The sequence below is a fragment of the Nocardia sp. NPDC003726 genome (genome assembly GCF_053586955.1).
The window spans coordinates 1-56,672 of sequence record NZ_JBSFNF010000006.1 but is presented as its reverse complement, the minus strand read 5'-3'; the positions used below and the strand labels follow the sequence as shown (position 1 = coordinate 56,672).

The 56,672-nt window shown below is 68.8% G+C and carries 56 protein-coding genes and 1 pseudogene (1 of these 57 running past the window's edge); 33 read left to right on the top strand and 24 right to left on the bottom strand.

The features are described 5' to 3' along the window. From ACWDMM_RS10285 to ACWDMM_RS10275, 3 genes are all read left to right on the top strand, one after another. On the top strand, positions 1-968 hold the 3' portion of the coding sequence (locus tag ACWDMM_RS10285; RefSeq protein WP_357207103.1) for an ABC transporter family substrate-binding protein. Its footprint begins 703 nt before the window's first position; the window shows 968 of its 1,671 coding nt (coding positions 704-1,671); its start codon lies off the left edge, out of view; its stop codon occupies positions 966-968. Beyond that, on the top strand, positions 965-1,627 hold the full coding sequence (locus ACWDMM_RS10280; protein ID WP_449937000.1) for a hypothetical protein: 663 nt from the start codon (positions 965-967) through the stop codon (positions 1,625-1,627). The genes ACWDMM_RS10285 and ACWDMM_RS10280 overlap by 4 nt, the downstream gene beginning before the upstream one ends. 136 nt (positions 1,628-1,763) lie before the next feature. Next, positions 1,764-2,804, top strand: coding sequence for a phosphotransferase (locus ACWDMM_RS10275; protein ID WP_195079675.1), 1,041 nt, complete (start codon positions 1,764-1,766; stop codon positions 2,802-2,804). Positions 2,805-2,954: 150 nt separating this feature from the next. On the opposite strand, the gene ACWDMM_RS10270 is transcribed toward ACWDMM_RS10275, so the two are convergent. Beyond that, a complete protein-coding gene (locus ACWDMM_RS10270; protein WP_323124360.1) occupies positions 2,955-3,470 on the bottom strand; it encodes a GNAT family N-acetyltransferase in 516 nt (171 codons plus the stop codon). Between the two features lie 401 nt (positions 3,471-3,871). On the opposite strand from ACWDMM_RS10270, the gene ACWDMM_RS10265 reads away from it, so the two are divergent. Together ACWDMM_RS10265 and ACWDMM_RS10260 are read left to right on the top strand one after the other, a co-directional pair. Further along, positions 3,872-4,609, top strand: a complete 738-nt coding sequence (locus ACWDMM_RS10265) for a FadR/GntR family transcriptional regulator (protein WP_357107057.1) — start codon at positions 3,872-3,874, stop codon at positions 4,607-4,609. 8 nt (positions 4,610-4,617) lie between these two features. Then, entirely contained in the window at positions 4,618-5,334 is a 717-nt protein-coding gene (locus tag ACWDMM_RS10260; protein ID WP_449936995.1) for a sterol desaturase family protein, read from the top strand. Between the two features lie 168 nt (positions 5,335-5,502). Here ACWDMM_RS10260 and ACWDMM_RS10255 read toward each other — a convergent pair whose 3' ends face one another. After that, the gene (locus ACWDMM_RS10255) at positions 5,503-6,057 is read right to left on the bottom strand and encodes a TetR/AcrR family transcriptional regulator (RefSeq protein ID WP_195079671.1); all 555 of its coding nucleotides are present in this window, start codon (positions 6,055-6,057) and stop codon (positions 5,503-5,505) included. 119 nt (positions 6,058-6,176) lie between these two features. Here ACWDMM_RS10255 and ACWDMM_RS10250 point away from each other — a divergent pair, with 119 nt between their 5' ends. From ACWDMM_RS10250 to ACWDMM_RS10225, 6 genes are all read left to right on the top strand, one after another. Then, positions 6,177-6,923: a carboxymuconolactone decarboxylase family protein gene (locus ACWDMM_RS10250; RefSeq protein WP_449936993.1), complete on the top strand. Its 747-nt coding sequence runs from the start codon at positions 6,177-6,179 to the stop codon at positions 6,921-6,923. Between the two features lie 131 nt (positions 6,924-7,054). Next, complete coding sequence (locus ACWDMM_RS10245) at positions 7,055-7,261, top strand: heavy-metal-associated domain-containing protein (protein ID WP_195079669.1); 207 nt, start codon at positions 7,055-7,057, stop codon at positions 7,259-7,261. Positions 7,262-7,277: 16 nt separating this feature from the next. Further along, positions 7,278-8,213, top strand: a complete 936-nt coding sequence (locus ACWDMM_RS10240) for a hypothetical protein (RefSeq protein WP_449936991.1) — start codon at positions 7,278-7,280, stop codon at positions 8,211-8,213. 37 nt (positions 8,214-8,250) lie between these two features. Next, on the top strand, positions 8,251-10,497 hold the full coding sequence (locus ACWDMM_RS10235) for a heavy metal translocating P-type ATPase (RefSeq protein WP_357207114.1): 2,247 nt from the start codon (positions 8,251-8,253) through the stop codon (positions 10,495-10,497). 217 nt (positions 10,498-10,714) lie between these two features. Beyond that, positions 10,715-11,110, top strand: coding sequence for an ectoine synthase (locus tag ACWDMM_RS10230; RefSeq protein WP_357107037.1), 396 nt, complete (start codon positions 10,715-10,717; stop codon positions 11,108-11,110). Positions 11,111-11,341: 231 nt separating this feature from the next. Next, positions 11,342-11,932: a threonine aldolase family protein gene (locus ACWDMM_RS10225; RefSeq protein WP_449936987.1), complete on the top strand. Its 591-nt coding sequence runs from the start codon at positions 11,342-11,344 to the stop codon at positions 11,930-11,932. A gap of 213 nt (positions 11,933-12,145) precedes the next feature. On the opposite strand, the gene ACWDMM_RS10220 is transcribed toward ACWDMM_RS10225, so the two are convergent. Together ACWDMM_RS10220 and ACWDMM_RS10215 are read right to left on the bottom strand one after the other, a co-directional pair. Then, positions 12,146-12,490: a hypothetical protein gene (locus tag ACWDMM_RS10220; protein ID WP_195079666.1), complete on the bottom strand. Its 345-nt coding sequence runs from the start codon at positions 12,488-12,490 to the stop codon at positions 12,146-12,148. 105 nt (positions 12,491-12,595) lie between these two features. Continuing rightward, positions 12,596-13,459: an NAD(P)H-binding protein gene (locus tag ACWDMM_RS10215; RefSeq protein ID WP_449936985.1), complete on the bottom strand. Its 864-nt coding sequence runs from the start codon at positions 13,457-13,459 to the stop codon at positions 12,596-12,598. 85 nt (positions 13,460-13,544) lie between these two features. On the opposite strand from ACWDMM_RS10215, the gene ACWDMM_RS10210 reads away from it, so the two are divergent. Continuing rightward, positions 13,545-14,372 (top strand): AraC family transcriptional regulator, encoded by an 828-nt coding sequence (locus tag ACWDMM_RS10210; protein WP_357107029.1) that lies wholly within the window; start codon positions 13,545-13,547, stop codon positions 14,370-14,372. 217 nt (positions 14,373-14,589) lie between these two features. Here ACWDMM_RS10210 and ACWDMM_RS10205 read toward each other — a convergent pair whose 3' ends face one another. Continuing rightward, complete coding sequence (locus tag ACWDMM_RS10205; protein WP_357107026.1) at positions 14,590-15,063, bottom strand: hypothetical protein; 474 nt, start codon at positions 15,061-15,063, stop codon at positions 14,590-14,592. 284 nt (positions 15,064-15,347) lie between these two features. Here ACWDMM_RS10205 and ACWDMM_RS10200 point away from each other — a divergent pair, with 284 nt between their 5' ends. The 3 genes from ACWDMM_RS10200 (at position 15,348) to ACWDMM_RS10190 (ending at position 18,061) form a co-directional block, all read left to right on the top strand. Beyond that, entirely contained in the window at positions 15,348-16,460 is a 1,113-nt protein-coding gene (locus ACWDMM_RS10200) for a helix-turn-helix domain-containing protein (protein WP_195079884.1), read from the top strand. 262 nt (positions 16,461-16,722) lie between these two features. Further along, on the top strand, positions 16,723-17,550 hold the full coding sequence (locus ACWDMM_RS10195; RefSeq protein ID WP_195079662.1) for an alpha/beta fold hydrolase: 828 nt from the start codon (positions 16,723-16,725) through the stop codon (positions 17,548-17,550). A 103-nt stretch (positions 17,551-17,653) separates the two neighbouring features. After that, the gene (locus tag ACWDMM_RS10190) at positions 17,654-18,061 is read left to right on the top strand and encodes a hypothetical protein (protein WP_195079914.1); all 408 of its coding nucleotides are present in this window, start codon (positions 17,654-17,656) and stop codon (positions 18,059-18,061) included. Positions 18,062-18,141: 80 nt separating this feature from the next. On the opposite strand, the gene ACWDMM_RS10185 is transcribed toward ACWDMM_RS10190, so the two are convergent. Both ACWDMM_RS10185 and ACWDMM_RS10180 read right to left on the bottom strand, forming a co-directional pair. Continuing rightward, on the bottom strand, positions 18,142-18,885 hold the full coding sequence (locus ACWDMM_RS10185) for a lysophospholipid acyltransferase family protein (RefSeq protein ID WP_357107016.1): 744 nt from the start codon (positions 18,883-18,885) through the stop codon (positions 18,142-18,144). An 11-nt stretch (positions 18,886-18,896) separates the two neighbouring features. Further along, positions 18,897-19,643 (bottom strand): lysophospholipid acyltransferase family protein, encoded by a 747-nt coding sequence (locus ACWDMM_RS10180; protein ID WP_067800463.1) that lies wholly within the window; start codon positions 19,641-19,643, stop codon positions 18,897-18,899. A 120-nt stretch (positions 19,644-19,763) separates the two neighbouring features. Between ACWDMM_RS10180 and ACWDMM_RS10175 the strand changes: the two genes are divergently transcribed. After that, positions 19,764-20,681, top strand: coding sequence for a hypothetical protein (locus ACWDMM_RS10175; RefSeq protein ID WP_195079660.1), 918 nt, complete (start codon positions 19,764-19,766; stop codon positions 20,679-20,681). Positions 20,682-20,723: 42 nt separating this feature from the next. Further along, positions 20,724-22,262, top strand: a complete 1,539-nt coding sequence (locus ACWDMM_RS10170) for a Rieske 2Fe-2S domain-containing protein (RefSeq protein WP_449936979.1) — start codon at positions 20,724-20,726, stop codon at positions 22,260-22,262. A 54-nt stretch (positions 22,263-22,316) separates the two neighbouring features. Here the strand turns inward: ACWDMM_RS10170 and ACWDMM_RS10165 are convergent, their stop codons facing one another. The 6 genes from ACWDMM_RS10165 to serS all read right to left on the bottom strand — a co-directional run bounded on the left by ACWDMM_RS10165 (position 22,317) and on the right by serS (position 29,720). Continuing rightward, positions 22,317-22,658 carry a BP74-related protein gene (locus tag ACWDMM_RS10165; protein ID WP_039794242.1) on the bottom strand — a complete coding sequence of 114 codons (342 nt, stop codon included), beginning with the start codon at positions 22,656-22,658 and terminating at the stop codon, positions 22,317-22,319. 164 nt (positions 22,659-22,822) lie between these two features. Beyond that, positions 22,823-23,848, bottom strand: coding sequence for a peroxiredoxin family protein (locus ACWDMM_RS10160; protein WP_357107004.1), 1,026 nt, complete (start codon positions 23,846-23,848; stop codon positions 22,823-22,825). A 54-nt stretch (positions 23,849-23,902) separates the two neighbouring features. After that, complete coding sequence (locus ACWDMM_RS10155) at positions 23,903-24,844, bottom strand: DMT family transporter (protein ID WP_357107001.1); 942 nt, start codon at positions 24,842-24,844, stop codon at positions 23,903-23,905. 83 nt (positions 24,845-24,927) lie between these two features. Next, entirely contained in the window at positions 24,928-26,325 is a 1,398-nt protein-coding gene (locus ACWDMM_RS10150; RefSeq protein ID WP_357106998.1) for an MFS transporter, read from the bottom strand. A gap of 169 nt (positions 26,326-26,494) precedes the next feature. After that, positions 26,495-28,282: a putative bifunctional diguanylate cyclase/phosphodiesterase gene (locus ACWDMM_RS10145; RefSeq protein ID WP_323124356.1), complete on the bottom strand. Its 1,788-nt coding sequence runs from the start codon at positions 28,280-28,282 to the stop codon at positions 26,495-26,497. A gap of 175 nt (positions 28,283-28,457) precedes the next feature. Next, complete coding sequence (gene serS, locus ACWDMM_RS10140) at positions 28,458-29,720, bottom strand: serine--tRNA ligase (protein WP_195079655.1); 1,263 nt, start codon at positions 29,718-29,720, stop codon at positions 28,458-28,460. A gap of 93 nt (positions 29,721-29,813) precedes the next feature. Here serS and ACWDMM_RS10135 point away from each other — a divergent pair, with 93 nt between their 5' ends. From ACWDMM_RS10135 to ACWDMM_RS10110, 6 genes are all read left to right on the top strand, one after another. Then, on the top strand, positions 29,814-31,514 hold the full coding sequence (locus ACWDMM_RS10135; RefSeq protein WP_357106995.1) for an aldehyde dehydrogenase family protein: 1,701 nt from the start codon (positions 29,814-29,816) through the stop codon (positions 31,512-31,514). A gap of 177 nt (positions 31,515-31,691) precedes the next feature. Next, the gene (locus tag ACWDMM_RS10130) at positions 31,692-32,729 is read left to right on the top strand and encodes a septum formation family protein (protein ID WP_397069722.1); all 1,038 of its coding nucleotides are present in this window, start codon (positions 31,692-31,694) and stop codon (positions 32,727-32,729) included. 10 nt (positions 32,730-32,739) lie between these two features. Next, entirely contained in the window at positions 32,740-33,090 is a 351-nt protein-coding gene (locus tag ACWDMM_RS10125) for a metallopeptidase family protein (protein ID WP_357106989.1), read from the top strand. Between the two features lie 164 nt (positions 33,091-33,254). Beyond that, positions 33,255-33,566, top strand: coding sequence for a PE domain-containing protein (locus ACWDMM_RS10120; RefSeq protein ID WP_067800238.1), 312 nt, complete (start codon positions 33,255-33,257; stop codon positions 33,564-33,566). A 49-nt stretch (positions 33,567-33,615) separates the two neighbouring features. Further along, on the top strand, positions 33,616-34,788 hold the full coding sequence (locus ACWDMM_RS10115; RefSeq protein ID WP_195079651.1) for a PPE domain-containing protein: 1,173 nt from the start codon (positions 33,616-33,618) through the stop codon (positions 34,786-34,788). Next, the gene (locus ACWDMM_RS10110) at positions 34,785-35,612 is read left to right on the top strand and encodes an ESX secretion-associated protein EspG (RefSeq protein ID WP_195079650.1); all 828 of its coding nucleotides are present in this window, start codon (positions 34,785-34,787) and stop codon (positions 35,610-35,612) included. The genes ACWDMM_RS10115 and ACWDMM_RS10110 overlap by 4 nt, the downstream gene beginning before the upstream one ends. A 14-nt stretch (positions 35,613-35,626) precedes the next feature. On the opposite strand, the gene ACWDMM_RS10105 is transcribed toward ACWDMM_RS10110, so the two are convergent. The 3 genes from ACWDMM_RS10105 to ACWDMM_RS10095 all read right to left on the bottom strand — a co-directional run bounded on the left by ACWDMM_RS10105 (position 35,627) and on the right by ACWDMM_RS10095 (position 37,715). Then, positions 35,627-36,295 carry a histidine phosphatase family protein gene (locus tag ACWDMM_RS10105; RefSeq protein ID WP_067800246.1) on the bottom strand — a complete coding sequence of 223 codons (669 nt, stop codon included), beginning with the start codon at positions 36,293-36,295 and terminating at the stop codon, positions 35,627-35,629. Next, on the bottom strand, positions 36,292-37,206 hold the full coding sequence (pheA, locus tag ACWDMM_RS10100) for a prephenate dehydratase (protein ID WP_195079649.1): 915 nt from the start codon (positions 37,204-37,206) through the stop codon (positions 36,292-36,294). Before pheA ends, ACWDMM_RS10105 begins: the two co-directional genes overlap by 4 nt. A 95-nt stretch (positions 37,207-37,301) precedes the next feature. After that, complete coding sequence (locus ACWDMM_RS10095; RefSeq protein WP_195079648.1) at positions 37,302-37,715, bottom strand: hypothetical protein; 414 nt, start codon at positions 37,713-37,715, stop codon at positions 37,302-37,304. A 148-nt stretch (positions 37,716-37,863) separates the two neighbouring features. Here ACWDMM_RS10095 and ACWDMM_RS10090 point away from each other — a divergent pair, with 148 nt between their 5' ends. From ACWDMM_RS10090 to ACWDMM_RS10070, 5 genes are all read left to right on the top strand, one after another. Continuing rightward, on the top strand, positions 37,864-38,631 hold the full coding sequence (locus ACWDMM_RS10090) for a DUF2470 domain-containing protein (protein ID WP_449936969.1): 768 nt from the start codon (positions 37,864-37,866) through the stop codon (positions 38,629-38,631). A gap of 113 nt (positions 38,632-38,744) precedes the next feature. After that, positions 38,745-39,539 carry a CPBP family intramembrane glutamic endopeptidase gene (locus ACWDMM_RS10085; RefSeq protein ID WP_357106982.1) on the top strand — a complete coding sequence of 265 codons (795 nt, stop codon included), beginning with the start codon at positions 38,745-38,747 and terminating at the stop codon, positions 39,537-39,539. Between the two features lie 127 nt (positions 39,540-39,666). Continuing rightward, positions 39,667-41,028: an LCP family protein gene (locus ACWDMM_RS10080; RefSeq protein WP_449936965.1), complete on the top strand. Its 1,362-nt coding sequence runs from the start codon at positions 39,667-39,669 to the stop codon at positions 41,026-41,028. A 10-nt stretch (positions 41,029-41,038) separates the two neighbouring features. Further along, positions 41,039-41,590: a ferritin gene (locus ACWDMM_RS10075; RefSeq protein WP_195079644.1), complete on the top strand. Its 552-nt coding sequence runs from the start codon at positions 41,039-41,041 to the stop codon at positions 41,588-41,590. 71 nt (positions 41,591-41,661) lie between these two features. Continuing rightward, positions 41,662-42,210: a ferritin gene (locus ACWDMM_RS10070; RefSeq protein ID WP_043717673.1), complete on the top strand. Its 549-nt coding sequence runs from the start codon at positions 41,662-41,664 to the stop codon at positions 42,208-42,210. 208 nt (positions 42,211-42,418) lie between these two features. Here ACWDMM_RS10070 and ACWDMM_RS10065 read toward each other — a convergent pair whose 3' ends face one another. The 4 genes from ACWDMM_RS10065 to ACWDMM_RS10050 all read right to left on the bottom strand — a co-directional run bounded on the left by ACWDMM_RS10065 (position 42,419) and on the right by ACWDMM_RS10050 (position 45,960). Beyond that, a complete protein-coding gene (locus ACWDMM_RS10065) occupies positions 42,419-43,339 on the bottom strand; it encodes a DUF5926 family protein (protein ID WP_195079643.1) in 921 nt (306 codons plus the stop codon). Between the two features lie 430 nt (positions 43,340-43,769). After that, on the bottom strand, positions 43,770-44,537 hold the full coding sequence (locus tag ACWDMM_RS10060; protein ID WP_067800268.1) for a glycerophosphodiester phosphodiesterase: 768 nt from the start codon (positions 44,535-44,537) through the stop codon (positions 43,770-43,772). Next, positions 44,534-45,568, bottom strand: a complete 1,035-nt coding sequence (locus ACWDMM_RS10055; RefSeq protein ID WP_449936960.1) for a DUF4328 domain-containing protein — start codon at positions 45,566-45,568, stop codon at positions 44,534-44,536. The genes ACWDMM_RS10060 and ACWDMM_RS10055 overlap by 4 nt, the downstream gene beginning before the upstream one ends. Positions 45,569-45,588: 20 nt before the next feature. Continuing rightward, a complete protein-coding gene (locus ACWDMM_RS10050; protein ID WP_195079642.1) occupies positions 45,589-45,960 on the bottom strand; it encodes a rhodanese-like domain-containing protein in 372 nt (123 codons plus the stop codon). 517 nt (positions 45,961-46,477) lie between these two features. Between ACWDMM_RS10050 and ACWDMM_RS10045 the strand changes: the two genes are divergently transcribed. From ACWDMM_RS10045 to ACWDMM_RS10030, 4 genes are all read left to right on the top strand, one after another. Beyond that, positions 46,478-47,089: a hypothetical protein gene (locus ACWDMM_RS10045; RefSeq protein WP_357209319.1), complete on the top strand. Its 612-nt coding sequence runs from the start codon at positions 46,478-46,480 to the stop codon at positions 47,087-47,089. A 658-nt stretch (positions 47,090-47,747) separates the two neighbouring features. Further along, positions 47,748-48,371, top strand: a complete 624-nt coding sequence (locus tag ACWDMM_RS10040) for a superoxide dismutase (RefSeq protein WP_039794275.1) — start codon at positions 47,748-47,750, stop codon at positions 48,369-48,371. Between the two features lie 306 nt (positions 48,372-48,677). Continuing rightward, positions 48,678-49,205, top strand: coding sequence for a peptidase (locus ACWDMM_RS10035; RefSeq protein WP_195079640.1), 528 nt, complete (start codon positions 48,678-48,680; stop codon positions 49,203-49,205). A 295-nt stretch (positions 49,206-49,500) separates the two neighbouring features. Then, on the top strand, positions 49,501-50,277 hold the full coding sequence (locus ACWDMM_RS10030) for a TMEM165/GDT1 family protein (protein WP_449936955.1): 777 nt from the start codon (positions 49,501-49,503) through the stop codon (positions 50,275-50,277). A gap of 322 nt (positions 50,278-50,599) precedes the next feature. On the opposite strand, the pseudogene ACWDMM_RS10025 reads toward ACWDMM_RS10030, so the two are convergent. After that, a pseudogene (locus tag ACWDMM_RS10025) lies at positions 50,600-50,815 on the bottom strand (TetR/AcrR family transcriptional regulator); the annotation flags it as partial. Between the two features lie 186 nt (positions 50,816-51,001). On the opposite strand from ACWDMM_RS10025, the gene ACWDMM_RS10020 reads away from it, so the two are divergent. Further along, positions 51,002-51,769, top strand: coding sequence for an SDR family NAD(P)-dependent oxidoreductase (locus ACWDMM_RS10020; RefSeq protein ID WP_195079639.1), 768 nt, complete (start codon positions 51,002-51,004; stop codon positions 51,767-51,769). 58 nt (positions 51,770-51,827) lie between these two features. Here the strand turns inward: ACWDMM_RS10020 and ACWDMM_RS10015 are convergent, their stop codons facing one another. The 3 genes from ACWDMM_RS10015 to ACWDMM_RS10005 all read right to left on the bottom strand — a co-directional run bounded on the left by ACWDMM_RS10015 (position 51,828) and on the right by ACWDMM_RS10005 (position 56,472). Further along, positions 51,828-52,646, bottom strand: a complete 819-nt coding sequence (locus tag ACWDMM_RS10015) for a class I SAM-dependent methyltransferase (RefSeq protein WP_195079638.1) — start codon at positions 52,644-52,646, stop codon at positions 51,828-51,830. A 176-nt stretch (positions 52,647-52,822) separates the two neighbouring features. Beyond that, positions 52,823-54,781 (bottom strand): molecular chaperone HtpG, encoded by a 1,959-nt coding sequence (gene htpG / locus ACWDMM_RS10010; protein ID WP_195079637.1) that lies wholly within the window; start codon positions 54,779-54,781, stop codon positions 52,823-52,825. Between the two features lie 26 nt (positions 54,782-54,807). After that, positions 54,808-56,472: a TM0106 family RecB-like putative nuclease gene (locus tag ACWDMM_RS10005; protein WP_449937165.1), complete on the bottom strand. Its 1,665-nt coding sequence runs from the start codon at positions 56,470-56,472 to the stop codon at positions 54,808-54,810. Positions 56,473-56,672 lie beyond the last annotated feature (200 nt).

Genomic DNA, 56,672 nt, shown 5'->3' with positions numbered 1-56,672 from the left:
TCGTGCTTGGGCGCAATCCCCGGTGGTGGGGCGATACGCCAAAGCTGGATTCGATCACCTTCAGCGTGCTGGACCACTCGGCCTGGCTGCCCGCGATCCAGAACAACGAACTCGACATCGCCTACATGTCCGGCATCGAGAACGTCAGCGCGGCGCGCAATGCCGCGAACGTGGTCATCCGGCGCACGCCGGAAGCGACCTGGTCGCACATCACCTTCAACGGCGCCCCCGGTTCCCTGCTCGCCGATCCGCAGCTGCGAATCGCCATCTCCAAGGCGATCGACCGGCAGGGCGTGGTCACCGCCTCGCAGCACGGCGTCGTCGACGATCCCAAGCCACTGAACAATCACGTCTTCGTGGCGGGGCAGAAGGGCTACCAGGACAACGCGGCCCCCATCGCCTACGACCCGGACGAGGCGGCCCGGATGCTGGACGCGCTCGGCTGGAAGCTCAACGGCGACGTCCGCGAGAAGGACGGCCGCAAGCTCGAACTCCGAGACGTGATGTACCAGCAGGATCAGTGGGTGCAGACCGCGCAGATCGTGCAGCAGAATCTCGCGCGGATCGGGGTGAAGCTGATCATCCAGACGGTGCCGGGCACCGGCCTGTTCACCAACGTCATCGACCCCGGCAATTTCGACCTGGCCCAGTTCAGCTGGGGCGGCAGCGTTCTGCCGCTGAGCGGGTTGCGGCAGATCTACTACTACGATCCGAGCAACTGGCAGAGCAACAAGGCACGCATCGGCACTCCGGAACTCAACGCGCTGATCGACCAGACGCTCGCCGAACTGGATCCGGAGAAGGCCATTCAGCTGGCCAACCAATGCGATCGGATGATCTTCGAAGAGGGCTACTCCATCCCGCTGAACCAGGCGGCGGGCACCTATGCCGCCCGGACCGACCTGGCGAACTACGGCGCGTTCGGCCTCGCTTCGCGGGACTACACCAAGGTGGGTTTCCTGAAGTGAGTTCCGGATCGGGCCACCCGCTGGCCTATCCGATCACGGTGACGTTCGGCGCCCTCGCGGTCTGTGCCGCCTGGGCGCCGTTCGGCACTCTGGATCAGGTGGCGGCGATCGCGGCCGTCGCGCTCGCCGTGTGCGGGTACACCGGATACCGGCTCGCCGTCGCCTTCGGGATGCTCCGGTTCCATCGTCCTGGCGCTGCGCGGACCGTACGGGTCACCCGTGTCCGCCAACACCATCGCCTGGTCGGCCGGTCGTGGTTGCAAGTCGGTGGCACGGGCCGGCCGCGGTGGCTTCCGGTGTACTTCGACCCGGCGCTGGTCACCCTCACCGAAAGCGAAGCGGAACTCACCGACCGCGCGATGCACGTCGCGGGACGACGCCTCTACCCGTCCGGCCGCATGCGCGACGTCGAACCGCCCGGCCGTCTCGTCGACAACCCGAGCCGCCCCGACCCCGACGCTTCCGCCCACATCGCGCAGGCCACTCGCCTGCGCCGCCGCCTCCTGCTCGACGCCCAATCCACCGTCGCCGCCCCCATCGCCGCTCTCCTGTGGGTCTACCTCGACGGCGGCGGCTTCCCCGTCTTCCTGGCCGCCACCACCATCGCCGCCGCGTGCGCGATCTGGCTCTCCGCCGTGCAGGGCTCCGACCCGAGTTGAGACCACGGGGTGGGACACCCATGAAGCCTCCCTCGCGCAGGTCGAACGTTTGACAGCGGCGACTCGGCGCGTGCAGCCTGAGACCGGAAGTGGCCTCATCCCGTCTCTTGTCTCCCACTCGACCCCAGGAGATCACTTGACCGGCGAAGTCGCACATATCCCCGCCGTCATGGACCCCCGCGGACTCGAGTCGACACTGCGCGCCACGCACCGCTTGTCCTCCACAGAACATGTCGATGACGTGGCGGTCCACCGACTCGCGCAGTCCGGCCTGGTGGGCGAAGTGCTACGCCTATCGATCCGTTACGACCGGCCCAGCGGCTCCGGCCCCGAATCGCTCATCTTCAAGGAAGCGTCGGACCGGTTCACCGAAAGCCGTCACCTGGCCGAAGTCGAACTCGGCTTCTACCGGTATCACGAGGCGCATCCCACGCCGATCGATGTCCCCGCGGTACTGGCCCAGGGGCCGGCTCCTGCTCCGTGGCTACTCATGGAAGACCTGGGCGACGACGGCTTCGTCCGGCAGATCGACGGGTGCCCGCCCGATCTGGCCTTCCGCGCGATAACCGCGCTCGCGACCATGCACGCGTGGGGCTGGAATCGCGCCCTGCCCGCGGATTGGGACTGGCTGCTGCCGCCCGCGAACTCACCAGTCGGTGCGATCTGCCGACGCCGGCTGCGCGGCTACGGCGGCGACTGGCCGACGGCGCTCGGGCCGTTGCCTGCTCTCGTCATCGATGGATTCGAAGATGTGGCCGCCATGCTCGCGCCACCACAACGCACGATCGCGCACGGCGATTTCCACAGCCAGAATATTCACTTCGGGCCGCATCGCTGCAGGTTCATCGATTTCCAATTCTTGCAGCACGCGTCGGGGATGCTGGACGTGGCCCGATTCCTCGCCACCAGTTTGACCACCGAAATCCGCCGTGCGATCGAGGGCGATCTGCTCCGCGCCTACCACGACCGTCTCGCAGAACTCGGCGCGGCACGGGAAGACACCGAGCAGTGGACCACCGAATTGCGGGCCGGGCTGCTGTGGAACTTCTGCACACCGCTCACTCTGCGCGTCATAGGACTGGAGCAGAGTCGAGGAAGCTGGCCCGCTCGACTGCCCATCTTGGAACGTTGCGCGGCGGCCGCCGACGACTGGGCTGCCCTGGATCTGCTCCGCTGACCCGGTGAAACTACCGTGCTGCGCTGCAACGGTATTCACACCACGGCGGTCGATCCGCCATGAGCCATTCCCGGCGCGATGCTGGTGCCGGTACGCACCGGTGCCCGACGGCGGGGCAAGCTCGAGCCACCCCACCGTCGGTACTGCTCGCTAGTCGATGCCGAATGGCGCGGCGTAGCGGACCGTGCCACCCGGTAGCGGGTGGGCTGGGTCGAGTGTCAACGCCATCAACGCCTCATCCGGCACGTCGATGCTCAGGCCGATGCCGTGCTCGGAAGCCCGGCCGAAGCCGAAGCGCGGGTAGTACGTCGGATGACCGAGCACGATGACGAAACGCTCGCCCATCCGCGCCGCGGCCGCCAAGCCGGCCCGGATCGCGGCGGAACCCGCGCCCGTCTTCTGGTACTCGGGCAGCACCGCGCACGGGCCGAGACACAATGCCGGCGTGGTGTCGACGTGGCAGCGAGTCAGCAGCGCGAAGCCGACCGGCGTGTCGTCCGGCAGCGTGCTGACGATCGACAGGCCATCGATCCATGCGGGGTCGTCGCGCAACGCGTCGACCAGTTCGGCCTCCTCGGCACGCTCGAAGGCCGCGACGTTGATCGCGTGGATCGCGGCGATATCGGCATCGGTTTCGGCGCGCACACGCCAATTGGTGGAACTCAACTCGGATTCTCCGTGTTCTCGATGGTCGGGCCCGGTCGCGGACACAGCACCACCGTCACGGGAGCCCATGGGCTCGGCACGAACGCCGGACGGAAGGGATCAGACCGGTACCCGAGACGATTGGACGGTCCGGATGTCGTGCGTGACGGTGGTTTTCGGCGCGGTCATCCCGCTCCACCTCCTCGGTATGGGTCTCCACCTCGAATACGAACGAGCGATGCTAACCCGCCCGGCGGCAGGTGACTACCGAATTACCCGAGCGCCCTGGGGTCCCGGCCGGGATCAGCTCGACTCGGGCACAGGAACGAACCAGCGACCGGTCAATGAGCGCCAATGGGTTACAGCACGGCAAATTGGTCTGACCACTTGACCTCCTGACCAAATCGGCGCACAGTGGACGCATGGCGTTGCAACCTGTGGTCAAGCGATCGGTGTCGGCGGACGTGTTCGAGCAGATCGCCGCGGACGTGCTCAGCGGCGAGCTGGCGCCAGGGGCGACCTTGCCCAGTGAGCGGCAGTTGGCGGAGGCGCTCGGGGTGTCCCGGCCCGCGGTACGGGAGGCCTTGCAGCGGCTGGCCGCCGCGGGGCTGGTGTCGGTGCGCCAAGGCGATGCGACGACTGTGCTGGACTATCGGCGCGGGGCGGGGCTCGAGGTCCTGCCCAGGCTATTGGTGCAGGCCGGAGAACTGGACCCCGCCGTAGCGCGCAGCATCCTCGAGGCCCGCCTGCACAACGGGCCCAAAGTGGCGGAGCTGGCCGCGCGGCGGGTAGGCGCGATCGGCGCGGCCGAGGTCCGCCCGCTGCTGGAGTCCTCCCTCGACGCGCTGGCCGCCGAGCAGGACCCGATCGCGCAGCAGCGGCATGCGATGGAGTTCTGGGATCACGTCGTGGACGCGGCCGACTCGATCGTGTTCCGGCTGATGTTCAACATGTTGCGCGCCGCCTATGAACCGGCGCTCGCGGCGCTGGCCCCGATCATGTCCGCCGAGGTGGGCAACATCGAGGCATACCGCGAACTGGCCGCCGCCATCGCCGCGGGCCGGCCACAGAAGGCCGCCACCACCGCTCGGGCGCTGCTCGAGCCGGCGACCACCGCCCTGATCGAGGTCCTCGGCGGACCGCCGGTCACGCACAGCTAGGAACGATCATGACGAAACCCGAAGCCTCCGAAAACGCTTCGATCGACGCGAACGCTCGGGAGCGGGTGCGCAGGGACGAGCGGACGCTGCGGCGCGGACTCACCCTGGGCCGGGCATTCGAAGAATTCGTCCGGCACCCCTCGCCGTGGATGATCGGCGCCACGCTGGCGGGCGCGCTGATCGCCCGTGTGGTCGTCGGCGACTGGCAACTCACCGACCTGCTGGTCCCCGCCGTGATGCTGGCGGTGTTCCCGGTCTTCGAGTGGATCGTGCACGTCACCGTGCTGCATTGGCGGCCACGGCGGCTCGGCCCGATCGCGCTCGACAGCGAACTCGCCCGCAAGCACCGCGAGCACCACGTCGATCCGCGGGACATCCCGCTGATCTTCATCCCGGCGAAGACACTCGCGGTGCTGGTGGTGGTGCTGATCGCGCTGGCGCTGTTCGCCTTCCCCCGCCTCGGCCTCGGCCTGACCTTCCTGATCGCCATCACCCTGCTCGGCCTCGGCTACGAGTGGACGCACTACCTGATCCACACCGACTACAAGCCGAAAGGCTCGCTCTACCGGGCGATTTGGCGCAACCACCGCCATCATCACTACAAGAACGAGCACTACTGGTTCACGGTCACCAGTTCCGGCACCGCCGACCGTCTCTTCGGCACCTACCCCGACCCGGCCACGACCGAGACCTCACCCACCGCCCGCAACCTGCATTCGGCCTGATCCGAGCAGGCGCCGCCCCGCGAGGTCAGCGGGGCGGCACCGGTGCGCGTATCCCCTCCGCACCGCCCTACCGGGTGATTCCGATCGCTCCGCCCAAGGCTGTCCCCCGACGACTCCACCAGGCGGTCAACGCGGCCAAAGCTCGGAGTCGGCATGCCACGCCGGCTCTCACCCCGCCGCGAGCAGGCGCTCCGCGATGGCCCTGGCACGAGACGCCGCGTCCGGAGTCCCCTCACGGACGGCGGTGACGATCGCCCCGTCCACCAGCAGCGCGAGTTCGGCGGCCAACTCGCCCGCGTCGGATCGCCCCGCCTCGGTGAGCAATTCGTTCAGGTAGTCGATCACGCGGCGCTTGTGCCGATCGGCGACCTGATGGGCGGCGCTCTCGCGATCGGCCACCTCGACCATGGTGTTGATGAACGCGCAGCCGCGAAAATCCTTGCGCGCGAACCGCCGTGCCAGCGCGTCGAAGACCGCGAGCGGACGCGCGGCCGGGTCGCCGGTCTGCTCGACCGATTCGCGCAGCCAGTCCAGCCACCGGTGGTCTCGATCCTCCAGCACCGCCACGACGAGGTCGTCCTTGCTCGCGAAGTGGCGATAGAAGGAAGCCCGACCCACGCCGGACTCTTGCAGCAGGCGATCGAGACCGACGGCGCGAATCCCCTCGGCGTAGAACAACTCTTCCGCCGTGGTGAGCAAGCGCTGCTTGGCCTGGGTTGGCATGCCGCCACGGTAGCAGAACGGAACCGGTCAGTACCATCCAGCTTGACCAAGACGGAACCGATCAGTACCGTCTTGATTCGGAACCGATCGGTACCATCTTGTTCGAGCTGGAGGCTTCGATGTCCCGCCTGCCCCTTGTGTCCACCGACTCCGCCGACGCCGAGCAGTCCGACCTGCTCGCCGAGGTACAGCGCCAGCTGGGCCGGGTCCCGAATCTCTACGCAGCCATGGCGAACAGCCCCGCCACCTTGCGCGGATACCTGAGCCTGCGCGACGCGCTGACCAAGGGAAAGCTCTCGGCCCGGGCGCGCGAGCAACTCGCCTTGCTGGTCGCCAGCGAGAACGGCTGCGACTACTGCACCGCCGCGCACACCATGCGCGCCGACCGGATGGGCTTCAGCGAACAGGCGATCGCCGACACCCGCGCGGCACGCGCCGACGATCCGCACGCCGACGCGATCCTGCGCGTCGCCCGTGACGTGCTCCACTCCCGCGGCCGGATCGACGACGCCGCGCTCGCCTCGGCGCGCGCCAGGGACGTCAGCGACGCCGAACTCAGCGAGATCGTCGGCCACGTCGCATTGAACGTCTTGTCCAACTACTTCAACCACGTCGCCGAGCCGGAACTCGACTTCCCGCCCGCGGCACCGGCGAAAGGCACGGCGATGGAAGCGAAATGGCGGCTCGCGAGCAAGGTCGTGTTGGCCGATGGCTATTCCCTGACAGACAGGGAGGGACGCCCCACCCGCACCGTCGATGACGTCCACATCGCGATCGAAGGCGGCTTCCTGCACGTCAAGGTGTCCGGCACCGCCGACGTGCAGGTGGTGTCGGCGCCCGCCGTCGCGCTGGTGACCTACCGCTGATCCCACCCGCGCAGCCCGGTCCGCGACTCGTCGCGGGCCGGGCTTTCGTCTGCGCCAAGCTTGACACGTCCATACCCTAGGGGGGTAGGGTAGATTGCAGAAACAGACGCACTCGCAGGAGGACACCGACCATGAGCACCACCACCGTGACCGTCACCGGCATGACCTGCGGCGGTTGCGCCGCCAAGGTCCGCACCGAGATCGGTCGCATCGACGGCGTCGGTTCCGTCGCCGTCGATCTCGCCGACGGGCTGGTGAGCGTCGAGAGCGCGAGCCCGATCGAGCGCGCGGAACTCGCCGCCGCCGTGGCCCGCGCCGGCTACGCGGTCGCAGGCTGACGGGCGGAACACACCGATGAACGCATCCACCAAATTCGGCGGCTTCGCCCTCGGCCTCGCCGCGATTTTCGGGATCGCCCTCGCGGCCGGTGCGGTGATCGGGCCGGAGCCCGCCGAACCCGCCGCTCACGACGCGAAAGCGCACGACACCGCCCAAGGCGCCGACGCACTACCTGGAGGAATGATGGCCACCGACCGCGGCTACACCCTGCGGCTGGACACCACCCGGACCACCGCCGCCGCGAACGTGCCGCTGCGCTTCCGCATCCTGGACCGGGACGGGAAACCCGTCACCCGCTATGTGCGCAATCACGACAAGGATCTGCACTTGATCGTCGTGCGCCGCGATATGGCCGCCTTCCAGCACGTCCACCCGGTGCTCGATGCCGACGGCACTTGGAGCGTCCCGCTCGACCTCGGCCGCGCCGGTGACTACCGGGTCTTCGCCGACTTCACCCCCGAGGGCGGCGAGAACCTGACACTCGGCGCGGATCTGCTGGTGGCGGGTCTCTACGACCCCCAGCCGCTGCCCGCGGCGGCCGCCGCCACCACCGTCGGTGACTACACCGTCACCCTGGACGGAACCGTAGTCCCCGGCCGGGCGTCGAAGGTGACGCTCTCGGTGAGCCGCGCGGGCAAACCGGTGACCGACTTGCAGCCCTACCTGGGCGCTTACGGCCATCTCGTGGCCCTGCGCGCCGCCGACCTGGGCTACCTGCACGTCCATCCGGAAGGCCACCCCGGCGACGGCGTGACCGCGGCCGGACCGGGCATCACCTTCGCCGTCACGGCCCCGAGCGCGGGCGACTACCGCTTGTTCCTCGATTTCCAGCACGAGGGCGTGGTGCGCACCGCCGAATTCACCGTGACCGTCGCGCCGAGCACCCCCGCTGTAGACGCCCCGCACCACAACGAACACACTGGTCAGCAGCCGGACGGCCACGCGCACTGACCCGACAACCGTCCGCGCACAGAACGGAGCACCCACGATGACCACCGCGACACAACCGCCGCCCTCCGGGCAGGTCGAACTCGTGATCGGTGGAATGACCTGCGCGTCTTGCGCCGCCCGGATCGAGAAGAAGCTCAACAAACTCGACGGCGTCACCGCGACGGTGAACTACGCCACCGAGAAGGCCCGCGTCGAGGTCACCGGGGACATCTCGCCGGACGACCTGATCGCCACCGTCGAACAAGCGGGTTACACCGCGGCCCTGCCCGCTGCCCCGAAGCCGCAGGAGAGCGCCGCGGAAGAAGATCCCGCCGCCGCCCTGCGCACTCGCCTGCTGGTTTCGCTGGTGCTGTCGGCGCCGGTGATCGCCATGGCGATGATCCCGGCCTTGCAGTTCACCAACTGGCAGTGGCTGTCGCTGACCTTGGCCGCGCCGGTCGTGGTGTGGGGCGCGCTGCCGTTCCACCGCGCGGCGTGGACCAACCTGCGCCACGGCGCGTCGACCATGGACACCTTGATCTCCATGGGGACGCTGGCCGCATTCGGCTGGTCGCTGTACGCCCTGTTCTGGGGCACCGCGGGCACGCCGGGCATGACGCATCCATTCGAATTCACCATCGCGCGGATGGACGGCACCGGCAGCATCTACCTGGAGGCCGCCGCCGGCGTCACCACGTTCATCCTGGCCGGACGCTTCTTCGAGGCCCGCGCCAAACGACGGGCGGGCGCGGCGCTGCGTGCCCTGCTCGAACTCGGGGCCAAGGAGGTCTCCGTCCTGCGCGGCGGAACCGAGCAGCGCATTCCGGTGGAGCAGCTACGGGTCGGCGACCGGTTCGTGGTGCGGCCCGGCGAGAAGATCGCCACCGACGGCATCGTGACGGAAGGTTCCTCCGCCGTGGACGCCTCGATGCTCACCGGCGAGTCGGTGCCGGTCGAGGTGGGCCGGGACGACGCCGTGGTCGGCGCGACCGTCAACGTGGGCGGCCGGATCGTGGTGCGTGCCACGCGAATCGGTTCGGACACCCAGCTGGCGCAGATGGCCGAGCTCGTCGAGGACGCGCAGACCGGCAAGGCGCAGGCGCAGCGGCTGGCCGACCGGATCGCCGGGATCTTCGTGCCGATCGTCATCGCGCTGTCGGTCGCGACGCTCGGCTTCTGGCTCGGCACCGGCGGTTCGGTGGCCGCGGCGTTCACCGCCGCGGTGGCCGTGCTCATCATCGCCTGCCCGTGCGCGCTCGGGCTGGCCACGCCGACCGCGCTGATGGTCGGCACCGGACGCGGCGCGCAGCTCGGCATCCTGATCAAGGGCCCCGAGGTGCTGGAGTCGACCCGGCGGGTGGACACGATCGTGCTGGACAAGACCGGCACCGTCACCGCGGGCAAGATGACGCTGCTCGATGTCGTCGCGGCCGAGGGCGAGCAGGCCGAGCGGATCCTGGAACTGGCCGGGGCGCTGGAGGATTCCTCCGAACACCCCATCGCCCATGCCATCGCCAAGGGCGCCCGCGAGCGGGTGGGCGAGCTGAAGCCGGTCGAGGATTTCGCGAATGTCGAGGGCCTCGGCGTGCAAGGCGTGGTGGACGGCCACGCGGTGGTCGTCGGCCGCGCCCGGCTGCTCGCCGACTGGTCGCAGCACCTCGACGACGATCTCACTCGCGCGATGCGCGCCGCAGAAGCCGAAGGGAAGACCGCCGTCGCGGTGGGCTGGGACGGCAAGGCGCGCGGCGTGCTCGTCGTGGCCGACGCGGTGAAACCCACCTCTGCCGAGGCGGTTTCCCAGCTGCGCGCCCTCGGGCTCACCCCGATCATGCTGACCGGCGACAACCGCGCCGCCGCCGACGCGATCGCCGCACAGGTCGGCATCGATGCGGTGATCGCGGAGGTGCTGCCGCAGGACAAGGTCGCCACCGTCAAGCGGTTGCAGGCCGAAGGCAAAGTGGTCGCGATGGTGGGCGACGGCGTGAACGACGCCGCGGCGCTGGCGCAGGCCGACCTGGGCCTGGCCATGGGCACCGGCACCGATGTCGCCATCGAGGCGGGCGATCTGACCCTGGTCCGCGGTGATCTGCGGGCGGCGGCGGACGCGATCCGGCTGTCGCGCCGCACCCTCGCGACCATCAAGGGCAACCTGTTCTGGGCGTTCGCCTACAACGTGGCCGCGATTCCGCTGGCCATGGCGGGCTTGCTCAACCCGATGCTCGCGGGCGCCGCGATGGCGTTCTCCTCGGTCTTCGTGGTGAGCAACAGCTTGCGGTTGCGCGGTTTCCGCTCGACGGCGAACTAGACCCACCGGACGGGACGGCACAACCGGTGTCGTCCCGTCCGCGCGTCAGCATGGCTTGATTTTTGCGATACGGGGCAATTCCGCCACTGTCGGGCATGCCGCGCGAGCGGCCATGATCTTTGGTGTTCGCAGGAAGCACTCAGGTCGCCGGAGTCAGCGAGGACCGCGATCCGGCCACCGTCCGGCCCACCCGGTGGAGCACGAACAAAGGAAACCCATGATCGTCCGTTCACTGAAAGAGATCGTCGGCACCGAGCGGGAAGTGCGGGGTCCCGCATGGAACAGCCGTCGCTTGGTGCTCGCCGAGGAGAAGGTCGGCTTCTCCGTGAACGACACGGTGGTCGAGGCGGGCGCCGAGCTCGAGATGTGGTACGCCAACCACGTCGAAGCCGTCTACGTGATCGAGGGGCATGGCGAAGTGATCGACGGCGAGACCGGGCAGACGCATCCGCTCGAACCCGGTGTGCTGTACCTGGTGGACGCACACCAGCGGCACATCCTGCGCGCCCACACCCGGTTCCGCGCGGTCTGCGTGTTCAACCCGCCTCTCACCGGCCGCGAGGTCCATGACGAGAACGGCGCTTTCCCACTGCTGAGCGAGGAGGACCGGTGAGCGACAGCTCCCCCGAGCCCGACCACGAGAATCCGCGCGGATTCGCCAGCGACAACAACGCCCCCGTGCACCCGGACATCATGGCCGCGCTGGCCGCCGCCAACGTGGGCCACCAGCCGGCCTACGGCGCGGACGTCCACACCGCGCGGCTGCGCGAGCTGTACCGAACTCGGCACCCTCTACACGCCAGGAGAGATCGCGACGATCGCCGCGCTGGCGCACGAGCGCGGCATGCTGCTGCACGTGGACGGCGCCCGGCTGGCCAACGCGGCCGCCGCACTCGACCTGCCGCCGCGCGCGTTCACCACCGACGCCGGGGTGGACGTGCTGTCGTTCGGCGGCACCAAGAACGGCCTCATGTTCGGCGAGGCGATCGTGGTGCTCGAGCCGGACGCCGTGCGGGGCGTGCCGTACCTGCGCAAAGCCGCGCTGCAACTGGCCTCCAAGATGCGATACGTGTCGGCGCAATTCGTCGCGCTGCTGGAGGGCGACCTGTGGCTGCGCAACGCCCGGCACGCCAACGCGATGGCGGCCCGGCTGGCCACGGCCGCCGCCCGGGCGCCCGGCGTCGAGATCGTACGGCCGGTCCAGGCCAATGCCGTCTTCGCCGTGTTGCCCCGGGAGGTCACCGAGCGGCTGCAGAAGCGGTTCCGCTTCCACACCTGGGACGAGCGCACCGGCGAAGTCCGCTGGATGTGCTCGTTCGACACCACCGAGGCCGACGTGGACGCCTTCGCGGCGGCGATCGGTGCGGAAATGGCTGGTCGATCCCGGAACTCGCACGCACTCAGCACAAAACACCGGACGGGACGGCACACGTAGTGTCGTCCCGTCCGGGCATCCGCCAGGAGGTCTCCATGTGGGCGATCACAGAAGGCGCGGATCGCGCGGCATCCGGTCGCCAGGCGTAGCGCGCGTGCTTGCTCGCCGCCGCCCGCGCGCTACGCGCGAGCACAGCGGATTCCGGCAATGCATGCGCATAACGCCATGGGCGAGCATACCCCTGGCACACCGGATTCCGAAATGGGATTCGGCTCAGCCGCGCAGCGTGGTGACCGTGACCAGCGACGGCTGAATCAATGCCCCGTACACCTCGATCGACACCCCGCCGGTGGGGGTTTCGCTGGCCCACCGGGCGTGTTCGGTGATCCCCTCGCCGAGAAGCGCTTTCGCTCCTGGCGACCACGCCACGGCCACCTGGCTCAGCGCCGGTCCGAGATTCAGGTTCGCGATCGCCGCGGATTCACCGTTGTCGAAGTAGACCTCCGTGCCGCCGGGGAACGGATTGACCGCGACCGCGGAGGCACTCGCCCCACCGAACGCGGCGGCGGATCCGCCCGCCACGAGCGCTACCAAGACCGTCATGACCCGTTGACGCATCCGAATTTCCTTTTCGTGTAAGCACACCGGCCGTCCAGCCGGTCATGTCACCTTTGCCGAGCGGACATCGTTCGGCAATTCGATGTGCTGCTGATCACACGCAGCCTACGGTGTGTTCGCGTCGGCCGCGAAGGCACTCGCGTGATCGGCCGCCCATTCAGCGAAAGTACGTGCACGGCCGAGAATTTCCACCACATCCGGGGTGACGATCGCATTGTGTCCGGCACGGACATATTTCTGCCCAGCCAGCGCACCGTCGGCGAATTCGACGGACATTCCGGACGCCAGCATATGTGCGCGTGCTTCGGTTTCGGGAATATCGGTCACGTCCACCGGGCGGCCGGTGACCGTTGCCAGAGTCGCGGCCAGATCGTGCGTGGTGAGCAATTCCGGCCCGGTGAGCGTGTAGATCCGGCCGGCGTGATCGGCGGAAACCAACGCCTCGACGGCCACTGCGGCGACGTCACGGGGATCGACGACCCCCTGGGCGGCGTCGCCGGTCGTGTTCGGCACCGGCTGTCCGACCCGGATCGCGGCGGCCCAGCTCAGGGTGTTGGAGGCGAAGGAGCTGGGGCGCAGAATAGTCCAGTCGACGCCGCTCTCGCGTGCGGCCTGCTCACCGGGCATATGCCAGGTCCCGACGCGGCCGAGACCGGTGTCCCCGGTGCCGATGGCGGAAAGCTTGACGATTCGGCCGACTCCCGCGTCCCGCGCCGTGGCGATCAGAGCACGATCGAGTTCCGCGTACTCCGGGCCGAGCACCCCGACGATGAACGCGGCCTCCGCACCGGCCATCGCCTTCGCCATGGACGCGACGTCGGTGTAGTCGCCGCGCGCCACTTCGACGCCCGCGGGGACGTCGGCCCGGTCCGGGTCGCGGGTGACGGCACGGATCGCGGTCCCGCGCTCGCTCAGCTGCCGGATGATTTCACTGCCGATGGTGCCGGTCGCACCGGTGATCACGATCATGAGCACCACCGTGCCGGGCGTTCGCGCAGGTCTCTAGGAAATTCCGGCACACATGCCGAGCGCGCGGCTGCCTACAGTTGATGCGGTGACCACTCTGTTGCGCCCGCCTGTCGTGACCGCCGAGTTGGTCGAGAGATCCGAACCCGCGCCGGAGTCGCTGCGGCCGTGGCTGGCCGAACTCGGCCACATCCCGACCGTGCTCGACCTGTCCGAGCCGTTCGCGCACGTGCCGCAGACGGCCACCACGATCGTGCTGCGCACCGAGCGCGAAGAGGCCGGTGACCACCGGGTGGCGCTAGTCGTCGGGCCGCAGACCAAGGCGAGCTACTCGCGCGCGAGCAAACCCGCGGGCTGCGTCCGCCTGCGGCTGGCCCCGGGTGCGGTCCCCACGCTGCTCGGTGTTCCGGCGGCCGACCTCACCGATCGCGTGCTGCGCCTGGACCACCTGCCCGGCCCGGTCGCGCCCTTGGCCGCCGAGCTGAGCGAACTCGATCACGGCGAGGTCGTGTCATACCTGGAGAACGAACTGCCCCGCCGTATACCCGACGATCCGGCCCAGAGCGCCCGCCGCGAACTGCTCACCACGGCCGTAGCCGCCATCGCCGCCGACCACCCGCTTTCTGTCTCCGAGTTGGCCACGCGCCTGTCCGTCAGCGAACGCCAGCTCCGCAATCTGTTCGCCAGTGGCATCGGCGTCTCCCCGAAACACTTCGCACGCATCAACCGCGTTCGGCGGGTCCTGTCCCGCACCGACGACATACCGCTAGCCGATATCGCCACCAACACGGGCTATTACGACCAGTCGCACATGACAGCCGATTTCCGCAGCCTGATGGGTGTACCGCCCACTTCATACCTCCGAGGCCGGGTCCCCGCCCCTTCCCCTTGCCGCCCACTCACCCGTCTCCGCTGACTTTCTCAACTCGAATGCCCCGGGTCAGACCTGGTCCTCGGCCGCGACACATGCTCGCAGTACAGACGTTCGCAAGGGAGGCGGGGTAGACCCTCCACGCCATCCGGGAGGACTTCTATCGCGTCGGGGTAATGAGCATGCCGCCATTCGCGCGCGAACGTCATCGCCGCCGTGACGCATGCGGCGAAATCCATGCGCAGTCCGTCCAGGAACACACTCACGTGGACGTCGTCCGAGGGATTGGTGCAGGAATCGCCGCACATCGCGCACCTGATCCCAATGTGGGCATCTCGAGATCGCCTGTGATTTCAATGCGACGGAAGTAGCGGTAGTCCTCGCGGCTGACTATCACCGCCGCGACGAGCGTCGCGCACGCTGAGTAGTCGCAGTCGCAGTGCATTTCGAGCGCCTTGCCGGCATTCGCTGGACTGGATACCGGCCTCGCGCCGGACCGCGCGACCGCCACGTCCAGCCGGAACAACTCCGCGACCAGTCGCACGTCATCAGGCAGATCGGGCTGAATGAGAAAGGTCCAGCGCCCCGAACGCGGATGCCCCACGATCGGGCCGGGAGGGACGCCCCGGCTCTGCATATGCGCCTTGACCGCCTGCCCGAGGCGAGTAGGCATCGTCATCGCCCACACCGGCCCGGCCCGCAGCACGATCCGCCCGAGCTCCGGCGGGTCGACCACAGCGGGGAGCCCACACTCCCGCCGGTAGAACAGGCACCGCGATCGTGGAGTGTCGCCATACGTATTCATCCGTAACCCCCACTCTCAGTCGAAACGTTCTTTGCGCATCCGGTTCGGCCGGTCGCGCGAAATCCCCCAGCATTCCGAGGCCGGAAATGGACCCCAGGGCCCGGCGCTTCGCACCGCCCGCTACCAGGCGCTGCGTAGTAGTCTCGGATCAATGGGGCAAGCGGGGAATTGTTTTGCCGTCCACAAGAATCCACAGAATCGGGGGTACGGGCTCGATGGAGAATCCTGGACTTCTGCTCAGGGACGCCCGGCTGAGCAGAGGGGTCAGCCTGGCCGCGCTCGCGGCGAAGACGAACTACAGCAAGTCGTTGCTCGGAATGATCGAAAACGGGCAGCGGGCCGTGAAGCAAGAGCACATCATGAGCTACTCCCGTGCTCTGAACATCCCGATAAGCGCGCTCATGGCACCGTCGCCGGACCCGATCCGTGTCGCGCACGAATGGCTGGTTGCGGATTCCGCCCCCAAGACGCACGCCTCCGCCGGCCGCCGAGTCGGCGAGTCGCTGGCCGCCGAGATGGAACAGCGTGTGGTCGCGCTGCGACACCTGGACGACAGCATCGGCGGGGGTGAATTGTTGCCGCTGACACTGCACGAATTCGGCAGCGTGCGGAAAGTCATCACGGAGTGCAGCTACACCGAACGCGTGGGCAAGCGACTGCTGGGCGTGGCCGGTGAGCTGGCCCAGCTCGCCGGGTGGGTGGCGAGCGACGCGGGCAGGTATGAAGACGCGCAGCGCCTGTATCTGAGCGGCGTGGCGGCGGCCGACGATGCCGGAGACCGTGTCTTGACAGCGCAACTCCTGTCGAGCCTGAGCTATCAGATGGCCAATGTCGGCAACCCTTACGAGGCAGCGCTGCTGGCACGCACGGCGCTCAAGGGAGCGACCAGCGCGCCTCCGGTGGTGCGTTCCCTGCTCACCGACCGCTTGGCTTGGGCATGTGCGCGCTCACGCGACCGCGACGAAGCGAAGCGCGCGCTCGATGCGGTGGATGAGGCCTACGAGCGCCGTTCCCCCGACCTTCCCGAGCCAGAATGGGTGTATTGGCTGGACCGTACGGAAATCGACGTGATGGCGGGCCGGTGCTTCGTCGAACTGGACGAGCCGCGAAGGGCAAGCGCGCTGCTGTCCGGTGCGATCGCGCAACTCGCCGCCGACCGAGTCCGTGAGGTAGCCCTCTATCGCACCTGGCTCGCGGAGTCCTACCTCGAGGTCCGCGACCTGGACGCCGCACGCGCCACCATCCGAGAGGCGAAGATCGCAGCCGAAACCGCACACTCGGCCCGCCTCGACCGACGCATTGCCCAAATCGAAGCCATGCTGGCCTGAACTGCACACATGAGCAAGCGACGCGACTACTACCGAGATCCGCATGCCCCGACGGCCGTCTCCGCTTGCGGCACCACAGTCAAGGACGCACACAGCCGTATCTGGGTTGAGCACAACGCCTTCGTAGACCGAAACCCCAAAGCCGCGCCGCTCTGTCCGCAGACCGTGCTGTTTCCAGACGTGACCAGGCGAAATTCCGTGTCAGCGCCGGTGTCAGCTTGCTGTCAGGGCGGCGTCAGGCCGGGCGCCGAGAGTGGTTGCCATGACGAAGAACAGCAACTCCTCCACCGAGGCGAAGTGGACGGGAATGGTGCCGGTCGACGATACGGCGCTGGCCGTCACCGACAGCGGTGGTTCCGGTATCCCGGTGGTCTACTGCAATGGCCAGTTCGCCACTCAGAGATACTGGCGGCGGGTCATCGCCGATCTCGGCCCCGAATACCGGCACATCACCTTCGATGAGCGGGCTCGCGGCAAATCGGGGCGTTCCTGGGACTATTCCTTCGAGGCCGCGGTCCGGGACATCGATGCCGTCCTGGCCGCCAGGGAAGTGGACCGTGCGCTGCTGGTGGGCTGGTCCTACGGGGCAGTCGTCGCGGCGCACTGGGCCGGCCGGAATCCGGAGCGCGCCATGGGCGCGGTGCTGGTCGACGGCGCGTTCCCGTACGACTGGCTCGACGAGGCCATGGAGCAGCGGATCCGCAAGCTCTTCAAGCGGCTGAACTTGTTCATGCCGCTGCTGCGCCCCACCGGTCTGACCCCGCGGATGAACGCCGCACAGATGGCCGAAAGCAATATCGAACTCGGCAGGCTCTCCCGCGAGCGCGAGCTGGGTCCCGTGCTGGACGACATCAGCGTGCCGGTGCGGTATGTGGTCGCTTCGGGGACGTCGTTCGGAAGCCGGGGCGATGAGCAAGAGCGAATCCGCACCAGCCTCGACGCGGTGTGCACCCGTAATCCGAATATTCGCGTCGGCGCGAAAGTCGCCAGTAACCACGGTGCGATCCTGCGCAAGGACTTCCGCGCCATCACCCAGGCCGTCCGCGAGATCGCGGCGGCCGACGACGAGCAGGGTTCGCCGAGCCGCTGACCGACGCGCCGCGTCAGTCCACAACCACGATCTGCCCTCAGCACTCCGCCCACGCAGCCGACCATTCGACCGCGTTCCCAACACAATCGAAGGAGACACCACCATGTCCATCACCCTCACCGACCAGGACAAGGCCACCGTCCGGACCGCCGCCTACGGCGCTGTCTCGCTGATGGCCGCCGCCGACGCCACCGGCTCGCCCCACAAGTCCGCCACCAACGGCGCCATCGCTCTGTCGTCGGCGACCGGCCTGGTCGGGCACGTACTCGCCGCCAAGTCCAAGGACATCACCCTGAACGGCAAGAACGTCGCCGAACTCGCCGACCACGTGCTGCCCGCCCTCACCGCGGCCATGCGCCTGCTCCAGCAGCGGGATCCGGCCGAGGCCGACAACTTCCGCAGCACCGTCCTCGTCGCCGTCGACGCGGCCGCCGGAACCCGCAAGGGCGCGCCGAGCCCCGTCCTGGCCGAAATGGCCCGCAAGATCACCGCGGCCATCGACGCCGCCTGACCGGATGCCGACCGCACCGCCGCTGTCACGGGGTCCTCAACCGGACCTCGTGACACGGCTGCGCGGCGGATACGCCGGCATCACCGCGCTTTCGCGCGCCGCCGCCGCTCCATCTCCTCACGTTCCAGCACAGCCGCCTGCGCGAGGGTCGGCGCGGTTCCACCGAGCCGCGCGGGGACCCAGCGGGCGCCTTTCACCATCGGGTAGTCGCGTTGGGCGCGTTCCAGGAGTTCGCTCATTCGGGTGCGCAGGGTGGCGGTGAGTTTCTCAGGCGGATCGTCGGGTGGGATCGGCGCGCCGATGCGGATATTGATCGGGAAGTTGTGCCGACCCAACTGCCTGGGGATGTCCTTGGTCCAGACCCGGTGCGCGCCCCAGATGATCATGGGAACGATCGGGACGTCGGCTTCGACCGCCATGCGCGCCGCGCCGGACTTGAATTCCTTGAGCTCGAAACTGCGGCTGATCGTCGCCTCGGGATAGACCACGACCACCTCGCCCGCACGCAAGGCGGTCACCGCGCGGGCGTAGGACTCCGCACCGGCCGTGCGATCGACGCCGATCGCCTTGCAGTGCTTCATGAGAAAGCCGACGATGCCGTGCTCGAGTTCGGCCTTCATCATGTACCGGACATTGCGGCCGGACTTGCGCCCGACCAGCCCGACTTCCATGAAATCCAGATAGGCCGTGTGATTCACGGCCAGCACCGCCCCGCCTGAGCGCGGAATGTGCTCTTGGCCTTCGATATCGACGCGCAGGCCCTGCACGAAGAAGATGGCGCGGACCAAGCCGGCGAGAATGTCGTAAACCGGTTCTCGCGCCATCACACCTCCAGCTACTGCGCCGCGTTCTTGCGCGCGGCCTTGGCCTCGGCTTCGGCGGCATCCATCGCGTCCGCCTCTTCCAGGGTAGGAGCGCTGCCGCCCAGACGGGCGGGCACCCAGTACGCGCCGGGCTCGTGCACGTAGTCCTTTTGCAGGTCGAGCAGCATTTCCTGCATGGTCGAGCGCAGCTTCGCGGTCAGTTCGGCGGCGGGCTCGAAGGGCTGGATCGGCTCGCCGACCGCGATCGAGATGGGCGTGTTGGTGCGGCCGAGCCGCTTCGGGAAGCCCTTGGTCCAGACCCGCTGCGCGCCCCAGATGACGATCGGGATGATCGGCACCTCCGCCTCGATGGCCATGCGCGCCGCGCCGGACTTGAATTCCTTGATCTCGAAACTGCGGCTGATCGTCGCCTCGGGGTACACGCCGACCAATTCGCCCCGGCGCAGGTACTCCACGGCGGCCTTGTAGGAATCCGCGCCCGCCGAACGGTCCACCGGGATGTGCTTGAGCGCGCGCATGATCGGGCCGGAGATCTTGTTGTCGAAGACGTCCTTCTTGGCCATGAACCGGATGTAGCGCTTCGGCGTGCGCACCGGCAGGCCCGCGTAGGTGAAGTCCATGTAGCCGGTGTGGTTCACCGCCAGCACGGCGCCACCTCGGGCGGGAATGTGTTCATCGCCCTTGACGGTGAACTTCAGACCTTCGATGAAGAAGACGGTACGGGCCAGGCCGATGATCGTCCGGTAGACGGGTTCCACAAGTCCGCTAGCGTAGTCGCTGCTCGTCCCCATCGGCAGTTCGCCGCCGCCGCGCGCCGCGCCGGAGCGAGGACGCATGAGCAGCCCGACCGCACGCCCGGAGAGAAGAGGATCGTCGAAGTGGAACGCGCCCGATCGGCACCGCGCGAGTACGACCGCAGTGCAGCACGCGAGCGGAACCGGGCCGGGCGAGCGACCCGCGCCGCGCTGATCGGCGGCTCGGCCCTGATCGCGGCGATCGCGCTGACCGGTTGCGACTCCGTGGTCGGCATCCCGGAGGAGAGCGCGCCACAGGCGGCCGTTCGCACGACGCCACCGGCCGCCGTCCCGGCCACGCCCCCGCCGAGCACCTCCGCGCTCGCGCCGGTTCCCGCCGACGCTCCGCCGGTGGGCGCGGTCGCTGGTCTGCCCGCCGCCGCACCGGCGATGCGGCGCTGGGCGGCGGACCTGCGCTCGCACACCATCGCCGAGATGCAGGACAAGTGCTGGACCATCGCGCCGAGGAACGTGGCCGAGATGTACGAAGACCAGCAGGCCGTCCTCGCCGCGCTCGCCCAGCCCGGCACGGTGACCGAGGACGCGGTCGTCTGGAAGAGTCCCACCACCACCGTCGCCGTCCAGCGCGCCGAGATCGCGACCGGATACGCCTGCCCGCGCGTCGCGACGGCCGGTGCGGAGATCGCCTACAACGACGCGGACGCCAGGCACACCGTGCGCCGGTACCTGTCGCGCTTCGTCGGCACTCCGCTCGACCCCGCCGACAAAGAAGGCGACTACCCTCTGATCTGTAAGGCGTCCCCGGCGACCTGGGACCCCAAAGGCACCGGGCGTCCGAGCCCCGCGCCGCTGGCGAACAACCAGGGCGCGCTCACCGGGGCCACCGAGTTCGCCGACCAGCAGATCCGGTCGGAGCAGGTGAACACCGAGTACATCGCGGTGCTCGTGCCGGTGACCAACTCCTCCGGTGTGACGCAGACGCGCACCTTCACCCTGCGCTCCGGGACGGACGGCTACTGCATCGGCGATGTCACGCCGTAACCACTACCCTGGTTGGCTGGTAAACAGCAGGAGGAGCAGCTAGTGCAGATCACCAGCGTCGGACACGCCGGATTCCACATCCGCACCGCGGCCGGGTCGATCCTTTGCGATCCCTGGGTGAACCCCGCGTACTTCGGTTCCTGGTTCCCGTTCCCCGACAACACCCAGCTGGACTGGGACGCGCTGGGCGCATGCGACTTCCTCTACGTCTCGCACCTGCACCGCGACCACTTCGACGCGAAGACGCTGGCCGAGCACGTCAACAAGGACGCGACCGTCCTGCTGCCGGACTATCCCGTTCCCGACCTGCGCCGGGAACTCGAACAGCTGGGCTTCCACAAATTCTTCGAGACCGAGGACTCGGTCAAGCACACGGTGACCGGCCCCGGCGGGGATCTGGACATCATGATCATCGCGCTGCGCGCGCCCGCCGACGGCCCGATCGGCGACTCCGGGCTCGTGGTCTCCGACGGCGAGACCACCTGCTTCAACATGAACGACGCCCGCCCGGTCGACATGGACGTGCTGCACGACGCCTTCGGCCACGTCGACATCCACCTGCTGCAGTACTCGGGCGCGATCTGGTATCCGATGGTCTACGACATCCCGGCCCGCACCAAGTCGAACTTCGGCAAGCAGAAGCGTCAGCGCGGCATGGACCGGGCGCGCAGCTACATCGAGCAGGTCGGCGCGACGTGGGTGGTGCCGTCCGCGGGTCCGCCGGTGTTCCTGGACGACGAGTTGCGCTACCTCAACGACGATCGCGGTGACGAGGGCAACATCTTCCCCGACCAGAAGGTGTTCCTCGAGCAGATGGAGATCCACGGCAACGCGGGCGGGGTCCTGATGATCCCCGGCTCGGTCGCCGACGTGCGCGGCGCCGAGCTGACCCTCACCCATCCGAGCGACCCCGCCGAGATCTACGACAACAAAGCCGAGTACATCGAACGGATGGCCCAGCGCCTCGCTCCGGTGCTGGAGGCGGAGAAGGCGACCTGGGAGCGCGGCGACGGCTCGCTGCTCGAGCCGCTGCGCAAACTGTTCGAGCCGATCATGGCGCAGAGCGACGTGATTTGCGACGGCATCGGCTATCCGGTCGGTTTGGTGATCGGCGAGGAAACCATCGTGCTGGACTTCCCCAAGCGCACGGTGCGTGAGCCGATCGAAGGCGAGGGCCGTTACCGCTACGGCTTCCGCATCGCGCCGGAACTGGTGCGCACGGTGCTGCGCGACCGGGAGCCCGACTGGGTGAACACCATCTTCCTGTCCACCCGCTTCCAGGCCTGGCGCATCGGCGGCTACAACGAGTTCCTCTACACGTTCTTCAAGTGCCTCACCGACGAGCGGATCGCCTACGCCGACGGCTGGTTCTCCGAGGCGCACGACGACTCCGCCTCCACCGAACTCAGTGGCTGGGAGGTGCAGCGGCGCTGTCCGCACCTGAAGGCGGACCTGTCGAAGTTCGGCGTGGTGGAAGGCAACACGCTCACCTGCAACCTGCACGGCTGGCAGTGGGACCTGGAGTCGGGACGGTGCAAGACGTCCAAGGGCCACGAACTGCGCTCGCGCAAGCTGGACTGAGCCGCGACTTCCGGCCGACGCTTCCCGCGCCGGCCGGAAGCATTTGCCAACCGATTACCGGTCGGCCACCTCGCGGGTCAGCTTCGACGACCACGGACACCAGAAGCAGCCCGGCAGAAACGCGCCGCACGCCTCGTCCAAGTGGTCGTTGACATACATGATGCTGGCGTCGCAGACCTCGATCGCCATGGTGAAGAAGGTGATCGTGTCGGGGTCCAGATGGAAGTCCCAGCCCGGGTTGTAGGGCGCGGGCATCTTCCGGATCCGGCCCATGACGTGGACGGACATCTGCTCGTCACCCGACAGGATCCGACGTGCTTCGGCGATCCGCTGCTCATTGGTCAGCTGGATGATGAACTCTTTGCCGGAGTAGTCGGTGAATGCGAAGAGCGCCATGTCTTCCCCTCTTGTCGGTGGGTCATGTTGTTGGATGGCGAATTCCGCACCGGTGCGACTCGATCCTATCGGTGCGGCACCGTCTGTTTGCTAGAAATTTGCCAACCAGTGCATAACCGAACCGCAGTCGGTCAAGGCGGGCAGAAAAGAGGTACGCCCCGAAATCAGCTGGAGGCTCCCGCCGGGACTCTGTCCTGCTCCGGCCTGCGCGGGCCGGTCCGCACCGTGCGGATCAACTCGCGGATCGCGATGCCGCCTCTGGCCACCGGCGCGGCCACACGTCCATCGGGATCGATCAGGACGGCGGACGGTGTGCCGCGCACCCGATAGCGCAACGCGGCTTCGTTGCCCTGCTGCACGAGCGAGGGGATATCGCCCAACCCGTGCTCGACGCCCCACGCGGCTTGCTCGGCGGCATCGCCGTTGCCGACCGCGACGATCGCGAGCGCGTCGCCCGTCCGCGCACGCCAGCGGGGCAGTTCACGGGCCAACGCCGCGCACAGCTCACACCCTGGGTGCACGAAGACCAGCAGGACCGACCTCGCGCCGGTCAGCAGATCCTCGAGCGTGGTCTTCGCCCCGTCGGGAGCGAACAGCTCGAATTCCGGCGCCACCGCACCAACCGGCAACCCCTCCGCGCCCAGCGTGGACAGCGCCTGCTCGTCCACTCGGCGGCGCAGAACACGCAACTGGCCCGCCAACCACACCAGCACCGAGACCACCGCCGCGACCACAGCGCAGCCGATCGCGTTGTCGGCGGGCAGATCCATCGGCACGCGCGGGTGCGTCTGCGCGCCGACACCGACCAGCACGGCGAGCGCCGCGAAAACACCGTTGCGCACCAAGATCTTCGGCCCGATCGGCGTGGCGCTCGCGGCGCCGAAGCAGGAACAGGAAGGGTGCTCGCCACGCCGCAGCAACCGCGCGATCACCGCCGTGAACACGGTGAGCAACAGCAGCACCGCCAGGGCGGCCACGCCGGAAACCCGGGGAATCAGCACGCTCACCGCGATGATCGCCTCGGTGCTGGACAACCCCCATGCCACCGCGGGCACCCAGCGCAGCGGCACCCCGAAATCCCCCACCGCCTGCCGCGTCGCGCTCCGATCCGCCAGCTTGCCCCACGCCGACAGCCCGAACACGACAGCCAGACCCAGCCGCGAAATCCACACCCCGTATTCGATCAGCATGAGCGCACCATTCCACATTCATGCGCTTCGCGTATGAATCCGCCACGGGTGTCCTCAGGACTGCGACCGAGCGGCGACCGCGACCGCGACCAGCGTCAGCGCACAGCCGATGATCGCGGGAACCGACAGCCCCGCGCTGGTCGGGGTGAGCACGTCCAGGATCAGCGAGGCCAACAACTGTCCCGCCACCGAGGTGAGGCCGAGCAGCAGAACGCCGATCCAGCGGACCGCCAGGGCGGCGAGGGCGATGAAGGCGACGCCGATGAGTCCGCCGAGATACAGCCACGGCTCGGCCGGGAAATCGGCCGGTCCGCCGGAGGACACGATGACCAAGGCCTCGATGACGAGCAAGGCGGCCAGCCCGACGCCGAAATTCACCAGCGCCGCCGACAGCGCTCCACCGACGGCGCCCACCTTGCCGTTCACCGCCTGCTGCCAGGCCAGGCCGATGCCAGCCAGCGCGGGCAGCGCGATCAGCAGCACGGTCGGCGCGCCGCGCAGCGCCTCGGGCACGGAGAGGCCGCCGCCGGCGTGGGTGTGCCCGAATCCGGCGATCAGCACCGCCACCACACCGAGCGCCGCGCCGGCCAGGCGTACCGCGGTGACCGGCGTGCGGCCGCTCGGACCGAGACCGAGCCGGTCGACAGCCAGGCTGCTGAGCAGCTGTCCCGCGACGGTCGCAACGGTGAACGCGGTGACACCGATGGCCGCGACGGTGAGCCCCTGGCACGCCACGAAGAACGCCCCGCACAGACCGCCGAGCAATTGCCAAGGTCGCAGCACGCCCTCCGATACCGCCCGCCGCACCCGCCGCGCGCCAACCCGCAACCGCCCGCTGACCGCGAACGCCACCACCAGCACAACCAGCCCCACCCCGAAACTGATCGTCGCCGCCGCCACCCCATCGGCCAACCTCGCCCCCAACGCGCCGTTGATCCGCCCCTGCACCGCCACCCCGGCACCGATCCCGAACCCGCAAACCAGCCCGAACCGCACTCCCGCACGCTACCCAACCGCCACGAGGGGCACATGACCGCGGCATTTCCCGAGAGGGTCTCTCCACGGTGTGCCACTCGCGGTCAATCAGCGCGGGGCAGCCAGCGCGGGGTGAGGGCGGCGATGGCGAGGAGGGAGGCGCCTAGGAGGGCCAGGAGGGTGGAGATGGAGGTGTGCTGGGTGGTGAGGCCGGCGAAAGCGAAGATCGCGAGGGCGATCACCTCGCCCAGGAGGCCGGACACCGAGGTGACGGTGGCTCGGGCGGGACCGTCGATGGCGTCCTGGAGGCGGGCGGCCGCGACTATCCCCGCGTTGTAGACGATGCCGTAGGAAACGCCGATCGAACCGAAACCGAGGCCGGCGAGCAGGTAGACCGCGTCCGGACGGCCGGTCGCGAGGCCGGCGATCAGCGCCCCGCCGAGGAACAGCATGCCCGCGGCGGCCACCGCGATCGACATCGTCCGGCCCGACATCCCTTCGGTGCGCCCCGCCAGCACCGAACCGGTCAGCGAACCGAACACGGTGAGACCGACCAGCAGGGGCACAACGGCGGTCGAGACGCCGGATTCCTCCGCCAGCAGGGCGAAGTACTCGTCGAACGCCGTCACCCCGAACAGCAGCGCCTCCAGCAGCACGCCGTAGCGCACCGCCCGCACGCGGACCGCTTCGCCGACCCCGGCTTTCAGCATGGTGCGGTATCGCGCGAACGGTCCCGGCCGCGGCGCGGAGCGCTTCGGATCGACGGCTGCGGGCTCCGACGCGAAGCCGTTGGGGACACTCGGCTGCTCGAAACGTTCGCCCCGTGGCCGAGACGCCGAACCCACCTCCGACAAGATCGTGCGATCCACCGAACAATCCCCGACAGTGCGGGCGTGGACATCATCGACCGGCGCTGAAGGTCGGCCGGAGAAGTCTTCCTCTTCGAGAGCATCAACGTCCGCCGCGCACACCGCTTTCGGCGCCGTGGGCAGCGACAGCGCGACCAATGTGTGTACGGCCGCCATGGCGACGCTGAACCAGCCGACCAAGACATAGCCGCCGTACAGGTACAGGGGCGTCGCTGCGAGGATCGCGATGACGACAGCCGTCTCCGCACCGGCACGGGTGTAACCGAGGATGCGCGAATAGGCCGACGACGCCGCGCGGGCGGCGAGGTCGTCGTACAGCAGCGCCTCGAACGTGCCGGAGGCCAGCGCGCCCGAGGTCCCCCACAGCACGAATCCGGCGGCGAAACCCGCGAACGAGGGCGCCACCGTCCACAGCGCGAAGCCCGCCGTCAGCAAGACGCCACTGAGCACGAGCAGCCCACGGCGCGACACCGTGTCGGCCCACGCGCCGGAGGGCACCTCGAGCAAGAACGACGTCGCCGACCAGATGGCCAACAGCGAGGAGATCTGCCCCGTGCTCATGCCGTGGTCGGCGAACAGCAGGGCGTACAGCGCGTAGAGCGGGATCAGTTCACCGATGCTCTTGAAGAGCACCGCCCGAACCGTCAGCGAGCGCAGGCTGAGCGCACCCGCGCTGTTCGCGCGCCGGGCGCGCGGCGATCCAGCGGATCAACAGGCGTAGATGAGCAAACGCATGTCGATCAGCATGTCCATCCACGCCGCACGGCGTCAAGGGATTTCCGCTCGGTCGCGAAGGAGTGAATCAGGGCAGCGGCACCCAGCCGTTCGCGGGAACGGAGTCCCCGTCGCCCAGCTCCCCGTCCGTGACGCCGGAGCCGATCCGGCCTTTGTTCTCGTTGAGGTCGCTGATCAGCTCCGACACCGGATGCGAATCGCTGTAGTGATAGCCCTGCGCGAGCGCGAAGCCCAGTTCGGTGAGCACCGCGGCTTGGTATTCGGTCTCCACTCCCTCGGCGATGACCTGCAGGTCGAGCGCGTTGGACAGGGCGGCGATCACGCCGAGCAGCGGCGGCGCGGGCGAGTCGGAGCGGATCGCGGCGACGAAGGACTGATCGACCTTGAGGATGTCGCTCGGCAGGGTGGCCAGTCGGCTGAGCGAGGAGTAGCCGGTGCCGAAGTCGTCGATGGCGATGCGCACGCCCCGCTCCCGCAGGGTGTGCAGATTCTCGATCGCGGTCTGGGATTCGGCGGCCAGTTCGCTTTCGGTCACCTCGAGCACCAGCTGATCGGCGGGCCAACCCGTCGTGGCGAGGATCCCCGCCACCCGGTCGGCGTAACCGGCCTCGGCCAGCTCCAGCCCGCTGACGTTCACGTTCAGCGTCAAATCCAGCTGGGCGAAAGTTTCCTGCAACCGCGCCGCGTCCGCGCAGGCCCGGCGCAGCACCAGCTCGTCCAGATCGGCGATGAGGTCGTACTCCTCGGCGACGCGGATCAAGCCCTCGGTGGTGACATCCGGTTGCGCGCTCGACGACCAACGCAGCAGCGCCTCGACACCGACCGCCTTGCCGCCGCCTTCGGTGAGGCTGACGATCGGCTGGTAGTGCACGTCGAGCGCGCCGCGGTCGATCGCTTCGCGCAGTTCCACCGCCAGCGGCAGCTGCCGGGAGGACTCCAGCACCGTCCGGTTGCGTCCGGCCTGCTTGGCCCGGTACAGGCCGACGTCGGCGCGGCTGACCAGCAGCGACCCGGATTCGCCCGGCTGCCATGAGGTCACGCCGGCCGAGCAGCCGGTGGTCACCGCGGCGCGGAGCTGTTCGGTGAGCAGGATCGCGGCCTGCTCGGTGGTGTTCGGCAGCAGCAAGGCGAACGCGTCACCGCCGTAGCGCGCCAGGCGCTGCTCGGGGGCCAGCAGTTTCGACCAGGTGTCGGCCACCCGCTGCAGGACGGCGTCACCGGCGCGGTGCCCGAGATGATCGTTGATCTTCTGGAAGCGATCCAGGTCGACCAGCACCAGCGCGAGCCCGTGCCCGGACCTGGTGGCCTGCTGGATCGCGGTGTTCAACGCCCGGTCGAAGCCGCGCCGGTTGAGCAGTCCGGTGAGCACATCGATGTCGGCTTCGGACGCCATCCTGGTCAGGATTCCGACGACGACGCCGACGCCGAAGGTCACACCGGCCGGAATCAGGCCCGACCACCACGGCAATCCGGGCGTCACCGGCCGCGCGGGCAACACCCACAGGCACAGCGCCAAGGCGAACGCGATATGGGCGGCGGCCTGCGACCAGGCGAAGAACAGCGCGGCGTCGCACGCGATGAACACGTAGAACGCCGCGAGGCTGATCGCTCCGACGGTGTTCGGGAAGGAGTGCACCGCGATCGTCACCAGCACCGTCGCGATCGCGACGTAGACGTGGTGGATCGAATGCGGCAGCCGCGGCCCCCATGCGAGCAGCGTGAGACCGAGCGCCAGCGCCACCGCTGCCGCCCCGCCCACCAGCGGACGATTACCCTCCTCACCAGGGGCGATGGCGGTGATCAGCAGACCGAGCACCCCGCCCATGACGTAGAACGCCCCGGTGGTCCGAGCCATGACCATAGCCGTCGCCAGCGCAGACGCGGCCCGCACCCGGGTTCGGGTATCGCCGCGAGACCCGATTCCTCGCACGACGAATAGCCTAGACATAAGGAATCCCGCTGGTTGCCACATCCCGGGAATCCGGCATGGCGAACCAGTAGCTATTCACCTGAACGTTATGCCCGCGTGGTCAGTTCGTCGGTCGCAGCACGTCGGTGCCGACGAACGGGACCAGGGCGGCCGGAATCCGGACCGACCCGTCGGCTTGCTGATGGTTCTCCAGAATGGCCACCAGCCAGCGGGTGGTCGCGAGCGTGCCGTTCAACGTCGCGGCGATCTGCGGCCGTCCGTTCTCGTCGCGATAACGGACGGCAAGCCGCCGCGCCTGGTAGGTGGTGCAGTTGGAGGTCGAGGTGAGTTCCCGGTAGGTCCGCTGGGTCGGCACCCACGCCTCGCAGTCGAATTTGCGCGCGGCGGAGCTGCCGAGATCACCGGCCGCGACGTCGATCACCCGGTAGGGCACCTCGATCGCCGCGAGCATCTCCTGTTCCCAGGCGAGCAGGCGCTGATGTTCGGCGTCGGCCTGATCGGGCGTGGTGAAGACGAACATCTCCACTTTGTCGAACTGGTGCACGCGGATGATGCCGCGAGTGTCCTTGCCGTAGCTGCCCGCCTCGCGGCGGAAGCACGACGACCAGCCCGCGTAACGCTTGGGGCCGTCGCTCAGGTCGAGGATCTCGTCCGAGTGGTAGCCCGCCAACGGCACCTCCGAGGTGCCGACCAGGTACAGATCGTCGTCGGCGAGGTGGTAGACCTCGGCCGAATGCTGCCCGAGGAACCCGGTGCCCGCCATGACCTCCGGGCGCACCAGCACCGGCGGAATCATCATGGTGAAGCCGTTGGCCACCGCCTTCTGCGCGGCCAGCTGCAGCATGCCCAGCTGCAGCAGCGCGCCGTAGCCGGTCAGGAAGTAGAACCGGGCGCCGGAGACCTTCGCGCCGCGCTCCATGTCGATCAGGCCGAGCGACTCGCCGAGTTCCAAGTGGTCCTTCGGCTCGAAATCGAACTCCCTCGGGGCGCCGACGGTCTGCAGCACGACGAAATCGTCCTCGCCACCGGCCGGTGCGCCTTCCTGCACCACGTTCGAGATGGCGCGGTGCGCGGCGTCGAGATCCATGTCGGCGGCGTGTTGCGCGGCCTCGGCCTCCTTGACCTTGACCGACATCTCCGACGCCTGCGCCAGCAGAGCGGACCGTTCCTCCTTGCTCGCCTTACCGATCAGCTTGCCCATCGCCTTGTGCTCGGCGCGCAGGTTGTCCGCGGTGGCCACCGCGGCACGCCGCGCCGCGTCCGCCTCGAGCAGCGCGTCGACGAGGGCGGGGTCTTCGCCGCGGGCGCGCTGCGAGGCGCGGACCGCGTCCGGGTTGTCCCGCAGGAATCGGAGGTCGATCATGGGCCACCAGCCTAGTGGTCGGTGTGTTGCGCTTTCACGCCGATATCCCAGGATGCGGACCATCCGGGCGCGATCGCGCGCATAGTGGGGCTTGTGGGCACTCCATTCGGTGAGACGGCCGTCGACAACGCGCTGGCCGATCTCGCCGCGGGCGAGAAGACGTGGGCCGCGACGCCGCTGCGCCGCCGCCGCGCCTTGCTCGACGAGATCCATGCCAGAATCGGCCGCTTCGCCGAGGACTGGGTGCGCGCCGCGTGCGTCGTCAAGGACCTCGACGAGCACTCTCCATTGATCGGCGAGGAGTGGATGTCCGGCCCGCTCACCTTGTTGCAAGCCACGGCCGCGCTGTCGGCGACCCTCGCCGCGCTGGAGACCGGCCGCAGCCCGGTGGCGGGCATCACGCTGCGGGAGGCGCCGGGCGGGCGGTTGGCCGTGCCCGCGTTCCCGTTCGGCGTCTACGACCGGCTGTTGCTGAACGGCTTCCGCGGTGAGGTGTGGCTGCGCCCCGGCGTGGACGCCGACAGCGCACGCAGGCGAGCCGGGCTGGCCCAGCTCGACCCCACCGCCACCGGCGGGATCGGCGCGGTGCTCGGCGCGGGCAACATCACCTCGATTCCGCCGCTGGACGCGCTCTACGAGCTGTTCGCGCACAACCGGGTGGTCGCGCTGAAGCTCAACCCGATCACCGACCCGCTGTTCACCGTCTTCGAGATGGTGTTCGAACCGCTGCTGGAACTCGGCGCGCTGCGGATCCTCACCGGCGGTGCGCGGGAGGGCGGTTACCTGGTGCGTCATCCGGATGTCGCGCACGTGCACATGACCGGCAGCGCGCAGACCCACGACGCCATCGTGTGGGGCCCCGGCGCGGAGGGCGCGCAGCGCAAGAAGGACAACCGGCCCCTGCTGGACAAGCCGATCACCAGTGAGCTGGGCGGCGTCTCGCCGACCATCGTGGTGCCAGGCGATTGGTCCGACGCCGATCTGCGCTATCAGGCCGAGCACGTGGCCACCCAACGGCTGCACAACGGCGGCTACAACTGTGTGGCCGCGCAGGCGGTGGTGATCGGCTCCGAGTGGGACCGCAAGGACGAGTTCCTCGCCGAACTCCGCCTGGCCATGGAGCGGGCGCCACAGCGAACCGCCTATTACCCGGGCAGCGACGCGCGGGTCGCCGACGCGCTGGCCTCGTATCCGCAGGCCGAGCGTCTCGGTGCGGGGCGGGTGCTGGTCGACGGACTGCCGCCGACCGGCTCGCCGCTGCTGCGCACGGAATACTTCTCGCCTGTGCTCGGCGTCGTGGAGCTGCCCTATGCGGGCGGCGAGTTCCTGCAGCGCGCGGTGGACTTCGCCAACGCCGAGCTGACCGGCACCCTGGGCGCGAACGTCATCGCCCATCCGGCGACCATGCGCAGGCTCGGTGTGGCGTTCGACCGCGCGATCGAGCGGCTGCGCTACGGCGCTATCGCGGTGAACACCTGGACCGGTCTGGCCTTTCTCGCGCCGCGGGCCGCCTGGGGCGCCTTTCCCGGACATACCCTCGACGACGTGCAGAGCGGTATCGGCGTGGTGCACAACGCCCTGTTGCTCGACGACGTGGAGCGCACCGTGGTGCGCGGTCCGTTCCGGCCCGCCCCGCGCTCGTTGCTCGGCGGGGAGTTCGCCCTCTCCCCCAAGCCGCCCTGGTTCGTCGGCAACGCCACCGCCGCGACCACCGGGCGCAGGCTCACCGAGTTCTACGCCGACGCCAACCCGGCCCGGTTGCCCGGCGTCTTCCTCTCCGCGCTGCGCGGCTGATCCACCCGCCCCCGTGCCGCGCCGATCGGGCCAGGTCGTGGCACCGCGGCACCGACGCTGCCATGATGGACCGCGATGTCCTCCGAACGTGTGTCCCGGTCCCCGCAGGCGCCCAAGCGCGGCGCGTCGTCGCGCGCCGACTCCCTACGGCGCTCGTTCGACTCGGCCAAGGCCGCCATGGGCAAGGGCGAGCTGCGCGATCTGCATCTGTCGGCGCCCACCTTGCGCTGGGGCCTGCTCGCGGTAGCCGTCGGCGCCGTGGTCGCGGCCCTGGTGACGCTGTTCGTCACCGGCTTCGACAACGAGAAGGGCCTGGAGGCGCACAATCCAGGCGCACCGGCACAGCCCGTGCTGGACAAGGAGTTCGGCACCGCGTCCAAGGGCGACTGCCTGAGCTGGACCAAGCCGGACCGCTCGGACCTGGTCAAGGTGAACTGCTCGACCAAGCACATGTTCGAGGTCGCGGCCGACATCGACATGAGCAGATACCCGGGCAAGGAGTTCGGTCCCGGCTCGCGGTTCCCGGACTCGTTGCGCCTGACCGAGCTGAAGGAAGAGCACTGCGTGCCCGCGGTGCAGAAGTACATGTCGGGCCGGTTCGATCCGCGTGGCAAGTACATCGTCGGGCTGATGTACCCGAGCCCGGAAGGCTGGCAGCACGGTGACCGCACGCTGCGCTGCGGCCTGCAGATCGCGGCCAGCGCTGGCACTCCGCCGTCGGTCGGCAGCGCCACCGAGCACGACCAGTCCAAGGTGTACGAGCCGGGCGTGTGCCTCGGCATCAACCAGAACCTGCCCACCGATCCCGTCGACTGCGCCCAGCCGCACGCGGTGGAGATCGTCTCCACGGTGGATCTGAGCGCCCACTTCAACGGCGGCCCGCCCGCGAAGGACGACCAGGACAAGTTCGTCGAGCAGGAGTGCACCCGCACCTCGACCGACTACCTCGGCGGGCCGGACGTCATCCGGAACAAGACGCTTACGTTGTTCTTCGACTACATCGATGCCCGCAGTTGGATGGCAGGCAGCCGCAAGCTGGACTGCATGATCGGCAAGGGCGCCGACCGGGAGGGCTTCGCGCCGATCACCGGTTCGGCCAAGGGCGAGATCCTGATCAACGGCCAGGCTCCGGTACCGCCGCCGAACAACGGACGTTCCACGCCCGCACCGCTGCCCGGCGCGGCGCCGCTGCCGCCGCAGCCCCAGCCGAGGTAGCCGAACGCCGATGCCCGTGACGATGTCCGCCGACCGGTTCGAGGAATTGGTCGGCGACGCACTGGATCTCATCCCGCCCGAGCTGACCCGCGCCATCGACAACGTGGTCGTGCTGATCGAGCCGCGCAATCCGGAGGATCCGCATCTGCTCGGCCTGTATCACGGCATCGCCCTCACCGAACGCGACAGTCAGTACGGCGGAGCGCTTCCCGACACCGTGACCATCTATCGCGACGCGATTCTCGAGCACTGCGCCGACGAGGCGCAGGTGGTGGAAGAGGTGGCGATCACCGTGATCCACGAGATCGCACACTATTTCGGCATTGACGAAGACCGCCTGCATCAGCTGGGATGGGGATAGTCTTGACCGAGCTGTATTGCGCACCACCAGCGGTAGGTGTGTAATCGGCACGGAGATCGAAAAGTTGGGGATTCGATGGAACCGATCGCGTTGCTGTCGCGTCCTATCACTCGAAGGGGGAATTCTCGTGGTTCCGCCCCACAGCCACTAGAAGGAGTCGAGTCATGGTTGGACATGTACTGATCGCACCCGAAGCCATTCTCGCCGCCGCGGCCGAACTCGACCTCGTCGCCGAACGTCTGGCGGCCGCCGCGGCGGTCACCGCGCCTGCGACGCACGTGCTGCCCTCCGGGGCGGAGGAAGTCTCCTTCGTCAGCGCGAGCCATTTCAATCAGGGGGCGATGTCGCACGACCGGGCGATCGCGCAGGCGATTCTGGAATGCCACCACGCCGCGGCGACGCTGCGCATGCAGTTGGCCCAGCACGTCGCGGGCGACGTGGTGCGCGCCGCAGGCATCAGCGCCATCCAGGTGTAGTTCCGCAACGAGTTCAATCAGCAACGCTCGAGCAGGGGAGAAGACAAACATGGTTGCAGGAGTCACCGGGGTGATCTGGGCCGCGCGCCCGTCGGAGGTCAATTCGGCCACCCTTCACGCGGGCGCGCACGCGATTCCGATCTCGGCCGCCGCCACCGCGTGGGGCGGGCTCACCGCCGCCTGGGTCGACGCGACGACGACCGTCGCCAGGGTGATGGCCGAACTCGGCGTCGGCATGCAGGGCATCAACGGTATCGCCGCGCTGAGCAAGCTCACCGGCTTCCTCGGCTGGTCCGAGCAGCAGGGCGTGCAGGCGGCCGCGATGGGCGCCAAGGCCGCGGCGAACGCCACCGCCTACACCGTCGCCGCGCTGGCGATGCCGAGTCCGCCCGAGATCGCGGCCGTCAACACCGCCTTGGCCGCGTCGGCGAACCCGCCGGGCGTGTTGAGCGGCGCCTTCGAGGCCGCCGAAGTCGCCAGGCACGCCATGGACATTCGCGCCGCGCTGGTCATGGAGACCTACGAGGCCGCGACCAGCGCCATGCTCGCCACACCCGCCGAGTTCCTGCTGCCGCCGCCGATCGCCAAGGGCGCCGGGACGGCCAGCCCCGAGCAGGCGGCGGACACGACCAGCGAAGTCCCGGCCGATCCGATCCAGGCCGCCGTCGCCGCGACGCAGGCCTTCCTGAGCAACCCGGGCGTGGCGAGCGCTGCCACCCAGGCCGCGCAGGCCGTCGGCTCGATCGCCACCACCGGTGTCTCCACCGTCGGAAATGTCGCGGGCAGCGCGATCGCAGCGGCCAGCACCAGCTCCGCGCCCGCCTTCTCCGGCATGGCTCCCATGGCCATGGGTGTCGGTGCGGCGGCCACGGCTGCCGGCGCCGCGACGCGCGCCGTGTCGTTCACGGGTCTCGGATCGGCGGCGGGCATCAGCAGCGGCTCGCTCAAACTTCCGGAGGGCTGGGGCTCCAACGGCACGATCGGTGGCGCCACCGCTGCGGTGCAGGAGACTGCCGTGGTCAAAGGCGTCGAGGCGGCGCCGGTGCGTCCGGCCAACACCGGCAACGGCAACCCCTTGCTGGGTAATCAGGCGCGCAGCGACGAGGACGACGAGAACGAGCACGACGGCCGGGATTACCTGCGGTCGACCGAGCACTTCAACGACGGCCGTCTCACCACCGATGGGGTCATCGGCGGTGACCTCAGCGGGACGGTTAGGTGACCGTACTCGGTGCGGGCCGCGGCCCGTCGACGCTCGATGCGGTCGTCCTGTCGCTCGACGAAATGCAGTTCCTCGTGGAGAAACTGCAAATCGAGGTTCCCGTCGTCCTGAACGCGAGGGCGCGCTACGACAACCTGACCGACCACAAAGCGGCGATGGACGCGGCCGCCGAGTCCCTCGCCCAGCGGGACCTCCTGATCGATGATGTGCTGCATGGCGATCTGGAGAACCGGCTGCGCGCCCTGCACCGGCCCCACTGGATCATCGCGCTGCGCCTGGTCGTCGATGGCTGGGTGAGTCGCTTCTGTCTGGCGAAGGGCGTCGACCTCCCGGTCGTCGCCCTTCGGGGGCAGGACTCCTACGTCATCGATGAGGCCGGAAACGACCTGCCGGCAACGGTTCTCGCGGCACTCGGCTACGCCGAACCGCTCGAGCTGTACGGCATGAACGCGCCCACCGAAGAGCTGGCCACGATCTTCGGCGACACCGGTGACGCCGCGGCCACCGCGGAAAGACTGGCGAAGGTGGGCAATCCGGCCCAGGACGCGCACACTTTGGCCGCGGCCCTGGTCGAGATTCACTCGTATGCCGAGATCGTCGGTGTGATCTACGGCGACGGCACCAGAGACACGGCCGACAACCACATCGCCGTCTTCAATACGCGCGCGGGCCGATTCATCGCGACCGCGAGCAGGTCCGACGACGGCGTGAAGTGGACGTCGCTCAGCAGCGGGACTCCCGCGCGACTGCGCACGGCCGTGCAGGATCTGATCAATTCCCTACCGGAACGCGAAGAGTTCCCCCGGAATCCGAAACTGTCCTGAGCGCGCCGGCATCGCTAGCCCATGGGATCGTCCGAGGTCGGCGCGACTTCGTAGCCGAACGGCGGCGTGAACCGTCCCCAGCGAATGCACTCCCACCCGCCGTCGGGCATCGGCACCAGCTCGATCGTCTCGGTGTTGTCCAAGTGGTTGTTCGTCGTGAACGGCGGCCGCACGTCCGCGAGGGTGCGGCCGACGAGCCGCATGGCCGCACCGTGACTGACCACCATCACGTCACCGTGCGTGTCGTCGTCCGGGGTCAGATAGGTGTTCCGGAGTTCCTCGACCGCGGGCAGGAACCGATCCAGCACGTCCTGAGCGGATTCGCCGCCGGGCACCCGCAGCGTGAGATCGCCCTCGTGCCAGGCACGGTAGATCCGCTGGAAGGTTTGGTGCGCCTCCTCGCTGTGTTCTCCCTCCAGGTCCCCGGCCTGTACCTCGTGCAGTCCGTCGAGCACCATGGCGGCGACACCGGTGGCCGCCTCGATGTAGCTCGCGGTCTGGCGCGCGCGCAGCGCCGCCGAGGAGAACAGCACCTTCGGCGGACGGAGCAGGCCCTCACCGAACGCTTTCGCTTGCGCCGCACCGCGTTCGGTCAGCGGCAAGCCCGGAATCCGGGTGTCCAGCAGCTTGGCGACATTGCCCTCGGTCTCCCCGTGCCGGACCAGAATCAACCTCCCGGTCATAGGTCGGCCATCCCCTTTCTCAGCTGGATCAACCACTCCGCGTCCGCTTCGTCCGGCGGTGGTGGCGTGCCGGTCGCGGAAGTCGCAGGCCAAGACCCGAGGAAGCGGATCCGCGCGTTGCGGTGCAGTGCTTTGAGCGCCTCGGCGACCGCGGCGTCATCGATGTGCCCCACGCAGTCGAGATAGAAACGGTAGGTGCCCATGCCGGTTCGAGTGGGCCGCGATTCGATCCTGGTCAGATCGATTCCGCGAGTGGCGAACTCGGCGAAGGCGCGCATCAGTGAGCCCGGTACGTTCGGCAGTTCGAGCACGATCGATGTGCGGTCGGCTCCGGTGGCGGGCGGCGCGGCCGTCGGCCTGGTGCACAGCACGAACCGCGTGATCGCCTGCTCGTGATCGGCGACGCCGGAGGCCAGCGCGATCAGACCCAGCCGCTCTCCGGCCAGCGCGGTCGACACGGCGGCGTCCGCATGGCCTGCCACCACGTCCTCGGCGGCGGCGGCGTTGGACGCCGAGGTGTAGGGCTGAGCCTGCGGCAGATGCCGCGCCACCCACAACCGCACCTGCGCGGCGGCCACGGGGTATGCGGCGAGGGTGCGCACGTCCGGAAGCGCCGTGCCCGGTTTGCCGAGGATCGTGAAACTCACCTCGAGTTCGGTCTCGGCGACGATCTGCAGACGCGGACCGATTGCCAGCGAGTCGAGCGTCGCCGAGATCGACCCTTCGACGGAGCTCTCGATCGGCACCACCGCGCCCTCCACGTCACCGGAGCGGATCAGGTCGAGCGCGGCGCCTTGGCTGGGCGCGGCGATCCGCTCCACGGGCCCGTCGAAGGTTCCCGAGGATTCCAGTTGAGCGAGGGCCATCTCGGTGAACGTTCCGGACGGCCCGAAGTACGCGATTCGCGGCACGGTTACGAGATTACTTGCGCGCTCGCCCGGCCCCCCACCGATTGGGAAGGCCCCGCCGCCGCGAGGCGACTGTTCCGTGACCGCCCGAGCGGCGTTCAACCCGCGTTGAGCACCCGCAACGCGGCGTTCACCCGGTCAGCGGCCTCGGTTTCGATGGCGAGCAGAACCGATCGGACCGCCTCGACGGCCTGCGGCTTCAGGGAGGTCAGAAAGGCGATGTCGGGCTCGCGCAGGGCCGTGCCGATGTCCTCGCCGCACAGGGCGGCGGCCGTGGCGGCGACGATGGCGACCGCGCGCTCTCCCGAGGAGGTGCGCGCGACGAAGCCGGTATCGGAGTGGGCGACGTGCGCGAGGAAACCGGCGATCTCGGCGTCGGGGGCGTCCAGCTCCAGCATCGGCGCTGCGGAACTTGCGCCGATGTTGCGGACCAGCCCGTCGGCCAAACCGCGCCGCGGCGGCGCCGACAACGTCACCAGCACCGGTTCGCTCGATCCCGTCCCTTCCGACACGCCCTCACCGCAACAACCCGATTCGACCGGGAATCGACACGGTTCGCTGCGATCAGCCGGATCGGAACGCTTGCGGGAAGCATGGCCCGTCACTTAGCTTAGGGTAACCTAATCCTATTGCAGCGCCGCCCGCTTCACGGAGGTTTGTATGCCGCGTCCGTCCTCGACCGTCGCACCGTCCACCGCCGAGCGAGTGCGCAGCGCCTGCGCGCACGCGGTGCAAGCGGTGCTGGCCATGCCCGGCATCGATCCGACGCCCGCGTCCGTGCACCACGTCCGGCAGTGCGGCGACGCCGTGATCGCGGTGCCGACGACCTCGATCGCCGCGATCCTGGCCGGAAACTCCGGAGAGCACGGCGCGCCCGCGGTGCTCGAACTCACCGACCACGCCCCGCTGCCGCTGCGCGAGCCCGTCCGCGCCTTGGTCTGGCTGCGCGGTTGGGTGCGCGCGGTGCCCACACAGGCGCAGCGCGCGCTGGCCACCGAGGTGGCGAAGGAGCATCCGCATCCGGGACTGCTCGATATCGGCTTCGGCGCCAGCCTGCTGCGGTTGGTGATCAACTCCGCGGTGGTGGCCGACTCGACCGGCGCCGAATCGGTGACCAGCGAGGAGTTGCGCTCGGCGCAGCCGGATCCGTTCTGCGCCATGGAATCCGCGTGGCTGCAGCACATGCAGGCCGATCACGCCGACGTCGTCGCCCAGCTGGCCAGGCACCTGCCGCCACAGCTACAGCGCGGCATCGTGCACCCGCTGGCTATCGACCGCTACGGACTCACCCTGCGGGTGGAAGGACACGACGGCGACCACGACTTCCGCTTGCCGTTCAGCGCACCGGCCGACGACATCGAAGGGCTCAGCCGGGCCGTACGCACGCTGGCGGGCTGCCCGTTCCTCAACGGACTGCGCCGGATCTGACGCCGAGGCCGGACCGGGGCAGGTTGTCGAGCCGAGCGACATGCCCGCGGGCCGGGCGATTCGCACGCCGACACGGCGCGCGCCTGTTCGGACCAGCGCAATAGATTCGACTCATGCGTGCGGAGTCCAGTGCCGAGTGGGACGAGGCCGAACCGACCGATCGGGAGCGGCTGGCGATCAAACTAGAGATCGCCGTGGTGCTGCTGGTCACGTTCGGGCTCAGCGGGCTCAGCGCCGCGCTCTCGCTGGTGGAGAGCGCGCTCGGCCCGGGCGGAATCGGCGGGCGCACCGTCGCGCTGAACCCGTCGCGATCGACACAGTCCACCATCGATCTGCTGTTCCAGCTGTTCAGCGTGCTGCGGCTGCTCGGGTGGGCGGCGCTGGGACTGTATCTGCTGTGGCGCGGCGGCATCGGACCGCGGCTGATCGGGCTGGCGAACCGGCTGCGGTGGCGCGCCGACGTGCTACCCGGCTTGACGCTGGCCGCGATCATCGGATTGCCGGGGCTCGGGCTGTATCTCGCGGCACACGCGCTCGGCCTGAGCGTGACGATCGTCCCGGCCTCGCTCGGCGACTACTGGTGGCGGCTGCCCGCGCTCGTGCTCTCCGCCTGCGCGAACGCCGTGGCCGAGGAGGTCATCGTGGTCGCGTTCCTGCTCACCCGGCTGCGCAGGCTCGGGTGGTCGGCCAACTCGGCTCTGCTGGCCTCGGCCGCGCTGCGTGGCAGCTATCACCTGTATCAAGGACTCGGCGGCGGGCTCGGGAACTTTGTGATGGGCGTCATATTCGGCCGCTATTGGCAACGCACGAACCGGCTGTGGCCGCTGGTCCTCGCCCATGCGACCATCGACGCGGTCGCCTACATCGGCTACACCGTTCTGCGCGGCCATGTTTCGTGGCTCCCGTGACACAACCGTGCCCTCGGGAACGCTAACAACGCGGTCCCGCGCGCGAATTACGAAGCAGCGCCGCCTCCGCGTGCGCCGGTGTCCACATGCGGCACGTCACGTCGGCCCGATAAGTAGAGTTTCAGTGATGAACGGCGACGACCCCCAGCGCAACGCGCGTCCGCGCCGGATGCCGCCGCCCGGCAGTCCCGGCCCTGCGCGCCGTCGCATGCCACCTCCTGGGCCCGGTGCACCGGCGCCGATCGAGCCCACGCAGGTGATGCGCCGCGACGGAACCGCAGGCCCACACGCGCAGCCGCTGGCGTATTCGCAGGTCCCGCCCGAGCAGGCGCGCCGAATGCCGCCGCCTCCCCCGGCCCGCAGGCACGCCCCCACGCAGCGGCCGGTGCCGCATCACGAAGTTCCATCGCACGCGCCCACCCAGCGCCCGGTCCCCTATCACGAAGGTCCGCCCGCCGCGCCGCCCCGGAAACCCCGGCCGTTCCGTACGAGTTCCCCGCCGGTCCCACCTCGGGGAGGGCGTGCCCCGCGGGCTCCTCGACCCCGCCGCAAGCGTCATCCCTTCCGCTGGTTCCTGGTGATCCTGCTGGTCCTGGTGCTCGCCGCCGTGGGCGCCGTCATCAAGTTGGACAACTCGCTCAACCGCATCCCCGCGCTGACGAACTACGCCAAGCGGGTCGGCGACACACCCGGCACGAACTGGCTGCTGGTCGGGTCCGACGGCCGCGGCGAGCTGACCGCGGAGCAGGAGCAGGAACTCGCCACCGGCGGTGAGGTCGGCCCGGAGCGCACCGACACGATCATGCTCGTGCACGTGCCGCGATCGGGGAAGACCACGCTGGTCAGCCTGCCGCGCGACTCGTACGTCAGCATTCCCGGCCAGGGCAGGGACAAGCTGAACGCGGCGTTCGCCATCGGCGGCCCCGCGCTGCTGGTCCAGACCGTGGAGATCGCCACCGGCCTGCGCATCGACCATTACGCGCAGATCGGTTTCGGCGGCTTCGCCAGCGTGGTCGATACGCTCGGCGGCATCGACGTGTGCGTGCCCAAGCCGATCGACGACCCGCTCGCCGGCATCGACCTGCCCGCGGGCTGCCAGCGGCTGAACGGACCGCAGGCGTTGGGCTTCGTCCGCAGCCGCGCGACGGCGCTGGCCGATCTGGACCGGATGAACAACCAGCGGATCTTCATGGCCGCGCTGCTGAAGAAGGCGACCAGCGGCGCCACGCTGGCCAACCCGTTCAAGCTCTGGCCGCTGGCCACCGACGCCGCCAAGTCGCTGAAGGTCGACAACGGCGACCACATCTGGAACCTCGGCGGCCTGGGCTGGGCCCTGCGCGGCGATACCGTCGCCACGGCGGTGCCGGTCGGCGGATTCGAGGACACCGACAGCGGCAACGTCCTGCTGTGGGACAAGGACAAAGCGGGCCGGTTCTTCGACGCGCTGGCCGATGACCGTCCGATCCCGGAGGACTTGCTGACGCGGTAGCGTCGACGCCATGCCGGACATCGACGACGCCGACGAGTCCTTCCCCGACTTGCTGCGCACGCAGATTCGTCGCGAATTCACCACCGCCCAGCAGTATCTCGCCGCCGCCGTGTATTTCGACACGCGCAGATTGCCGCAACTGGCCGGACACGCCTACGACTTGTCACGCGAGCACCACGGCAACGCGCTGCGCATGGTGCAGTACCTGCTGGACCGGGATCTCCCGGTGCAGATCGGCGGATTGGACGAGATCCACTCCACCTTCGAAAGCCCGCGCGCCGCGGTCGCCGCACTGCTGGAGATCGAGCAGGCCCGCCGCGCCGGGATCAGTGAACTGGCTCGTACGGCTCGCGCCTCCGGTGACTATCTCGGCGAACGATTCATCCAGTGGTTCCTCGCCGAACAGGTGAAGAACGTGGCGGGGATGAGCACCCTGCTGGCCGTGCTCGACCGCGCCGACGGGCAGTTGTTCGACGTCGAGGAGTTCGTCGCCAGGGAGATGCGGTCGCGACCGCGCGCGGATATCCCGGCGCCGAAAATGGCTGGCGCGGCGAAGAATTAATTAGGCAACACTAGCCTCATTAAGGCTGCACTTGGATGACATGCGACTTGGCCGCCGCTAATGTCGATGCCATGTCAAGCCATCCGGAATCACCCCGCAGCAAATTTCACAGCCTGTTGCACGATCAGATCCGGCACGAATTCAATGCCGAGCATCAGTACATCGCGATTGCGGTGTGGTTCGACAATGCCGATCTCCCGCAGCTGGCCAAGCGGTTCTACAAGCAGGCCGTCGAAGAGCGCAATCACGCGATGATGATCGTGCAGTACTTCCTCGACCGGGATATCAGCATCGAGATTTCCGGCATCGACGCCGCGAAATCGCGGTTCGAGAATGCCAGGGAGCCGATCGCGCTCGCGCTCGCCCAGGAGAAGACGGTCACCGAGCAGATCATCCAGTTGGCGAGCACCGCCCGGGAAGAGGGCGACTACCTCGGCGAACAGTTCATGCAGTGGTTCCTGAAGGAACAGGTCGAGGAGGTGGCGAACATGACCACCTTGCTCACCATCGCCGATCGCGCCGGGTCGAACCTGTTCGATCTGGAGGAATTCGTCGCGCGGGAAATGAGCGGCCCGAGCGACGCCTCCGGCGCGCCTTCGGTGGCGGGCGGCTCCGTCTGACGGAGGTCGCCGAACGGGCCCGGCTCCCGTATCGGGAACCGGGCCTGTCGCGGTTCAGCTCGCGATTTGCGATGTCGGCGTAAACGACGGTCTCATCGCATTTCGCAATGGTTCGGCAAGTCTTACCCGACTTCCGAGCAGTACCAGCGGCAACCGGAAAACACCGCGGCTATATATCGCTTTCCCGCAGTTCTCTGATATCCGAGGCTCAGCGCAAGGTGACCTGACGCGACCGCAGACCGTCACGCGAGCGCCGCTCGTCGGAGGTCAACGGGGCGTCGACGGCCAGCGCCTCAGACAGGCGAGCGCCGAATTCGGCCGCCGGCTTCACCCATTCGTCGGGGTGCCGCTCGCGGTCCAGGTCGAAGACCGGGACCAGCACGCCGTGGGTGCGGAACGACCCCGCGAATCGGGAACCCTCGCCGAGGTGCAGACCCCCGGCAGCGTGCACGCGGGCCAGCGCCAGCATGAGCGCGTCCTCGTCCTCCGGCCGCACCCAGCGGATGTGCGCCTTCTCGCCCGCGTCCACCCACCAGGCGGCGCCGATCGCGTCGGCGTCCAGCCCGAGCCGCGCGGACGGCATGATCGCCTGCTTGGCCTGCTCGATGGTGGCGGCGACCTGCGCGTCGGGCTCCACTCCCGCTGGCACCCACCAGTCGAAGTCCTGGTGCACGGTCAAATCCAGGCGCGCGCCGGGATCGATGACATCGGCCAGCCGCGGGCCGCCCGCCACGCTTTCCACGGAGGTCAGCGAATCACCGGGTTCGGCGGACTGCGTCCACAGGATCGCCGCGGCCAGATCGGCGGCCGGATCGGCGCCTTGGAATTGCACCTGCGCGCCGACGTAACCGCTGGGTTCGTCACCCGCGCGCACCAGCGCGGCCACCGCGCCGGGTAGCACTGTTCCGAGCACGACCGGTCGCTCCGCCGCCACCTCGGGCGCCAGGGTCAATGTCGCGGTGGCCGACGGAACGAATTCGCGCAGGGCGATCAGATCGCACTCCGCGGCCAGGCCCTCGAACGGACGCGAGGCGATCCGCGCCGCCTGCTCCTGCGCCGCCCGCCGCTCGGCGAGACGCTGCGCCCGGTTCCCGCCGGGCTTAGGACTGTTGCGCTTGCTTTTACCCACGAGGGCTCAACTTACAGTGCTTTTCGGCCGCGACTTCGTCGCGGCGTGTTCGCGGCCCCTTTGTGGCTCGCGTCCGAGCGACCGCCGCTGGCGACTGCGTCGCGGACGCGGCGGCCACTCGGACGCGAGCCGGGCCGCGAACGGCGGATGCTCGGTCTCGCTTCGCTCGAAAGCCGGGGTTGAGGTGGTGTGGTTCCGTCAGGAATGGGCGCGCGATTTACGTGCGCCGTGGTGGGCGTGGCGAAGAGGCCGCGGGCACCCCGCTCCGGCCTTCTCACTGCCTGCGCAGAAGCGACCGACGCCTAGGGGCCTCTTCGGATCACAGACGAGCGTGTCTGTCTCGATCGATCCACTGCCGAAACGACTGGTACGACCTCAGGTGGATCTATGGGCGAGATGGCCCGAACCAGCGGGGCCCGGCGGGTCCGAATCAGGCGGCGGGCAGTAGCGACTTGGTGCGGCCGGGGTGATTGGTGGCGACCCAGCTGACGCCGAGGTCGGCGCACAGTTGGACGTCGTCCGGGTCGTCGACGGTCCAGCAGTAGGTGGCGCGCCCTGCGGCGGCGGCCTTGTCGACCAGGTCGGGGTGCTCGCGCAAGGTCTTCACCGAGGGGCCGACGGCCGTGGCCCCGACGGTGGTGGCCGCCGATCCGCCGAGGTAGCGCGACGATTCGCCGAGCAGGACGGTGGGCAGCAGCGGGGCGGCGCGACGGATGCGCCACACGGCGGTGGCCGCGAACGACATCACGACGGCGCGGGAATGATCGGCCGAGGCCGGGGTGGCGATGCCGAAGCGCTGAAGTTCGGCGAGCAGCTTGTTCTCCACCAGCGCGCCGTAGCGGACCGGGTGCTTGGTCTCGATGAACAGCTTGGTCGGCCTGCTGCGCCAGTCCAGCACCAGGCCGATCAGCTCGCTGAGGGTCAGCACCGAGGCGGGGGCGCCGTCGGCGCCGAAATCCAGCGCGCGCAGTTCGTCCAACGTCATCTCGCTGACCAGGCCGCTGCCCGACGAGGTCCGGTCGACGGTGCGGTCGTGCACGCACACCAGATGTCCGTCCCTGGTCAGCCGGACATCGCACTCGACGCCGTCGGCGCCCTCCTGCAGCGCGAGCTCGTAGGCGGCGAGCGTGTGCTCGGGGCGCGCCGCCGATGCGCCTCGATGCGCGACCACGAACGGCGCGCGACTGCCCTGGCTCACTTGGCCATAACCTCCTCCTGCTCATGGTCCTGAGCACCGTTGTTCTCGTGCGCGTCGGCGTCGGCCGGTCCCCGTCCGCCGGGATGCACCGGCTCGATCACCGGTACGGCGGGGTCCACCGCGATCAGCCAGCGGCGCGCGGTGCGGCCGCGACCGAGCAGGTCGCGCCCCTCGATCGTGCGCAGCACCCAGAGGGTCAGCACCGCGACCGCGGCGGCGACCGCGTCGGTGAACGCGGTGAACAGCACCCCGTCTGCCTCGGCCTGCAACGAATCCGCGGTCCGCCACAGTAGCGCGGCCGCCGCGACGAGTCCGCCGAAGACCCACGCGGCCCACCAGATCCGGACCGTCCGCCCCATCCGAGGATCGCCCTGCAACGAGGCCACCTCGCTCAGGAAGAACCCCGGCCACAGCAGGTTGACCACCGGAACCAGGCAACCGAACGCGAGCGCTCGCGGCGAGCGCGGGTCGCGCCTGCCCGTGGCGGCGTAGGCCGAGCGCCTGATCTCGATCAGCCGTCCGACGGTGGCTACGGCGGCCAGCAGCGCGAGCAGGATCGCGAGCACCCCGGCGCCGATCACGAACGCGTCGGAGGCGACGAGGACGGCGGGGTGGATCAAACGCGTCCGGTTGCGCAACAGCACCGCGTAGCGCGCCAGCTCGGCGACGGCCGCGAGTCCGAAGACGGCCGCCGTGGCGACCAGCAGCCTGGTCACCGCGTCGGTCAGCTTGCCGAACGGGCGGCGCGGCGCGGCGCCCGTGTGCGGTGGCGGGTCGATCAAACCCCAGCGTGGGATCTGCGTGTATCGGGGCGTCTCGCTCGGTGCGGCCGACCGGACGGATGACTGCGCTCGCCTGGCGCGGTGGTCCGGTTTGCGTGCCACCCAGCGGTAGTTGCGACGATCAGCGGGCGCGTCGATCGGGCCCGGCGAGAGGAGGACGCCGCGGCAGCGCGGGCACCAGTGCATCGGCGCCCCTTGCACGGCCCAGCGCGCACCGCAGCGCGCACAAGGTTGCACCACCGTACTCACCCGCGCACCTCGTTCTTTCGTCAGTAGATCTTCGCCTCGTGGTCGCCCTCCGCGACCAGCGGGCGGCCGGCGTGCTGCCACGCCACCATGCCCCCGCGGACCTGGATGGCCTCGTAGCCGATGTGCGTGAGATATTCGACCACCTGCAGGGACCGGCCACCCTGCCTGCAGATGACGTAGAGATCCGCGTCGTACTCCAGCTCATCGATCCGGGCCGGAACATCGACCATCGGGATGTGGATCGCACCCGGAGCGTGCCCGAGCCGCCACTCGTCGTCCTCCCGGACGTCGAGCAGAATCGGTCGCGGCGTGCCGGCCGACGCGGGCGCGCTGCTGTCGAATTCGGCAGGCACGTCCTCCACCGTGACCGACGGAACGTGGGGGCTCGTCACAGATTCGATCCTGCCATGCGTGGCGGGCCGCCGTGCAGTTCCATCCAGGGGAGCGGCCTCGACAGCGAGTCACGACTTCGGGTATGTTCTCCCCTCCGGAACTCGACCGCCTACCCGCCCCATGCTGGTTGTGCATAACTCGGGCGAAGTTATCCACATAATCCACAGCTCGATCCACAAGGCGCAGGTGTCGACGGCGTTTCGCCCGTTCAGCCCGGCTCTACAGCAACTTATGAGCTACCAGTACGGGGTGATTTCGGACTTCCGGTCGGCGCTCGGCGGGTTTTTCCGGACGGACGTGCTGATTCAGCCCCTAACGGTCGAGCGATGCGAATGACCGATCCGGGACTCCCCTCCATACCAATCCCGGAGCGGTCATTCGTCGCCGACATCGGAACCCGCGGCCGAAGGGGTCCCGATATCTACTTGGACGGGACGCGGGCGCATTCGGTTCCATCGAATTCAGAACGCCGCCGAAATCCCGCGATCCAGCGGAGACGGTCGGTAGCCTGGGCGTATGAACGTGAGCAGGGGGCTACGCCACGGAATGGACACCGCAGGACTCAACATCGCGTTGTCCGAGGCCACGTGCCTCGGCCTCGCGGTCGACGAGGCCGCGGGCGAACTGCGACTCGACCTCGAAGTGCTGACTCTCCCCGAAGACGGGACCGCGGCGGAGGACTACCGGGTGCAGGTGACGCTCTCCGGCGTCAGCCGGGTCGCCGCGTCACTGCGGACGCACCATTGGGACGACTTGGAGCCCCAGGTCCTGCCGCTGCGACTGGAGGGCCTGGACGAGGCGATCCAAAGTTTCGGCGGCGGTCGGCTGCACGGCTGGGAGTTCATCGATCTCGACGACAGCAGCTGGGCGTTGTGGAGGGAGCTGCTCAGCTTCGACACCCGTATCGCCGACCGGGAATCCGCGCACGTTCTGGAGTTCTCCCAGGAAGAGGGCATCGACCCGCGCGAACTCGACGTCCGGGTGTGGTTCGACGACATCGCCGTGTACGACGCTCGGGGCGAGCAGATCCCGCTGGCCGACTTCGTCGCAGGGGGCGCGCGATGGTGGCGGGCGCATGATGCGGGCGACCCGCGGGCCAGTCGTCCCGGTATCGCTCCGCCGCTCTGATCGACACGTCGGGAGCGAACCGCATTTGTGCGACGGCACGTGCGGTGCTCAGGCATCCGCCGGGCAGCTCACTCCGGTGGCATGCAGGGGCAGTTTCCGCCGGGGTTCTCGGCCAGGTACTGCATGGTAGAAGCCGCCAGTCCGGCAGCGGCGCGATCTCCGTGGTGATCTCCCCGCATCCCGCCGCGGCGAGCCGCTTGCCGTAGGCCGCGGCCGTCGAGCGGACGAGATCGGCCTGCTCGGCGCCGGCTCCCAGGAGCCTTTCTCCGGCCCCACAAACAACCCATCGCGACGACCTCGAGCTGTAAGCCCAATCCGGAAACGGCGGGCGGATCGGGTGAGCGTTCAGGTAGTGGGTATCCGGCACGTCGAACGGTTCCGCCCGGCCGGGCCGGGCATGCTCGGGGACGACCATGACGGGTGCGGGGTGGCCGAGACGGCCCCACTAGTTCGTCGTACCCCGACATGGTTCGATGCTACGCGTGCGTTTCCTGTGGGGCCGATGTGCGTGATGTGACGGTGCGCGACCCGCCGGATGTGAGCGGCATCACCGGAATGTGCGGACGTGGGCCCGAGTTGGAATCGACCGGGTGTACGAATGATGGTTGGCTGTGTCCGGAACAACGGGCACAACCAGCCCGACATAGGAAGGGACATCGTGGCTGAGTACACGCTGCCAGATCTGGATTACGACTACAGCGCCCTGGAGCCCCACATCTCCGGGCAGATCAACGAGCTTCATCATTCCAAGCACCACGCCGCTTACGTCGCCGGCGCGAACACCGCACTGGAGAAGCTGGAAGCCGCTCGCGAGTCGGGCGATCACAGCGCCATCTTCCTGCACGAGAAGAACCTCGCGTTCCACCTCGGTGGGCACGTCAACCACTCCATCTGGTGGAAGAACCTCTCCCCCAACGGCGGCGACAAGCCGGTCGGCGAGCTGGCCGCGGCGATCGACGACCAGTTCGGCTCGTTCGACAAGTTCCGCGCGCAGTTCACCGCCGCCGCGAACGGTCTGCAGGGCTCCGGCTGGGCGGTGCTCGGCTTCGACACCCTCGGCCAGAAGCTGCTGACCTTCCAGCTCTACGACCAGCAGGCCAACGTCCCGCTCGGCATCATCCCGCTGCTGCAGGTCGACATGTGGGAGCACGCCTTCTACCTGCAGTACAAGAACGTGAAGGCCGACTACGTCACCGCGTTCTGGAACGTCGTCAACTGGGCCGACGTGCAGGAGCGCTTCGCCAAGGCGACTTCGCAGGCCAAGGGCCTCATCTTCGGCTGAGCCTGCTCGGCACACCGCGACCGGGTCCGCGAATCCGTCCGCCACGCGCGGCGGGCTCGCGGGCCCGTTCTGTTTCCAGGCGTCGCGGGCATGTTGCCGAACACGACATCCGGCCGCCGCGATCCGGCCCCGATGAGGTCGCGCCCGATCCGCCGGGTGCGCGGCCCGATTGCCCGCCGCACCGCACCGCCCCTCCGATTGGCACTCTTTGGTACTTGTGTGCCAGGTGACTCCTGGTTCATATTCGGGAATCCAGATCGAATAAAACGGGCAAGGTCGCCCCCGGTTCCACAACGGGAGGCAGGAATGCGCACGAACGAACCGATCGGCATCACGCCGTTCCATTCGCGCGGATCACTGCGTGGCTTTTTGATCTCCGGCCGGTGGCCGGAGACCACCAAGGAGTGGGCCCAGGTGCTGGTTCTCGCGGTGCGCGTGGCCACGCTACCCGGGCTGCTGACGACCTCGACGGTGTTCGGCGTCCGGGAGGATCTGCCCGACGACCCCGCCCCCGGCACGGTCGGCTTGGTGCTGGCCGAAGGCCCTGTGCTGGGCGAGGAGGCCGTGGAACCCGGCCGGTTCGCCGAACATGTGCCGCCCGCGCTGCTGATGCTGCATCCTCCGTCCGAAACCCGCCCCTCGCTGCCCGAGTGCGCGGGCGCGGCCTCCGGGTGCGTCTTGCTGCCCGGCGTGCCCCATCTGGGGCTCGAGCACCGCGCCGCGTGGGTGGAGGCGGAGTCGGACGGGACCGTGACCTCGCTGGTCAGCCGGGTCGGGCTGGACCCGATCAGCGACCCCGACACCGCGGTTCTGGCAATGCTGCTAGCCGCGTGAGGGTAACCGAAACTCGCCACGTGGATCGCCAAACTTATTGTGCGCATTGCGATTTCGATTACAGCGGGTTGGCACGAGCGGACCGGGGCGGGTAGAGTCGCGGTCAGCGAAGGGGAGTAGCCCCCAATCGCACAGTCGACATACTGACCCGCCGAGCCCGCTCGGGCCGGGTCCGGCTGTGTGAACCGGCATCAGGCCGGTGGGCGAGACCTTCGGCCTGGACAACCATTTCGTTGTCGGCCGGAGCGTCCCCGTATCTCCGGTCGGCAGGCCGGAGACCTGGGAGCAGCCACACATGATCGCCACCGCATTGCTGACCATCGGTGTCGTCTTCCTCGCCGAACTCGGTGACAAGTCGCAACTGATGGCGCTGACGTTCGCGCTGCGCTATCGCTGGTGGGTAGTGCTCGGCGGCATCGCGGCCGCCTCCGCGGCGGTGCATCTGATCTCCGTCGGCATCGGCTACTTCCTCGGTGCGGCGCTGCCGACCACCGCGATCGCGTTGATCGCCGCCGTCACCTTCCTGGCCGTGGGCCTGTGGACCCTGCGCGAGCACTTCGGCACCGCCGAGGATGAGCCGGAGCCGAAGGCGCCGAGGGCAGGCGGTGCGCCGTTCTTCGTGGTGCTGTCCGCGTTCCTGCTCGCCGAGCTGGGCGATCGCACCATGTTCGCGACCGCGGCCCTGGCCACGGACTACGACTGGGCCGGCGTCTGGCTCGGCTCGACCATCGGCATGGTCGCCGCCGACGCGCTCGCCATCGCGGTGGGCATCCTGGTCGGCAAGCACCTGCCCGAGCACGCGATCGGCATCGGCTCCGGCCTGCTGTTCCTCTACTTCGGCACGGCGACCCTGCTCGGCGCGACCGCACCCGGCCTCGGCGGCATGGCCGTCGCCGGGCTCGCGGCGCTCGCTCCCGCGCTGGCGGGCGCCGCGCTGCTGCTCACGCGGATGGCTCGGCGCTCGACGCCAGCGCGGCTCCATACAGTCCGCCACCCCGGCGCAACAGATCCAGCAGTGGTTCCCGCAGCGCCAGCAGACCGCCCGAGTCCCCGGCCGCGATCCGAGCGGTGACCATCGAACCGACCGCCGCGGCCAGAGCCTGACAGGCGAAACGCTGCGGTTCGGTCCGCGCGTCGAGCACGGCGGCGATCAACTCGACGAACCGCTCTTGCAGCTGGGCCCGGCGCGCGATGGCCGCGGAACCCACGGCGAAGACCTCGACCAAGAACAGCCGCGCGCTGGCCGGGTCGTCCACCAGATACTGGAGATAGGCGCGCAGAATCCGGTCCATGCGCGCGATCGCGCCGGCATCGGCCGCCGCGTCTTGCGCCTCGGTGGCCTCGGCGATCCGGTCGAGCAACAACTGCACCGCCCGCTGATAGGCCGCCTCGAAGCAGTCTTCTTTGGAGCGGAACTGCTCGTAGAACGTCTCCCGCGACACGCAAGCCCGCTTGAGGATCGCCGCGACCGACGTTCCGATGTAGCCGTTCTCGGCCATGGCCTCCGCCGTCGCGACGAGGATTCGTTCGCGCTGCGAGGCGATCACCTGCTCCCGCGGCAGGCCGTGCCTACCTCGGGGCAGGCGTGCGCTGATGGCCGATTCGGTCATTCGGTGACTCCGCTTGTTCGGTCGAGCTGACTGGGCGGTTCCATTCTGCGCGGTCGGTTCGGCCTGCTTGCCGGAAAGTCCCGCGCCGGGATCGAGTCGCGGGAGCCGTGCAGGGGCACGCGCCGCGTACCGGTTAGGGTGCAATTGACGAAGGGCCAACTGGCTGTCACAAACGAGAGGACCATCGTGGAGATTTCGGGTTCCGCCGCCATTGTCACCGGAGGCGCATCGGGCCTCGGCGCCGCCACCGCCAAGCGTCTCGCCGAGCTCGGCGCCACCGTCTTCGGGCTCGATGTACCGCAGTCGATCGAGCGCGCAGGCGACAACGTGCCCGCCGGGGTCACCCTCATTCCCGCCGATGTCACCAGCAACGACGAGGTCAGCGCGGCCGTCGCGCAGGTGGTCGGGTCCGGCGCTCCGCTGCGCATCGTGGTCAACTGCGCCGGTGTCGGCTGGGCGGGCCGCATCCTGTCCAAGAACGGCCCGCACGACCTGGAGCTGTTCCGCACGGTGATCACGGTGAACCTGCTCGGCACCTTCAACGTCATGCGGCTGGCCGCCGACGCGATCGCCAAGACCGACGCCGTGGACGAATACGGCCAGCGCGGCGTAATCGTCAACACCGCCTCGGTCGCCGCGTTCGAGGGCCAGATCGGCCAGATCGCCTACTCGGCGTCCAAGGGCGGCGTGCACGGCATGACCGTTCCGGCCGCGCGTGACCTGGCGCAGTTCGGCATCCGGGTCAACACCATCGCCCCCGGCATCATCGACACCCCGATGCTGGCCGGCGTCACCGAGGAGTACCGCAAGGGCCTGGAGGCGGGCGTGCCCTTCCCGTCCCGCCTTGGCCGGCCCGACGAGTACGCGCAGCTGACGCAGTACATCATCGAGCACGACTACCTGAACGGCGAGACCATCCGCATGGACGGCGCGCTGCGCATGGCGCCGCGGTAATCCCGCTCCGCAGTCCCGGCAGCGCGCGACCCTTCTCCCGAAGGGTCGCGCGCTGTTGTCATTCCCGCGGCTTGTGGCCGATGCCGAGGTAGGCCGTGGTGGACAACGGGCAGTGCGGCCGGTACTTCTCGGCCAGAAACGCTTTCATGACGGCGGCGCGCCGAGCCCAGACCTCCGCGCTCACGTTGTGGCGCATGAGTTCCAGAGGGGCGCTGCTGCGCACCATGGTCTCCCACATCTCCTCCGGGCCGCCGAAGGTGAGGGCGATCGAATGCCGCTGGATGGACACGGCTTCGAAGCCGGCCCCGCGCATCTCCGATTCGAAGACCTCCGGGTTCTCCAGGCTCAGGAAGTTCGGTTGCGGCTCCTGGATATCCGGGTCGGCCGCGGTCAAGGCGCCGAACATCATCCGCATCAGCGGCGAATCCGCGATCGGCGCCCAGCTCGACACCACCGCCGTGCCGCCAGGCCGCAGCACCCGGAACAGTTCGGCGAACCCGCGGGCACGGTCAGGGAAGAACATCAGTCCGAACATGGAGAACCCGGCGTCGAACCGATCGGATTCGTACGGCAGATCCTGCCCGTCACCCACGCGCGCCCGGATATTCGTCAACCCGGCGGCAGCGGCGTTCTTCGCCAGGCGCGCGATCATCGACTCCGCGAAATCGATGGCATCGACCTGCGCCACCTGACTCGCCGCCAGCAGGCTGAGCGTGCCCGGCCCCGCCGCCACGTCCACGATCCGGGAGTCCGGCGCGAGCGAGACGAACTCGAGCGCCCGCGCCGAGAACGGTTGCATGATCGCGGGAGCGAACTCGTCGTAGCCGTCGGCGACCAGATCCCACGGCTCGGCGACGGCAAGCGGGTTTGCGGACATGTTTGTGACGATCCTTTCAGGCATCCACATCTAACCGCGCCACCCGGGGGCGAACTCCCCAGTCCTGCGAATATGCCATCCCGCCGGTCACCGTAACCGCGAAATGGCCGAAACACCGCCGACCGCACCGGACGCGACCGGAGGACATCGTCGTTGCCCTCCGGTCGCGCGCGGACTCACAGGGTGCGGGTGAGCCGATCGGTGAGGATGTGCGCGAAGTGCGCCGGATCCTTCAACTCACCGCCCTCGGCGAGCACCGCCGTGCCGTACAGCAGCTCGGCGGTCTCCGACAGCTCGGTCGCCGTACCGGCGTCGGCCTCGTCCTTCTTGGCCGCGTACGCGTCGCGCAGACCGGTGACCAGCGGGTGGGTCGGGTTGAGCTCCAGAATCCGCTTGCTCTCCGGCAGCGCCTGACCCGAAGCGCGGTACATCCGCTCCAGCATGGGCGTGAAGTCGAACACGTCGCCGACCAGGCAGGCCGGAGAGGTGGTGAGCCGGTTGGTCAGGCGCACCTCCTTGACGTTCTGCTCGAGCGTCTTGCCCAGCCATTTCAGGACATCGGCGAAATCCTTGTCCTGCTGCTCGCGCAGCGCCTCGGAGGCTTTCTTCTCCTCCTCGGTCTCCAGATCGACCTCGCCCTTGGCGATGGACTGGAACGCCTTGCCGTCGAATTCCGGCACGGAACCGACCCACATCTCGTCCACCGGGTCGGTGAGGATCAGCACCTCGCGGCCCTTGGCCTTGAACGCCTCCAGATGCGGGGAGCTCTCGACCTGCTGACGGGTCTCGCCGGTCATGTAGTAGATGGTGTCCTGCCCCTCCGGCATCCGCTCCACGTACTGCGCCAGCGTGGTGAGCTCGGTCTCGGAGTTCGTCGAGGCGAACGAGGAAACCTGCAGGATGGTGTCGCGGTTGTCGAAGTCGGAGAGCAGGCCCTCCTTCAGGACGCGGCCGAATTCCTTCCAGAACGTCTGGTAGCTGGTCTGGTCCTCGGCGCCCTGCAGATCCTTGACCGTGGACAGCACCTTCTTCACCAGACGCTTGCGGATCATCTGGATCTGCCGGTCCTGCTGCAGGATCTCCCGGGAGACGTTGAGCGACAGATCCTGCGCGTCCACCACGCCCTTGACGAAGCGCAGGTACTCCGGCATGAGCTCTTCGCAGTTGTCCATGATGAACACGCGCTTCACGTACAGCTGGACGCCGCGCTTGTGCTCGCGGGTGAACAGGTCGAACGGCGCGTGCGAGGGGATGAACAGCAGCGCCTGGTATTCGAACGTGCCCTCGGCCTTCAGCGGGATGATCTCCAGCGGATCGTCCCAGCCGTGGCTGACGTGCTTGTAGAACTCCTTGTACTCCTCGTCGGAGACCTCGCTCTTGGGGCGCGTCCACAGCGCCTTCATGGAGTTGAGCGTCTGGTCCTCGAGGATCGTCTTCTCCTTGGCGTCCTCGCCTTCGCCCTCGGTGACGGTGCGCTCCACCTGCATGCGGATCGGCCAGGAGATGAAGTCGGAGTACTTCTTGACGATCTCGCGCAGCTTCCACTCCAGCGTGTAGTCGAAGAGGTGATCCTCTTCGTCCACCGGCTTGAGGTGCAGCGCGACCGACGTGCCCTGCGGGGCCTCGTCGAGCTCCTCGATGGTGTAGGTGGAGCTGCCCGCGGTGGACTCCCACCGGGTGCCGGTGGTCTCGCCCGCGCGGCGGGTGGTCAGCGTGACCTTGTCGGCCACCATGAAGGTGGAGTAGAAACCGATGCCGAACTGGCCGATCAGCTCCTCGGCGGCGGCCTCGGACTTGGCCTCGTTCAGCTTCCTGCGCAGCTCGGCGGTACCGGACTTGGCCAGGGTGCCGATCAGGTCGACCACCTCGGCGCGCGACATGCCGATGCCGTTGTCCCGGACGGTCAGGATCCGGTTGTCCTTGTCGACCTCCAGCTCGATGTGCAAGTCGGAGGTGTCGACGTGCAGATCCTTGTCCCGGAAGGACTCCAGCCGCAGCTTGTCCAGCGCGTCGGAGGAATTCGAGATCAGCTCCCGCAGGAAGGTGTCCTTGTTGGAGTAGACGGAATGGATCATCAGCTCGAGCAGCTGATGGGTCTCTGCCTGGAACTCGAGTTGTTCGACGTGCTCTGTCACGTCGCGATGGTACCGCCGCGCGCGGACTACGGGCCCGAAGGTGGCGCCGCCGCGTAACCCGGGACCGTCCCGTGCGACCGCGCGCCGGGGAGCTGCTGGAAATCGGCGAGACCGGCGACCTCCGCGTCGGCGCGGGTGGTCATCCACTCGCGCAGCACTTGCGTGGCGCGGACGTCGTCCTCGTTGTACTCCAGCAACCGGGTGCGCTGGCCGGCGTCGGGCGCGGCGCCGTCGTAACCGACCGCGAGCCGGTACCAGCTCATCGACGCCTCGCCGCTGGCCTCAGGATCACGCCAGGAGAACCCGGCGACCGGCGCGATCTTCTTCAAACCCTTGCCGTTCGGGCAGATGAATTGGTCGGACACGGCTTGGAACATGTCCACCCACTGCGGGCCGTCGACGAACGCGCGCACTTGCTCCACGGTCGGCACGCCGGGGCGGCCCGCGAACCGGCGCGCCGACTCGTACAGCCACTTGTCTTCCGCCGTGCGCGAATAGCAGTACGCGGCGAACGTCTTGCCCGCCGCGGCGGCCTCGGCGCGCACCGTCATCAGCCAGGTCCAGAACTCGCCGAAGGAGCGGCCCTCGTCCTCGGTGGGCAGCGGGTCCCAGGTGACGAACGGGCGATACACGCCGTTCAGCAGCGTCCCCCACAGATACGCGCCGTGCTCCTGGAAGCTCTCCAGATCGACGTCGACCTCCACGTCCGCCCGCCGGACCCACACCTTCTCGACCCGCCGCACCAGCGGCGCGCCCGCGATCCACGCCCGCGCGGTGACCACGGCCTCGTCGAACGGGCCGTGCTGCCAGTCCTCCGGCTCATCACCCGCCCACGCGGCGAGCTCGTCGATGGTCTCGACGCCGTTCCTGCGCAGCACCTCGGCCCGGGAGCCGGGCGCGACCAGGCTGACGTCGCGATGCTCGATCAGCCAGCTCTCGCAGCTCGGGCCGTCGATCCCGCGCGTCCACCACGGGCACTGCCTGCACTCGGGCACCTTCGACGGGACGGTGGGCAGCTCGCCGCGCACCACCGCGATGCGGTCGGCGTAGCGGCGGTCGTAGTCATCGAGCAGGGGCGCCAGATCGTGCACCAGGATGCGATCGAAATCGAAGCCGATGACCCCGCCGACCAGCGCGGGACTGGCCAGGCCGTGCCGTTGCAGCATCCGGTGCAGATGGGCGAGCCGCTGCTGGTCGCGGGGCTGCTGGCGTAGCTTGCGGCGCGGATCCGGTTGCGGGTCCCAGTGATACGGGTCCGAGGTGGTGGGGTGGAAATCGGCCGGTTCGGGTTGCCGCGGGTCGGTCACCTTGTGGTTCACCACGATGATCGGGATGTAGCCGCCGCGGTCGGCGTCGCGCAGCAGGATCTCCGACCCGCCGCGCCTGCCGGTGTCCGGCTCCTGCGGGAGCAGCCCGCCCCAGATGTGCCGTGCGCCGGCTCGGCACGCGCGCATCGTCGCCTCGGCGCGCTCGGCGGCGCGCAGCCGGGCATCGATCACCACCCAGGCATCGGGGTCGGCGCCGACCAGCGCGTCGCGCACCCGGGCGCGGTGCGCGGCCGCGGCGTCCCTGCGCTGGCGTACGCCCGCGTCCTCGATGATTCCCGCCAGCGCGTCCGGGTGGGCGGCGTCCAGATGCAGGCGATGTCGGCAGCCGATCAGCGATCTGGCATCGATGAAGGCGGTCGGCACGTCGGTGGCCCGATCCACGGCCGTTCCGTTGCGCTTGCGACCATCCCGGTCACCGATGTCCGAATCCACGCTAAGCAGTATGGTCCCCTCCCCCGACAGTATTGAATTTCAGCGCCTCCGGCGCTGGTGTTCGCGGCCCCTTTGTGGCTCGCGTCCGAGCGACCGCCGCTGGCGACTGCGTCGCGGACGCGGCGGCCGCT

Excerpts from the sequence above, each read along its gene's own strand:
- ACWDMM_RS10265 (WP_357107057.1), top strand. The coding sequence starts at position 3,872 with ATGGCGTTGCAACCTGTGGTCAAGCGATCGGTGTCGGCGGACGTGTTC.
- ACWDMM_RS10260 (WP_449936995.1), top strand. The coding sequence starts at position 4,618 with ATGACGAAACCCGAAGCCTCCGAAAACGCTTCGATCGACGCGAACGCT.
- ACWDMM_RS10255 (WP_195079671.1), bottom strand. The coding sequence starts at position 6,057 with ATGCCAACCCAGGCCAAGCAGCGCTTGCTCACCACGGCGGAAGAGTTG.
- ACWDMM_RS10250 (WP_449936993.1), top strand. The coding sequence starts at position 6,177 with ATGTCCCGCCTGCCCCTTGTGTCCACCGACTCCGCCGACGCCGAGCAG.
- ACWDMM_RS10245 (WP_195079669.1), top strand. The coding sequence starts at position 7,055 with ATGAGCACCACCACCGTGACCGTCACCGGCATGACCTGCGGCGGTTGC.
- ACWDMM_RS10240 (WP_449936991.1), top strand. The coding sequence starts at position 7,278 with ATGAACGCATCCACCAAATTCGGCGGCTTCGCCCTCGGCCTCGCCGCG.
- ACWDMM_RS10235 (WP_357207114.1), top strand. The coding sequence starts at position 8,251 with ATGACCACCGCGACACAACCGCCGCCCTCCGGGCAGGTCGAACTCGTG.
- ACWDMM_RS10230 (WP_357107037.1), top strand. The coding sequence starts at position 10,715 with ATGATCGTCCGTTCACTGAAAGAGATCGTCGGCACCGAGCGGGAAGTG.
- ACWDMM_RS10225 (WP_449936987.1), top strand. The coding sequence starts at position 11,342 with ATGCTGCTGCACGTGGACGGCGCCCGGCTGGCCAACGCGGCCGCCGCA.
- ACWDMM_RS10220 (WP_195079666.1), bottom strand. The coding sequence starts at position 12,490 with ATGCGTCAACGGGTCATGACGGTCTTGGTAGCGCTCGTGGCGGGCGGA.
- ACWDMM_RS10215 (WP_449936985.1), bottom strand. The coding sequence starts at position 13,459 with ATGATCGTGATCACCGGTGCGACCGGCACCATCGGCAGTGAAATCATC.
- ACWDMM_RS10200 (WP_195079884.1), top strand. The coding sequence starts at position 15,348 with ATGGAGAATCCTGGACTTCTGCTCAGGGACGCCCGGCTGAGCAGAGGG.
- ACWDMM_RS10195 (WP_195079662.1), top strand. The coding sequence starts at position 16,723 with ATGACGAAGAACAGCAACTCCTCCACCGAGGCGAAGTGGACGGGAATG.
- ACWDMM_RS10190 (WP_195079914.1), top strand. The coding sequence starts at position 17,654 with ATGTCCATCACCCTCACCGACCAGGACAAGGCCACCGTCCGGACCGCC.
- ACWDMM_RS10185 (WP_357107016.1), bottom strand. The coding sequence starts at position 18,885 with ATGGCGCGAGAACCGGTTTACGACATTCTCGCCGGCTTGGTCCGCGCC.
- ACWDMM_RS10165 (WP_039794242.1), bottom strand. The coding sequence starts at position 22,658 with ATGGCGCTCTTCGCATTCACCGACTACTCCGGCAAAGAGTTCATCATC.
- ACWDMM_RS10160 (WP_357107004.1), bottom strand. The coding sequence starts at position 23,848 with ATGCTGATCGAATACGGGGTGTGGATTTCGCGGCTGGGTCTGGCTGTC.
- ACWDMM_RS10145 (WP_323124356.1), bottom strand. The coding sequence starts at position 28,282 with ATGGCTCGGACCACCGGGGCGTTCTACGTCATGGGCGGGGTGCTCGGT.
- serS (WP_195079655.1), bottom strand. The coding sequence starts at position 29,720 with ATGATCGACCTCCGATTCCTGCGGGACAACCCGGACGCGGTCCGCGCC.
- ACWDMM_RS10130 (WP_397069722.1), top strand. The coding sequence starts at position 31,692 with ATGGGCAAGGGCGAGCTGCGCGATCTGCATCTGTCGGCGCCCACCTTG.
- ACWDMM_RS10125 (WP_357106989.1), top strand. The coding sequence starts at position 32,740 with ATGCCCGTGACGATGTCCGCCGACCGGTTCGAGGAATTGGTCGGCGAC.
- ACWDMM_RS10120 (WP_067800238.1), top strand. The coding sequence starts at position 33,255 with ATGGTTGGACATGTACTGATCGCACCCGAAGCCATTCTCGCCGCCGCG.
- ACWDMM_RS10115 (WP_195079651.1), top strand. The coding sequence starts at position 33,616 with ATGGTTGCAGGAGTCACCGGGGTGATCTGGGCCGCGCGCCCGTCGGAG.
- ACWDMM_RS10105 (WP_067800246.1), bottom strand. The coding sequence starts at position 36,295 with ATGACCGGGAGGTTGATTCTGGTCCGGCACGGGGAGACCGAGGGCAAT.
- ACWDMM_RS10090 (WP_449936969.1), top strand. The coding sequence starts at position 37,864 with ATGCCGCGTCCGTCCTCGACCGTCGCACCGTCCACCGCCGAGCGAGTG.
- ACWDMM_RS10085 (WP_357106982.1), top strand. The coding sequence starts at position 38,745 with ATGCGTGCGGAGTCCAGTGCCGAGTGGGACGAGGCCGAACCGACCGAT.
- ACWDMM_RS10080 (WP_449936965.1), top strand. The coding sequence starts at position 39,667 with ATGAACGGCGACGACCCCCAGCGCAACGCGCGTCCGCGCCGGATGCCG.
- ACWDMM_RS10075 (WP_195079644.1), top strand. The coding sequence starts at position 41,039 with ATGCCGGACATCGACGACGCCGACGAGTCCTTCCCCGACTTGCTGCGC.
- ACWDMM_RS10070 (WP_043717673.1), top strand. The coding sequence starts at position 41,662 with ATGTCAAGCCATCCGGAATCACCCCGCAGCAAATTTCACAGCCTGTTG.
- ACWDMM_RS10045 (WP_357209319.1), top strand. The coding sequence starts at position 46,478 with ATGAACGTGAGCAGGGGGCTACGCCACGGAATGGACACCGCAGGACTC.
- ACWDMM_RS10035 (WP_195079640.1), top strand. The coding sequence starts at position 48,678 with ATGCGCACGAACGAACCGATCGGCATCACGCCGTTCCATTCGCGCGGA.
- ACWDMM_RS10030 (WP_449936955.1), top strand. The coding sequence starts at position 49,501 with ATGATCGCCACCGCATTGCTGACCATCGGTGTCGTCTTCCTCGCCGAA.
- ACWDMM_RS10015 (WP_195079638.1), bottom strand. The coding sequence starts at position 52,646 with ATGTCCGCAAACCCGCTTGCCGTCGCCGAGCCGTGGGATCTGGTCGCC.